This is a genomic window from Plantactinospora sp. CA-294935 (assembly GCF_050936445.1).
Lineage (GTDB): Bacteria > Actinomycetota > Actinomycetes > Mycobacteriales > Micromonosporaceae > Plantactinospora.
On the sequence record NZ_JBNJMU010000001.1, the window covers coordinates 5,907,058 to 5,964,728 of the forward strand.

Below are 57,671 nucleotides of genomic sequence, written 5' to 3' on the forward strand. Positions count from 1 at the left end.
CCCCCGGCGGCCCGCTGACGACCACCACGGCCGGCCCGCCGCCCGTTGGTTGCCGCAGCTCGTCGAGGAGTTGCTTGAGTTCCCTGTTCCGGCCGACGAAGTCGCCGACGTCCAGCGGCAGTTGGCAGGAGGTCGTCCACTTTGCCGCCTCGGTGACGGCCCGGGTCGGGTCGCTGCCACCGGTCGGCGGCGGGTCACCCCGGAGCAGGGCCAGGTGGACCCGCTGCACCTCCTCGCCGGGGTCGACCCCCAACTCCTCCCGCAGGCGCCGCCGGACCTCGCGGTAGACGGCGAACGCCTCGCCGCGCCGGCCGCACCGGGTCAGGCCGATCATGAGCTGCACCCAGAAGCGCTCCCGTAACGGATACCGGCCGGTCAGGCCGTGTAACTCGGCGACCAGGGCCGAATGGTCGCCCGGTGCCCGCAGGTCGAGGTCGATGCGGCGTTCCAGCGCGGCCAGCCGGAGTTCGACCAGCCGGGGTACGACCTCGCGGTCCAGGTAGTCCGAGCCGACGTCGACCAGGGGCTCGCCCCGCCAGAGGTCGAGGGCCGCCCGGAGGGCGGCCGCCTCGGTCGCCTGGTCCGCCGCCTCCCTCGCCGTCTCGGCCCGCCGCAGCGCCGCCTCGAACCGGCCGACGTCGACGTCCTGCGGGTCGATCGCCAGCCGGTAACCGCCGACCTGGCGCTCGATCCGGACCGGTTCGGCACCGGCCTCGTCGAGGCTGCGGCGCAGCCGGGTCACGCAGGTGTGCACGGCGGCGCGGGGATTCTCCGGCGCGGCCGGACCCCAGATCGACTCCACCAGCTCGTCGACCGCGACGGACCGGGCCGGGTGGACCAGCAGGGCGGCGAGCAGTGCCCGCTGCCGGTTGGAACCGATCCGCACAGGACCACGAGCCGAGCGGATCTCAAGTGGTCCGAGAATCCCGAAGCGCATCCCTTGCCTCCCCCCGCAAGGATTTTTTCGAGTCTATTCCGTGGGTACGTCACTTCCGCAGTGGCATGTCCGGTTGTCGTCGGTAACGGTCTCGGCGACCGTCCAGGTGGGCGAGAAGAGGTTGGGCCCGATCGGTGACCATCGGCGGCGCCCGGCCGGGCCGCTCTCGGCCCGTGCGGTCCGGTCCGGTCCGGTCGAGACCCCGATTCTCTTGAATATCGTCGCTTCTGGATGTTAGGAAGAGTTGATAATTTTCGGTCTCTGTGCGGATCTGTCGAGATCCGGGTGGGAGGGTGTTGATGCCAGCACGAGGAATCCTCGCCGGGTTCACCCTCTTCGCCCTGCTGGTGCCCGGTGTGCTGCCGCCGGCCGCCGCGCACGCCGCCGAGCGCCGGGGCAGCGCCACCGCTGCCGGCGGTCCGGTCACCGTCGAGGACGTCTACCGCTACCTGGAGGATCCCGGGATGACCGGTGAGGGGCAGCAGCCGCCGCACGCGATGCTGCGCCCGTACCCGGACGCCCGCACCGCCGCCGCCGACGTCACCGAGCACAGTGCCCGGTCGCCCTGGATGCTGCCGCTGAACGGCGACTGGCGACTGACCATCGCCGACCGCCCCGACGAGGTGCCGGCCGGCTTCCACGCCGAGGGCTACGACGTCTCCGGCTGGCCGACCGCCACGGTGCCGCACACCTGGCAGTCCGACTTCGTCGACCACCCGATGTTCCGCAACATCCCCGAGGAGATCTGGCCCGACGACCCGCCCCGGGTGCCCCGGGACGTCAACCCCACCGGCGCCTACGTGCGCGCGTTCGAGGTCTCCCCGTCCTGGTCCGGCCGGCGTACGTTCCTGCGCTTCGAGGGCGTCACCAGCGGCTATTTCGTCTGGGTCAACGGCCGCTACGTCGGCTACGACCAGGGCGGCTACACCCCGGCCGAGTTCGACGTGACCGACGCGCTGCGCCCGGGCACCAACCGGGTCGCGGTGCAGGTGCACCGGTGGGGTTCGGGGGCGTACCTGGAGGACGTCGACCAGTGGCGCTACAGCGGCATCTTCCGCGACGTCTGGCTGTACGCCACCCCGCGGACCCACCTGCGCGACGCGTACGTCACCACCGACCTGGACGACCGGTACCGGGACGCCACCCTCACCGCCCGGGTCGCGCTGGCCGGCCCGGCCGACGGGTACACCGTGCGGGGCACCCTGCGCGACGCCGCCGGCCGGACGGTCGGCACGATGACCGGGCAGGGCACGCTCAGCACCACGGTGCGGGACCCGGCCAAGTGGAGCGCGGACGCGCCGCACCTGTACGCGCTGGTGCTGGAGTTGCTCGACCCGGACGGCCGGGTGGTGCACACCACCGCGCAGGCGGTCGGCTTCCGCGAGGTCGAGGTGCGCGACGCGCAACTGCTGGTCAACGGCGAACGCATCCTGATCAAGGGCACCAACCGGGCGGAGACCGACCCGGAGAGCGGCCGGCACGTCAGCCGGGCGGCGCAGCGCCGCGACGTCGCGCTGATGAAGAGCCTGCACATCAACGCGGTCCGCACCTCGCACTACCCCTCGGACCCCTACCTCTACGACCTGGCCAACCGGCACGGGCTGTGGATCGCCGACGAGGTGGACATCGAGACCCACTCCCACGAGGACTGCCCGGACAACTGCCTCGCCTCCCGGCCGGAGTGGCAGGCGGCGTTCGCGGACCGGTTCCAGGCTATGGTGCACCGCGACAAGAACCACCCGAGTGTGATCATCTGGGACACCGGCAACGAGGCGGGCCTGGGCACCGCGCACTTCGCGATGGCCGAGTGGGCGGACGCCAACGAGCCCACCCGGCTGCTCTACCACCAGTCCAACAACCCGAACGGCGACGCGCCGTACGCCGACGTGTGGGGGCCGCGCTATCCGACTCCCGGGTACGTCGAGTCCATCGCCAGCACCACCACCCGGCCGGTGGTCTTCGGCGAGTACGCCCACGCCATGGGCAACAGCGTCGGCAACTTCGACCGGTTCTGGGCGCTCGCCCGGCGCCACCCGTCGCTACAGGGCGGCTTCGTCTGGGACTGGGCCGAAGCCAACCTGCGCCAACCGCTGGTACTCACCCCGGACTCGTCGGCCAACCGGATCCAGGCGTTCTTCGTCGGCAAGCCGTCCCTGGTCGACGGGCGGCGCGGCCGGGCCGTCGCACTGTCCAGTCTGGACGACTTCGTCGACGTGTTCCGCGACCGCCGGCTCGACTTCACCGGTGCGGTGACCCTGGACGCCTGGGTACGGCCCGGCGAGTGGGCCGGCAGCTTCCCGGTCGTCACCAAGGGCCGGGCGTACGCCCTGCAGATGCGGGACCGCACGACCCTGGAGTTCGGGGTCACCACCGATGCCGGCTGGGCTTCGGTGGCCGCGCCGGTGCCGGCGAACTGGTACGACGGCTGGCACCGGGTCAGCGGCGGCTACGACGGGACGGCGTTGCGGCTCTACGTCGACGGCGTCGAGGTCGGCAGCCTCGCCCGCTCCGGCCCCCTGGACCCCGGTCTGTCCGAGGTGAACATCGGGCGCAACGCCGCCACCCAGCAGGACGACCTGCGTACCCGGTTGGCCCGGGGGCTGGTCGACGACGTCCGGGTCTACGGCACGGCGCTGACCGCCGACGAGCTGGCCGCCGACCCGGTGCACCGGGCCGCACTGGCCCTGGACTTCGACCGGACGCAGCCGCGCGGCGAGTTCGACAGCCTCGGGCTCAGCCTCTCCGGCACCGACGGGCTGGTCGGCACCGACCGCTACCTCCAGCCGGAGACCGTGGAGGTGGCCTGGGCACACGCGCCGGTCCGGTTCGGCACCGACGACGCGGCGACGGGCCGGGTCCGGGTGCAGAACGAGCAGCCGGCGGCCGCGCTCGACCTGCGGCTGCGCTGGTCGCTGGTCGAGGTGGACCGGACGCTCCGGTCCGGCACCCGCTCGCTGCGGCTCGGCCCGGGCCAGACCGTCGACCTCGCCCTCGGTGCCGCGCCGCCGAACCCGCAGGACCGGCAGCGCCGGCTGCGGCTGGAGGCGATCGGCACCGACGGCGTGCGGTACGGCTGGGACGAGTTCGCCGCCGGTGGCCGGGTGGTGCCCGGCGTACTCCCGTCGGCACCGGCCGGCGCCGCCCCCCGGTTGACCCGGGACGGCGAGACCGTGCTGGTCTCCGGTCCCGGTTGGCGGTACCGGTTCGACACCGGCACCGGCATCCTGCGCTCGATGACCTCCGGCGGCCGGGAGCTGCTGCGTACCGGTCCGGAACTCGACGTCTACCGGCCGCCGACCAGCAACGAGACGTACGGCTGGGGCACTGCCGACCGGGAGATCTGGCACGCGCTCGGCCTCGACCGGCTGCGGACCGAGGTGACCGGCGTGTCGTCCGCCGTGCAGGACGGTGCGGCGGTGGTCGAGGTGCGCAGCGTCGCCCGGGGCTCGGCGACCTTCGAGATCGACCAGACCATGCGGTACCGGATCGACGGGCGCGGCACCATCACCCTGCAACACCGGGTCACGCCACGCGGCGCGGGCGTCGGGCAACTGCCCTACCTGCCCCGGGTCGGCGTGCAGGTCCGGGTGCCGGACTCGATGCAGCGGTTCGCCTGGTACGGCCGGGGCCCGCAGGAGACCTACAACGACCGGCAGCGGGGCGCCTTCACCGGCGTCTGGCGCAGCACGGTGCACGAGGAGTACGTGCGCTACTCCCGGCCGCAGGCGTACGGGAACCACACCGGGGCCCGGTGGGCGTCGCTGACCGACGGCCGGCAGGGACTGCTGGTCGGCAGCTCCACCGGCGCCGACCTCGACGTCAGCGTCACCCCGTACGACGAGTTGGCCCGCGCCGAGTACGACTTCCAGCTTCCGCTGGTCCGAAATCAGGGCTGGGTGACGCTGCACGCCGCCGCCGGCGAGACCGGGATGGGCGAGACGCCGAACTCGGTGCTGGACGAATACCGGGTGCCGGCGAACCGGTCGCACGAGTACACCCTGACGCTGCGCCCGCTGACCGGGCGGGAGATCCGGGCCGGCGGGGTACCCGACTCCCGGACGGCCGCGCCCTGCCCGCCGGAGGTCGCGCTGCCGGCCGGAGCGGAGATCCGCCCCGGCGAACCGCAGCGGGTCGCGGTCACGGTCACCGCCCGGTGCGCCGACGGCCTGCGGGACGCGGTGGTGAGGCTGGCCGCGCCAGCCGGCTGGACGGTCAGCCCGGCCGCCGTCCCGCTGGCCGAGGTGGCGTTCGGGACACCCGAGGAGGCGGTCTTCGCGGTCACCGCGCCGCCGGAGACCGACTACGGCAGCTACGAGCTGACCGCGACGGTGGACGCGGTCGGCAACGGCTTCCCGAGCACCGTCGAGGCCCGCACGACGGTACGCGCCCCGCTGCCGCCGGGCGACCGCTGGGTGAGCGACCTGCCGTTCCTGGTGGCCGAGAACGGGTGGGGGCCGGTGGAGCGGGACATGAGCAACGGCGAGCAGCCGGCCGGTGACGGGGGGCCGCTGCGCATCGGCGCGACGACGTACGACAAGGGGATCGGGGCGCACGCAGCGTCGCGGATCGTGGTCGACCTGGCCGGCGGATGCAGCGCGTTCCGGGCCGACGTCGGGGTCGACGACGAGGTGGACGGGGGTTCGGTCGGCTTCGAGGTCTGGGTCGACGGCGAGCGGCGGGCCGCGACCGGGGTGCTGACCGGTGCGGCCGGGCCCGAGCGGATCTCCGCCGACGTCACCGGCGGTCAGCGGCTGGAGTTGCGGATCACCGACGGCGGCAACGGCAACGGTGAAGACCACGGCGACTGGGCGGCCGCCCGGTTGACCTGCTCCTGACGCCGGTCGAGCTGTTCCTCGCCCGCGATCGGCGGTCGGCCCAGCCCTCGACGTCGCCGTTCATCCAGTCCGCCTGGGTCGGCGGGTCGTACGGCAGCTCGTTCTGGTAGAGGATCGTCGTGCCGTCCTCGCCGTTCCAGACCGTGTTGTAGCGCTGGAAGTGCTCGACGAAGAGGCCGGTCGCGGTGACGTGGTCGCCGTTGATGACCGCGCCGTACGTCGTGTCGCGGGGTTCTGTCGATCCGGACGAGCCGGCCGGTTTGCCGAGCCGGCAAGTCTGCTTGCCGCTGCGCCGCTACCGGCGGATCGTCGGTGCCGGAAACCGAAGTCCGGGCCGAAACGGCGGGAGGCGCGACCCATGACCGACGAGAACGACGCCGGGCGGGCGGGAGCGGGGCAGCGCGACGAGGAGCGGACGGCGTCGGCGTCCCCTGACGACGAGCCGTTCTCGGCCCGCGCCGAACAGGAGAACTGCGAACGGGTTCTCGGCGACCGGCGGCACGGAATGGAGTTCTGAGGCCTGACCGTCTTCGGTGCGAGCAGATCGCGGTCAGCGGCAGCGCGCCGAAGAAGCTGGCCGCGAACCAGCCGTTGCGCACCGTCGCGTTGATCCATTGCATCGTACTGATGAAGGTGTGGTGGTCCGCGACGTGCAGATCCGGACACTGCTGGGCGAGCCGCCCCCATCCGCCCGTCGCATCCGCGCCGATGCCCGGGTGGCGGTCGGTCGCTTCCTCGCTCTGACCAACCGGCCCTGCTGACAGAGCGCTGTCCGGCTCGTGTCCGCAGACCCACGGCCGCAGACCATCGAGAAAGCGCGTACCGGACTAGGCGGTCTCCGAGTCGGCCGGCTGCGGTGCCCGCGCGGCCATGGCGATCCGTTCCAGCGCTGCCGCGTGGGCCAGAAACGCCTTCCGGCCGTGCGGGGTGAGCCGCGCCAAGGTGCGTCGCGCGCCCACCCCTGGCTGCTTGCGTACCTCAAGATCGGCGCGCGGATGACGCGGACGCGCCGGAATCCGGGGACGGGGCCCGGCCGTGGCCGGACCCCGTCGCGGCGGGTTCTCAGCCGACCAGGTCGAACCGCTCCCAGAGACCGATCCCGGTTCGGTTCGCGATCAGCGGGGCGGCCCCGGCGTTCTCGGCGACCACGTACCGGTTGTTCACCGTGGCGCGCAGGCTGACGCTGCCGTCGCCGTTGCGGACCAGTCGGAACGTCTCCCAGCCGCCGACCGCGGTCCGGTCGGCGATCAGCGGGGCGGCCCCGGCGTTCTCGGCGGCGACGTACCGGCCGTTGGACTGGGCGCGCAGCGCGACGTTGCCGCCGCTCAGCTCCACCAACTCGAACTGTTCCGCCGTGCCGATCGCGGTGCGGTTGGCGATCAGCGGGGCGGTGCCGGCCGGGTCGGCGGTGACGTACCGGCCGTTGGCGTGGGCGCGCAGGCTCACCGAGCGGCCCGGTTCGGGCTGTGTTCCCGGGCCCACCGCCGGGTTGAACTGGCGCACCCAGTGCCGGGTCCGGTCCAGGTACGCGGTCTCGGCGGCGACACCGGTCAGCCCGTACGCCCCTGAGTAGTGGAGATAGCCGTGCCCGGCCGGCGGGCTGCTGCTGGCCGGTTCGATCGTCGAGCCCTCGTGCCACTCGTTGAACGAGGTGATCGAGACCCAGGTCGGCGGGCCGCCGTTCGCCGCGTCCAGCGCGTTGCCCCACTGCCGGTCGTAGGCCGCGCCGTTCGCCCGGTCGACGGTCGGGGTGGTGTTGCCGGGTACCGCCCGGTCGTCCAGGTAGCCGGGTGCCACCGAGGGGGCCCAGACCAGGCCGTTTGCCTTGCAGAAGGCGCTGGCGTTGGCCCAGCCGGGCGCGGTCGCCCCGGCGATCCCGTCGTAGGTGTACATGCCGCCGAAGTGCGCGACCTTGGTGGTGTCGGTGGTCTGGGCCAGCACGATGCTGTTCCCCTTGACCTGCTCCAGCGGCGTCCAGTCGGTGATCCGCAGGCTCTCGAAGACGTAGAACGCCGACCGGTTGCCGTGTGCGGTGTCCCGGTGGAAGGCCGGGTGGCCGCCGTACCGGTTGTGGATGTAGTTGATGTCCGCGACGGTCGACGCGGCGGTCCGCCCGCCGTACGGCTCCAGGTGCCAGGCGACCTGGAGACCGTGTGCGGCGGCGGCGTCCAGCACCACCGGGGTCAGGTTGTCCTCGAAGGAGCCCTGTCCCCACCAACTGTGCACCACCACCCCGACCCCGGCCCGGCTGATCCAGGCCATGTGCTGCCGCACCGCCGCCGGGTCGCCGGAGTCGTACGCCCCGAGCGTGGGATAGAAGTTGGCGCCGATGTCCTGCGGCGGGGTGTGGCCGCCCTGCTGCCAGTGCCGGTAGCTGCCGGAGTGCGCCGGGTTGCCGTACCAGGAGTAATAGAAGATGTGCACGTCGCCGGCGGTCTGCGGCGGCGCCGCCACCGCGACCGGCGCCACGCTGCCGGGCGGTGTGACGGCGGCCGCCGGTGCGGCCGGCGCGGCGAGCCCGGCCGCCAGCAGCAGGGTGGCGGCGGTACTGCGCAGCCAGTGTTTTCTCAGGTGCATAAGGGGTTACCTCCGTTGTCGTGCCGGGCCCGGGCGGTGCGGTCGGCGACTCCCGACCGCACCGCCCGGCCCGGCGGTGCTCAGCCGTTGACGAGAGTGAACTTCTCCCAGGGGCCGATCGCCGTCCGGTTGGCGATCAGCGGCTCGGTGCCGGCGCTCTCGGCGGCGACGTACATGTTGTTCACCGTGGCCCGCAGGCTGACCGTGCCGTCCGAGTTGCGGACCAGTGCGAACGTCTCCCACGCGCCGGCCGAGGCCCGGTTGGCGACCAGCGGGTTCGCCCCGGAGTTCTCGGCGCAGACGTACATCCCGGTGTTCCGGGACCGCAGTGCGACGTTGCCGCCGCCCAGGTCGACCAGGTCGAACTGCTCGGTGGCCCCGACGCTCGCCTTGTCGGCGATCAGCGGGCTGCCGCCGACGGCGCTGACGTACTGGTTGTTGGCCGTCGCCCGCAGCCCGGTCGCGGGCCCGCCGCCGGTGCTGCCGGTGGCGAAGGTGAACGAGTCCACGTCGAAGAGGTTGCCGGCGCCGCCGGAGAAGACCAGGAAGAGCGAGGTCGTCCCGGACGGCTGGTTGGCGAGGCTGGTCGAGACGTTGGTGAAGGTGTCCCAGCTACCGGTGTTCGACACGGCGACGCTGCCCAGCAGGGTGCCGGTGGCCGAGCCGGCCCGGACCTCGATGGTGCCGCCGGGACCGCCGGAGGAGACCCGCGCGGTGAACCGGGTGGCGTTGCCGAGCTGGTACGGCTGGTACGAGATCCAGTCGTTGTTGTCGATGAAGCCGGCGGTCCGGCCGCCCTCGGCGGTGGCGTGCTCGGCGGTCTGCACCCCGCCGGACTGGGCGCCGAAGTGCTCACCCTGGCGGTGCCGCGGTTGCAGCGTCCGGATGCTGTGCGAGGTGAGGCCGCCGTTGTCGGTGTAGCTGGCGTCGAAGACGCCGTAGATGTTGGCGGCGGCGTCGTGTTCACCGTCCACCGGCACGTTGATGGTGCCGGAGCAGCCGGTCTTCGAGGTGATCTCGTGGGTGTGGCTGTCGTGCCCGAGGCCGTACGCCACCCGGACCCGGGAGCAGTCGATGGTGCCGTCCTCCGGATCGGTGACGGTCACCTGGAACGGTACCGTGTCACCGAAGCTGAACAGCGTGCCGTTGCCGGGCACGGTCAGGTTCACCGTCGGCGCCGAGTTGCCGACCGTGACCACCAGGCTGGCGGTGCCGGTCAGCCCGGCCGGGTCGGTGACCCGCAGCGTCGGGGTGTACGTCCCGTTCGCGGTGTACGTCTTCGTCGGGTTCGCCGCCGTCGACGTGGTGCCGTCGCCGAACGTCCACAGGTAGCTCAGCGCCCCGCCCTCCGGGTCGGAACTGCCGGCCGAGGAGAAGTTCACGGTCAGCGGGCTCGGCCCGGAGGTGCGGTTGGCGGTGGCGACCGCGATCGGGCTGCGGTTGCCGCCGCCGATGTACTCGATCCGGTACAGCGCCTGGTTGTTCGAGCCGGTGCCGTAGTCGAGCACGTAGAGCGCGCCGTCCGGCCCGAACGCCTGGTCCATCACCTGGGTACCGCGCCACGGGAAGTCGGAGATCTCCCCGGGCGAGCCGTCGGCGTTCACCGCGATCGCCTTGATCCAGCGCCGGCCGTACTCGCCGGCGAAGAAGCGGCCGTTCAGCGAGGCCGGGAACTTGACGCTGGAGTTGAGGTTGGGGTCGTACCGGTAGACCGGGCCGCCCATCGGCGACTCGGAGCCACCGCCGAACTCCGGCGGCGAGCCGGCGTCGCCGTACCTGATCCAGCTCGGCTTGGCGGGCGGCAGGGTGGTCAGGCCGGTGTTCCGGAACGAGTTGTTGGTCGGCCCGCCGGCACAGTTGTACTTCGCCTGGGACGGCCCGGACGGGAAGGTGTACTCGTTGTACGTCTCCGCCGCGGTGTTCGTGCCGGTGCAGTACGGCCAGCCGTAGTTGCCCGGCCCGGTGACCCGGTTGAACTCGACCTGCCCGCCCGGTCCCCGGTTCGGGTCGCCGACGCCCGCGTCCGGGCCGTAGTCGCCGAGGTAGACGATCCCGGTCGCCTTGTCGACGCTCATCCGGAACGGGTTCCGGAAGCCCATCGCGTAGATCTCCGGCCGGGTGCCGGCGGTACCCGGCGCGAACATGTTGCCGGCCGGGATCGTGTACGTGCCGTCCGGCTGCGGCTTGATCCGCAGCACCTTGCCGCGCAGGTCGTTGGTGTTGCCGGAGGAGCGCTGCGCGTCGAACTGCGGGTTCCGGTCGGTCCGCTCGTCGATCGGGGTGTACGAGTTGGACTCGAACGGGTTGGTGTCGTCACCGGTGGAGAGATACAGGTTGCCGGCGGCGTCGAAGTCGATGTCCCCGCCGACGTGGCAGCACTGGCCCCGGTCGTTCGGCACCTGGAGCACCACCCGCTCGCTGCCCATGTTCAGGGTGTCGTCGGCGTTCATGGTGAACCGGGACAGCCGCAGGTGCCCCTTCCAGCGCTCGAAGTCGGCGGCGCTGCCGGTGGTCGGGGCGTCCCCGGCCGGGGTGCTCAGCGGCGGCGAGTAGTAGAGGTAGACGTAGCGGTTGCTGGCGAAGTTCGGGTCGGCGGCGACGCCCTGCAACCCCTCCTCGTCGTGGGTGTAGACCGGGATGTTGCCGGCGACCTTGGTGTTGCCGGCCGCGTCGGTGACCCGGACCGTGCCGTTGCGGGCGGTGTGCACCACCGACCGGTTCGGCAGCACGGCCAGGGACATCGCCTCGCCGATCTCGGCCGAGCCGGTGGCGAGGGTGACCTGCTGGTAGTCGGCGGCGGGGACCGGGTCGGCCTGGGCCGCCGTCGAGGGCAGCGCGGCGAGGATCGCGACGGCGGTGCCGACCGTCGCGATCGCGGACGACCACGGTCGTCGTCTGCTGGGGTGTGGTGACACGGGAACCTTCTCTCCTGGCGGGGTGCGCGGCAGCCGCCCCGGGTTGCGGGGCGCGGCGCGCGGTGTGGGTTGGGAAAGTGCCGGCGGGTCAGCCGCCGTAGACGTTGAGGTCCCAGAGCGAGTAGCCCCACTGGGTGGCCCGCTGGGTACCGGTGATCCGCAGGTAGCGGCCGTTCGCCGAGACCGGCACGTCGTCGACGCCGCCGTCGCCGGTGGTCGTGGCGTAGACCTGGGTCCAGGAGGAGTTGTTCGGCGAGACCTGGATCTGGTACGCCCGGCCGTACGCCGTCTCCCAGTTCAGCCGGACCCGGTTCAGCGGGTACGACGCGCCGAGGTCGACGGTGATCGACTGCGGGTCGCCGTACGCGCTGCCCCACCGGGTACCGGAGTTGCCGTCGACCGCGTTCGCCGCCACGTGCGGGCTGTTCGGCTCGACGCTGGTGGCGGTGACCGGCTTACCCCGGGCCAGGTCGGTGGCGGGCGGCTGGGACGGCCCGTCGGTCCTGATCCGCACGTTCCGGTAGCTGATGTCCAGCCCGGCGCCGTCGTTCTGGAGTCCGATGTAGCCGTTGGCGATGTCCCGGCTGCTGGTGTAGTCGTTCACCTTGACCCCGTTGAGCCAGACCTCGACCCGCTGGCCGTGCACGCCGATCTCGTAGGTGTTCCACGAGCCGGGCGGGTTCAGCGCGGCGTCCCGGATCGTGGCGTTCGGCGCGGAGAAGCTGTAGACGCCGCCGGTGGTCCGGGACGGGTCGCCGTCGGTGGCGTCGATCTGGATCTCGTGACCGGCGTCGACCGGCCGCCACGGGTCACCCTGCGGGTCGGGGAAGCCGATGAAGATTCCGCCGTTGTCGTCGCCCGGCATCATCCAGTCGACCTTCAGCGAGTAGTTGCCGAAGGTACGGACCGGGTACCAGAGCAGCCCCATCCCGCCGAACGAGGTCAGGGTGCCGTCGGCCAGGGTGAAGCCGCCCGGTCCGGCCTGCCGCCACTGCCCGAAGGTCGCCTGGGTGCCGTCGAAGAGCGCGGTGTAGCCGCTCTCCGGGCGGCAGTCGGCCGGGGCGGCCCCGGCGGCGATCCGGATGCCGCCGAGCAGCATCCGGGCGAAGAACGGATCCGAGTACGACTCGTCGGTGTGTCCGAGCCCGGTGTACCAGGCACGCCCGCCGCCGTAGTTCTGGCACCAGGTGATCGGGTGGTCACCCATCGACCCGCCGCTGTACGACGACTCGTCCAGACTGGCCAGCACCTTCACCCGGGACCGGGGATTGGTCCGGTAGTTGTACCACTCGTCGGTGCGGGTCCAGGTCGGGCCCAGGTGCGAGGTGGAGACGTTGCCCCGGTCCTCGACCCGGATGGTGGCCTGCTGGGTCGCCGGATGCGAGGCGAAGTACGCCCCGGCCAGCCCGCCGTACCAGGGCCAGTCGTACTCGGTGTCGGCCGCGGCGTGCACCCCGACGTACCCGCCACCGGCCGCGATGTACGACTCGAAGGCGCTCTGCTGGCCGGCGTTGAGTACGTCGCCGGTGGTGTTCAGGAAGACCACCGCCTGGTACTGGCCGAGGTTGCCGGTGCTGAACGCCGCCGCGTCCTCGGTGGCGGTCACGGTGAAGCCGTTGGCGGTGCCGAGCTGCCGGATCGCGGCGATCCCGGGTGCGATCGAGGAATGCCGGAAACCGGCGGTCTTGGAGAAGACCAGCACGCTGGTCAGCGGGGCAGCCTCGGCCGGTGCCGGTGTCACCACCGTGACCGCCCCGGCCAGGGCGAGCCCGGCAGCCACGGCGGCGGCCACGGCGGTGAGAAGACGTCTGCGCATGCGAACTCCTTGCGAGGGGGTTGGGGCCCGAGGGCTGGCGGTCAGCCGGTCGGGGTCAGGGCAGGGTCCAGTTCTGCGCGCCGCTGCCGTTGCAGTCGTAGATCTGCAACTGCCGGCCGTTGCCCGGGTTGGAGGCGGGGATGTCCAGGCAGCGGTTGGCCTGCGGGTTGCGCAGGCTGCCGTTGGCGCCGGCCACCCACTGCTGCGCCCCGGTGCCGTTGCAGGTCCAGAGCTGCACCAGGGTGCCGTTGGTGGTGCCGCTGGCCGCCACGTCCAGGCACCTGCCGAGGGCCCGTACGGTGCCGTCGCCGGGCAGTGTCCACTGCTGGTTGGCCGAGCCCGCGATGCAGTCCCACATCTGCACCCGGGTCCCGTCGGCGGTGCCACCCGCGTTGACGTCGACGCACTTGTCCATGCCCCGGATCGGCCCGGTACGCGGCCCACCGCCACCGGTCGGGGTGCTCACCCCGGCGCCGGTGAAGGTGTAGCTGTCCAGGTCGAGCAGGGCTCCGCCGCTGCCGCCGGTGAAGACGACGTAGAGGTCGTGGGTGCCGTCGTCCGGCTTGGTGACCGGGGCGGTGACCTCGGTGTAGGTGTCCCAGCCGCCGGTGTTCGGCACGGTGACCCGGGCGACCTCCGGGCCGGTCGGCGAGTCGTACCGGAAGGAGACGACGTTGCCGGCCTTGTCCGACGAGACCCGGGCCCGTACCCCGGTGATCCCCTTCAGGCTCACCGCGTGGTGCCGGACGTACTCGCCGGTCTGGATGTCGCCGAGCCGCCGGCCGCCCTCGGCGCCGGAGGCGTTGATCACCTGCGGGCCGTGCACCGAGACGTAGTGCTCGGCCTGCCAGTGCTTGGGCCAGAGCGTGACCTCGTGCTGCCCGGTCAGCGGTACCGAGCCGGTGGCGCCCCGGTCGGTGTAGCTGGCCCGCAGCACGAAGAAGAGCACCGCGTCCGGGCCGGAGTGCACCGGGCCGGTGTTGACGGTGAAGCCGCAGCCGGTGCCCTCCCCTTCCTCGTGGGCGTGCTCCTGGTGCCCGAGCGCGGCCCGGATCACCACGCTGGCGCAGGGCACGGTGCCGTCCTGCGGGTCGGTGGCCGTACCGGTGGAGGTGAGGTTCTCGTCCCAGGAGAAGAGGCCGCCGTTGGGGACGCCGCCGAGGGTGACGGTCGGCCGGTTGTTGCCGACCACCACCGCGACCTGGGTGGTGCCGGAGCGGCCGGTACCGTCGTCGACGGTCAGCCGGGCCCGCTTGTCGCCGTTGCCGGTGTAGGTGTACGTCGGGTTCGCCGCCGTCGAGTCGACGGTGCCGTTGCTGTCGAAGTCCCAGGCGTACGTCAGCGGGTCGCCGTCCGGGTCGGTGCTGCCGGCGCTGGAGAAGCTGACCTGGAGCGGGGCGAGCCCGTTGTCCCGGTTGACCGAGGCGACGGCGGTGGGGGAGCGGCCTCCGGCAACGTAGTTGATTTTGTAGAGGCCGGCGGCGACGTCACCGGAGAAGTAGCCGTTGCCGTACTCCAGCAGGTAGAGCGAGCCGTCCGGGCCGAACTCCATGTCGATCGGGTGCACGAACGACATCCCGGCGAGGACCGGCTCGATGACTGTCGGGTTGCCGGTACGCGGGTTGCCGTTGTCGAACTGGACCTCCTTGATCCAGTTGCGGCAGTACTCCGTGATGATCAGTTTGTTGTCGTAGTACGCCGGCCACTTCACCTCGGAGTCGAGGTTCGGGTCGTGGTGGTAGACCTCGGCGTGGTTCGGCGATCCGCAGCCGCCCGGGTTGTCCAGCGCCGGCCACTCCTTGCTGCCGCCGTGCTGCTCCCAGACCAGCGCGCCCCGGGTCGGCGGCAACTGTCGCTGGCCGGTGTTGTTCGGCGAGTCGTTGACCGGGCCGGTGCTGCCACCGCAGGGGAACCAGCCGCGCGGCGAGTTGGTGGCGAAGTTCCAGTCGTTGTACGCGACGTTCGGCCCGCCGCAGTACGGCCAGCCGTGGTTGCCCGGCGCGGTCGCCCGGTTGTACTCGTCGTACGCCGCCGGCCCCCGGTTGGCGATCGTGGCACCCGCGTCCGGCCCGACCTCGCCCCAGTACAGGGTGTTGGCGTTCTTTTTGTCGACCCAGATCCGGTACGGGTTGCGGACCCCCATGATGTAGACCTCGGGACGGGTCTGCGCGGTACCCGGCGCGAAGAGGTTCCCGGCCGGGATGGTGTAGCTGCCGTCGTCCTCCGGATGGATCCGGTTGATCTTCCCGCGCAGGTCGTTGGTGTTGCCCGAGGTGCGCTGGGCGTCGTACTGCGGGTCGCGGCCGGCGCGCTCGTCGATCGGCGCCATCCCGGCGGAGTCGCCGCCGGAGTTGGTGTTGTCGCCGACCGCGAAGTAGAGGTTCTCGTTGCTGTCCCAGGTCATCGAGCCGGCCGAGTGGCAGCAGAGCCGCCGCTCGGTGGGCCACTCGATCAGCTTCGTCTCACCGCCCAGTTGCAGGGTGTTCGGGTTCAAGGTGAACCGGGAGATCCGGTTGACCAGCGGGGTGGCGACCGGCGAATAGAACAGGTACACCCAGCGGTTGGTGGCGAACCGCGGGTGCAGGGTGATGCCGATCAGACCGTCCTCGAACCGGGCGTCGAGCGGCAACGTCAGCGCGACAGTGGTCGAGCCGGTGGCCGGGTTGTAGAGCCGGACCTGCCCGCCGCCGGAGCTGGAGCCCCGGTTGATGTAGAGCACCTTGCCGTCCGGCAGCACGGACAGCTCGATCGGCTCGCCCATGGAGAGCCCGCCGTCGAGTTTGACCTTCTCGAACTGGCTTGTCGGTGGGGGCGCGGCGGCCGCCGGTGGGGCTGCGACGCCGACCGCGACCAGCGGCGGCAGCAGCGCCGCGACGGTGGCCAGGACCACGGCGGCGACGGTACGGCGTGGCGGGCTATTTCGATTCATGGCGTGCTCCGGCGGTTCGGGTGGTGGTGGGCGGGGGTTTCGTCCCGGTGCAATGGGCGTACGGGCCCGGGGCCGGGACCCCGACGGGTCGGAGTCCCGGCGGAGCGGGACTCGCGACGGGTCGGGACCCGACGGGTGGGTCGCCCCGGGGCGGGGTGGGCTGGCGCGGGATGGTCCGGGGCGGGGCCGCCGATGCCCGACCCGGCGGTGGTGGCGGGACGCCCGGGGATGCGGCTGTCCCGCCGCCACGGCCGGCGGGCGGGGGTGGAGCCCGCCGGCCGTGACGCGTCAGGCGGGGACCAGGTCGAACTTCTCCCAGGGGCCGATCGAGTCCCGGTTGGCGATCAGTGCCGCCGCGCCGCCGTTCTCGGCGACGACGTACCTGCTGTTCACCGTCGCCCGTAGGCTGACCGAGCCGTCCGAGTTGCGGACCAGGGCGAACGTCTCCCACGCCCCGGCCGAGGGCCGGTTCGCGATCAGCGGGTTGGCCCCGGCGTTCTCCGCGCAGACGAACTGGTTGTTCACCCGGGCCCGCAGTCCGATGTTGCCGCCGCCGAGGTCGACCTGGTCGAACTGCTCCCACGACCCGACGGCGGCGGCGTTGGCGATCAGGTTTCCGGCGCCGGCGCTGCTGGCGCTGACGTACTGGCCGTTGGCCTGGGCGCGCAGCGCGACCGCGCCGGTCGGCTGGGTGCCGCCGGTGAGGATCCGGAGGGCGTCGATCATGCCGACCGAGGTGGTCTTGTTGACGATCCGGATCGTGTGGCTGCCGTTGGTCAGCCCGGTCCTGCGCCAGACGACCTGCTGGGCCTGGCGGGCGCCGGAGGCGTTCAGGTTGACGTTGGCCTGGAGCACGTCGTCGAGGTAGACGTCGACGTTGCCCATGTCGCTGAAGCGTTCGGAGAGGTATTCGACGCCGGTCCCGGTGAAGGTGTAGGAGGCGGTCGCCCCGACCGTGGTGCTGTGGTGGGTGTCGTCGTTGTAGTCGCCGTACCCGCGTGCGGTGGTGAGGTGCCAGTTGGCGTCGTAGCTCAGCAGCGTGTTGTTGACCAGGTCGCCGCCGCCCGGATTGCCGGGGCCGCCGCCGAGGCCGAGCGTGGAGGCGGTGCCGGAGAGCGACTTCGCGCCCTGGTTGGCGCTGCCGGTCAGCGTGGTCGCCGAGTAGTTCGACAGCGGCTTGCCGGTCCGCTCCACCACGTAGTTCGTGTTCGCCGCCGTGCTGAAGCTGATCTCGCCGGCCGAGCTGGTCGTCAGGACGGCGTTGTCCGAGGTACGTCGGACGCGTACCTCCTGGCCGCCCCACGGGTTCACCACCCGGGCCTGCTTGCCGTGCAGGCTGCGCAGCCCGACGTACTTGATCTCGCCGGCCTCCCGCTCGGAGCTGACCAGGAAGCCGTCCTTGGCGAGCAGGGTGAACTTGCCGACGAAGCTTGCGTCGGTCGGCACCGCCGGGAAGACCCGGATCTTGTCGTTGTACGACTGCATCAGCGACTCGTTCATCGCCGCCAGGTGGATGCCGAGGTACTCGAAGACCCCGTTGGTGTTGTTGGTCATCCCGTTCGGGTAGTTCTGGTATTTCTGCAGCATCGTCTTCATGCCCTGGAACGCCTGGTTGCCCATGCCCAGCCGGGCGGCGTGCACGTGGTCGTTGGCCCAGACGTTGCCGTACGGGTGCGGCCGGACGTTCCAGGTGTTCACCGCGGTCTGGTAGTCCGGGTACCCGATGCCGGTCAGGTCGTAGGGCCAGACGAGTTCCAGCGCCACGTTCTCGCCGTTGCGGGTCGGCGACGACGGCGGATCGTGCGGCAGGTACGCCCCGTTCGAGATCTGGTACGGCGCCAGGTTGTTCACGATGTTCTGCCAGTTGGCCCGCAGTCCGGCGTCCAGCCCGAGCTGCTGGCTGACCTGGATCGTCAGCGGGAAGAGTAGCCGTACCGCCGCCAGGTCGGTGATGGCGTTCCGGACGTCCCAGTAGGTCTCGTGGGCGTTGGAGTTCGCCATGTAGTAGCGCCCGGAGGAGTCCCGGCTCAGGATGTCCTCGTAGAACTTCACCGCCTCCCGCATGTACGGGTACGCGGTGTTCCGCAGGTACGCCTCGTCGTTGGTGTACCGGTACTGCAGGTACATGTTGTAGGCGGCCTCGGTGCCGGTGGAGTAGAGGTCGTTGACGTAGTCGCTGTTGATGGTGCCCCGGGCGTTGCCGTCCCAGCCCATCGTCTCCGGCACCCAGAGCCCGTCACTGCCGTACCGAGTGGTGGTGTAGGACTTCAGTGCGGCCAGGTTGCGGCTGTAGAGCCGGTTGAAGCCAGCCATCAGGTCGACGTGGTTGCTGGACAGGAACGAGTTGTAGACGTCGCGCTGGTTCCAGTACCAGTAGCCGTTGCTCCACTTGGAGTTGTCCTGGGTGGCCCGGAACACTCCGTTGATGAAGTGCAGCGGATAGTTGCCGAAGCCGCCGGCCGCGATCATGTAGGTGGCCAGGTAGTAGACGTTCTCCAGATAGTCGGCGTCCCCGCCCGCGTTGGAATACTGCACGAACGACTTCGCCCAGAAGTTGTGCCACCAGTTGCGGTAGTTGTTCAGCGTGCTGTTGTAGCCGGTCGCCTTCACCGCCGCGAGCTGGTTGCGCGCCTGCTGCACCGAATTTTGCCCCGGGGAGTTGATCCGGGAGGCGGCGGTGAACCAGACGGTGTAGCTGCTGGTCGGGGTGATGTTCAGGCGTACCCGGGTGCCGTTGACCGTCTGCGAGGTGTAGCTCGCGCCTTCGACGGTGGCCGCCAGGGTGTAGCCGAAGTTGTTCGGGTCGGCCTGGCCCCGGCTGATCCCCACCCCGGTCGAGTCGGCGAAGGTGCTCGCGGTGCGCCAGGTGGTGAGGTTGGGTACGTCGGCGATGTTCTGGACGCTGTTCAGGTCCCAGAGGCTCAGGTCGAGCCCGACACTGGTGACGCCGGGCCGGCTGTCCTCGACGTGGATTCCCATCACCTCGGAGTTGGGCGAGCCCATGATGGTGACGGTGCGGTTGTTGTCGTACTTCGTGGTCAGTGTTCCGTCGTAGAGCGACAGCCGCTGCTGGAACGTGGTGTAGCCGGTGTCCATCTGCGGGTTGCTGAACAGGTTGACGTTGCCGGCCGCGTAGGTCGACTGCTGGGCCAGGTCGACGTTGGAGACCTGCATCGACAGGCCGTTCTGGTTCCACACCATCGCCCCGGTCTTTCCGTTGCCGACGGTGAGCCCGTGCAGCGGGTTGGTGTTCGGCCGGTTGTAGACGATGTCGTGCTTCGACAGGTAGTTGGCGTAGTTGACGTTCAGGGTGCCGGTGCTCGGATTGAACGCGGCGTCGGTGGGCGCCGCTGCGGCCGGAGAGGCCGGGCCGGTGGCGACGAGGCCGCCGGTGAGCAGGGCGGCGAGCATGACGCTGATCGGCGTACTCACCTTCATCGAGGCGATCCCTTTCTAGATCGTCCAATGGGTGGCGTCTCGCGCCCCGGAGGCCGGTGCAGCTCCCCATCCGCCGAAAACGGGGAGCGACGTCGAGACGGACCGGGCCGGTGAAGCCGCCCGAGGTCGCCTGACCTGCGGGTAACCATCGACCCATGTCTGTGACTTGCAGTTAACATTGGATGTCTTGCATCCGTCAATCCCTTGCCGTGATCTTTTTGGACCCACTGGCGGTAGGTTGCAGGCTGAGATCGCGCGGATACATCGGAGGTATAACCGGTCGGGGCGCGGGTCGGCGAGGCGGCGGGTCAGCAGCACCGCCAGCACGATCAGCGGCATGCCCACGATCAGCGGCATGCCCACGATCAGCGGGATGCCCACGATCAGCGGGATGCCGGCAGGCAGGCTCAGCATGAACGCCCAATCGAGCAGCCTGAAGCGGTATCGCAGCTTTATGCCGCCAATCCCGCCGCCGGGCGCGCGGGCGCGCAGTGGGGTAGACCCGACCTCCGTTCCGGGTGCTAGGTCCACTGACTTCGCCCTCGATCCCGACGAGGGTGACTGGCATGACCAAGTCGGACGACCGGATTGCTCGATGGAGCATCCGACATCCATGGTGGGCGACCAATGTGTGGCTCGCCTTCGTCGCCACCACCGTGGTGCTGGGTGACATGACCGAAGCCACACAGGCAGAGCTCAGCGAGTACGGGGTGGGCGAGTCCGCCTGGGCCGAGGAGCCCCAGGAGGCGGCCGGCCTCGAGCGGCCCGGGGTCGAGAGCGTGCTCGTGACCCCCGGCGGGCCCGAGGGAACCGCCGCGATCCAGGACCGGGCGGTGCGGCTCGCGCCGCTTGCGGAGGTCGGTGAGCCGGTGCTCTCGCCGACGGGTGTCCTGGAACCAGTGACGGCGATGGCATTTACCCAGAGGAGGAGTTAGTGCTGCACAGCATCTCTCGTCGGAGTGTCTTCAGGGCCGGGTTGGCCGCGGGCGCTGGCGCAGTGATAGGACTGACTCAATCGGCGCCCGCGAGTGCGGATAGGCGAAGCGTGATCGCGTTCGTCGGGGTCACGGTGATCGACACCACCGGTGGGCAGCCAATGCCAGACCACACCGTGGTCGTCGAAGGGGATCGGATCATCGGGCTGGGTGGGCGGCGCGATATCCGCGTCCCGCGTGGTGCGACGGTCGTCGACGGCACGGGAAGGTTCCTGATCCCGGGTCTGTGCGATATGCACGTCCACAGTGACGTGCATGAGGCGATCATCCCACCGCTGTACATCGCGAACGGGATCACCACGGTGCGCGAGATGTCGGGAGCCGACCATCTCCACCGATGGCGGGATCGGGTCGAGGCCGGCAGCCTGCTGGGCCCACGCTCGATCATCGCGAGCCCTTTGATCGACGGCGCTCCGGGTCTTTGGGCGGGCCTGAACGCGGTCTCGTACATCGAGGTGACCAACGAACCGGAGGCGCGAGCGGCGGTCCGCCGGGTCGTGCTGGACGGTGCGGACTTCGTCAAGGTCTACTCACGACTGTCCCCCGAGGCCTACTTCGCCGTCGCTGACGAGGCCCGACGCCAACAAATTCCGTTCGCCGGACACTGCCCCGACAACGTGCCGATCACCGAGGCCAGTCAGGCCGGGCAGCGCAGCCTCGAGCACATGTGGGGGACCTGGTACTCGACCTCCAGTCGGGAAGCGGAGATACGCCGGGCGATCGCCGAGATCCGGATCGAGCCTGGTGACTACAACAGCTGGTTCAACCAGGTGCATCCGGTGAACTGGCTGGCCGCGCGCAGCTACCATCCCGGCAAGGCGGCGGCGGTCTTCGCCGGATTCGTTGCCAACCAGTCCAGGCAGGTCCCGACCCTCATCGCGATGCGGGCAATCGCCATGCCCGACGAGGTGTCGCGAACCGACGAGCGGCTGAAATATCTGCCGGCCGTTACGGCCGGGGAATGGTGGTGGGCGCTGGACGAGTTGTTCGCGGCCGGCCGCGGTCCGACCGAAGTTGCCCAGCACCGGGAGCTTTTCGACCGCCAGCTCCGGCTGGTTGACGAGATGCGCCGGGCCGGGGTGCCGATGCTGGCGGGCACCGACAGCGCCACGCCGGGGTGCTTCCCCGGGTTTGCCTTGCACGATGAGCTGGCGCTGCTCGTGCAGGCGGGGCTCACCCCCATGCAGGCGCTCCAAGCGGCGACCCTCGAGCCTGCCCGGTTCCTCGGCCGGCAGGACCACGAGGGGACGATCCGCCGCGGCAACCTAGCCAACCTGGTGCTGCTGGACGCCAACCCGCTCGACGACATCCGCAACACCCAGCGGATCCAGGCGGTGGTGGTGCGGGGCCGATTCATCTCCGCCAAGGAGCGAGAGCGCATGCTCGCCGAGGTCGAGGCCGCGGCGAGGGAAGTCCCCGCCGATGCCCCCGCCACGGTGGGCTGTCCCTGCATGGGCCGACCAAGCTGATCACTGCCACTACTCTGATCACTCCCACGCGGTACCCGCGTATCACGGGGTAGTGAACCTTTTTCAACCTCCCCTCGTGGTCGACGGACCGCAAGGCCGGACGCGGTGCGTAAGCGCCGCGCGGTCCAGGTTGAAAAGGTTCAGTGGTCAGCTACCACACTCTGCCCGCTTACCGGTAACGCCCGCAACCGCGGACCACGGGCTTGGTAACGCCGGGCGTGATTCCGCAGATTCAGGGATGCTCAGCCACCAGGGTGGCGCCAGTCCCGGCGGTGAGAGGGCTCCAATCTCTGCCAGCGTTTCATAATCGGTGTCTCCCGTCGGCGGAATTGGACGGGGGCGGCGCCAGGCTCCGACCTAGGCGCCGTCCCCGTAGGCACCCACCCGGTTGAGAAGGTGGCGAAGGTGCTCGCGGTGCGCCAGGTGGTGAGGTTGGGTACCGCCCCGGCCTTTCCGTTGCCGACGGTGAGCCCGTGCAGCGGGTTGGTGTTCGGCCGGTTGTAGACGATGTCGTGCTTCGACAGGTAGTTGGCGTAGTTGACGTTCAGGGTGCCGGTGCTCGGATTGAACGCGGCGTCGGTGGGCGCCGCTGCGGCCGGAGAGGCCGGGTCGGTGGCGACGAGGCCACCGGTGAGCAGGGCGGCGAGCATGACGCGGATCGGATATAGCCGGTCGATGGGCTGGGCGCCCGCAGCCGGCCCGCCTCGGACCGGGTGCGGTGGGTCCGGGGCGGGCCGGCGGGTGACGAGGCGGGTCAGCGACGCGGGGCACCCAGTAGAGCAGTTGACCGGCGACCAGCGCGGGGTGGGTGTCGGGCAGCCGATGCTGACGTTCAGCGTTCGACAGTGGCGCGGGCTTGTAGCTCTGGCCAAGAGCCAGTAACGATATCCGTGCCGGATCTGCGACCTGGCCCGTTACGCGGAATTCCTCTCCGTCGACTGTCATCGTGACGGGCTCCGGCACGACTGGCATGGTGGCTCCTTCAAGCGGAGGGATGACACGGTCGCGGATCCTTCGGCAGGCGGCCGTCGGCGAACGCCGCACGTGCCTCGTCATACCTGGTGACCAGCCAGTACTCCAACCTGTCACCTGTCTGCCCCCCGTACCCGCTGCTCTCGTGCCACCGCCGGACCGCTGAAGTTCCGTGGTTCTGCTCGGCTTCGGCGCCGAGCTGATTGTGGCAGGCCACAGCGAAGGTGGTCACCCGTCCGCTGATGGCGCGGGCATGGGAAGCGGCAATACGCATTGAGGAACATCAATCTCTGCTATGCTGACCTCCAGCGAATCACCGGTGCAGGACCGACGCGGTCCGCTGGTTCACAACCTTGGCTGCCTCATACCCACATCGGGGCCGGCACTCACGCCGTACCGGCTATCGCGACCGCGACCGCGCACGCCGCCGGCAGCCGGTCTTCGCGACCGCCGACCCCGATTGGAGTATTCGATGACCTGGCGTCCAACCGTCGCCGTGCTGGTGGGCCTGTGCCTCGCGCTCGGCACCGCGACCCTTTCCACCGGTGTCGCCGCCACACCCCCGGAGCCCCCGGCCGCGGGCGTGCCCGCCGGTCCGCCCGGCGCACCGCCCGGGGTCTGCCCGGCGGGGACCGAGTACGGCCCACCGCTGCCGACCAGCTCGGTAGCTGCCACGAGGATCCAGAGTGGGTACTCGTTCCTCGAAGGGCCGGTCTGGGTCGCCGACGGCGGCTATCTGCTCTTCTCCGACATGGCCGCAGGTACCGGGCCGGAGAACGTCCAGCCGTCCACGATCCGCCGGTTCACCCCGCCGGCGACCTTCGACGCGTTCATCGCCAACGCCGGCAGCAACGGCCTGGCGCTCAGCGCCGACGGCCAGCAGATCGTCGCGGCCACCCACGACCAGCGAAACGTCTCCGCGTACCGGCTCAGCGACCTGACCCGGAGCACCGTCGCAGCGGACTACCAGGGCCGGGCGTTCAACTCGCCCAACGACGTCACGGTCCGTTCGGACGGCGTCGTCTACTTCACCGACCCGAACTTCCAGCGCGGCAACCGCTCGGACCAGATGAGCGGGCGTACCAGCGTCTTCCGCGTCGTCGGCGACCAGGTGTCACTGGTGGACGACCAACTGCGCCAGCCCAACGGCATCGCGCTCTCGCCGGACGGAACCGCGCTGTACGTCGGCGCCTACTCCGAGAACAAGATTTACAGGTACGCCGTCCAGCCCGACGGCAGCACCGGCGCCCGCAGCGTCTTCGTGAGCTACCTCGGTGGTCCAGACGGCGTCACCGTCGACTGTGCCGGCAACGTGTACTGGGCGTCGGGCTCGGACGGTCTGGTCCACGTCTACTCGCCCGCAGGCAGCCAGCTCGGCACGATCCGGGCCGGCAGCTCCGGTACGACCAACGTGGCGTTCGGCGGCCCCGACCGGCAGACCCTCTACATCACCTCGGGCCCGAGGAACGACTCCGGCCTGTACAGCGTGCGGCTCGACATCCCCGGATATCCGTACTGATCAAGAGCCTCGGGAAGGGCGTACCGGTGCGGACCGGGCCTCGCGGCCCTCGATGCCGTCCATGCCGACCACCGACGGTGCGACGAACCCGCCCGTCAGACCAGCGTCACCCCGGGCCGCTGGCACCAGCTCGGGCCGGAGCGTCGATGTTGTCACCGACCGTACTGACGAATCTGACCAGGAAGGTCTGCGGCCAGAGCTTTCCGGTGATCAGGAAGGTGTCGGTACACGGGACGGCGGCGATGCCGTTGAGGACGTCGACGTTGCCCTGTTCCGATTCGGGCAGTAGCCCGGCCGCGTCCACCACGGCGTTGACTATCCCGGTGTCGGGGTCGATGCGGACGATCCGGTCGGTGAGCCAGACGTTGGCCCACACCTGGCCGTCGACGCACTCCAGTTCGTTGATGTAGGGGAGTGGTTGACCGTCCAGGGTGACCGGTACCGCACTCCGTACCTGGAACGTCGTGGGGTCCCGGAGAACCAGCTCCGGCCGGCCATTGCTCATGACCAAACGGCGGCGGACCGGATCGTGGCACAGCCCCCACCCCTCGCCGGCGTACCCGACCCGCCTGACCTCGGCGAGGGTGGCCCGGTCGCGCAGGAACGCGAACTCCTCCCGGTAGGTGAGCTGCCAGATCCGCCCGCCGACGATCGTCATACCCTCCGCGAAGACGGTGTCCGGCAGTGCTAGCCGCTGGCGTACCGTGCCGGTCCGGGGGGTGACGACCCGCAGGTCGGACTGGCCGTACAGGCCGGTGCTCTCGTAGAGCATCCCGTCATGGATCTCCAGCCCCTGGGTGTACGCCGCCCTGTCGTGCGGGTAGCTCGCCAGTACCTGTACCCGCAACTGCTCCACCGGGGCGGGTACCGGCCCCGGCGGCATCGGTCCCGGCAGCACGGCCGTCCCCAGTGCGACGAGGGCCGCCCAAACCGCTACCACGTGGCCGCCTCCATCCGTGATCGCCGCGCCGCCGAACATCCGACTGGACGCCCCCCGCCCAACCTACCGCACACAGCGAGGGCCATCTATCGATGAGACCCGCTGCTAGTGCGGTGGCCAGTAACGTTCGCCGGGTTTCTGTCGTACCCGTGGGTTTGACGGTGCTGGTGCCTCGTCGTTGGGATCCGGCCGCTCCTGTGGTGGTGTATCGGACTGCGCGGGTGGGGTTGCGGTTGACGGTGGGTCAGCGGCGGCGGTGTTTCGGCCTGCTCCGATCGGCGGGGGACGTGTGGGCGTGTGTGTTGGAGGTCAACGCGTGGCGTCGGGCCCGTCGGGATGCCCCGTTGGCGGGCTATCAGGAGTTGTGTCGGGAGTTGGCGGCTGCCGGTCCGGGGACGTTCGGGGACCTGGACTCTGTCGGTGCCCGGTCGGTGTTACGCCGGTTCTCCGACGCCTGGTTCGCGGCGGTGAAACGCCGCAAGGACGGCGATACTACGGTCCGGTTTCCGCGTCGTCGCCGGTTTCTGATGCCGGTGCGCTGGTACCACGGCACCTTCACCGTCGATGACCGGCGGGTGCGGGTGCCGACCGCTCGTCGTACAGGCCCGTTGTGGCTGCGGCTGGCCCGACACCTGCCCTACCCCGGCCGGCCAGGTGCGATCGGTCACTTTGCTGTCCGAGGGCGGTCGGCTGTTTCTCGATGTGACCGCCGAGATCCCGGTGGCGGAATACAAGCCGGGGTGTGGTCCGGATCCGGGGCGGATGGCGGGGGTGGATCTGGGGGTGATCCATCCGTACGCGGTCGCCGGCCCCGCCGGGCCGGCGCTGTTGGTGTCCGGGCGGGCGATCCGGGCCGAGCACCGTCAGCATCTCGCGGATACGAAGAAGCGTCGTCGGGCGGTCGCCGGGCGGGCACCCGCGAAGGGACAGCGCGGGTCGCGGCGGTGGCGCCGGTACCGGCGTCGGGCGCGGCTGGTGGAGGGTCGGCGTCGGCGTCGGGTCCGGCAGGCCCAACACGAGGCCGCCAAGACCGTGATCGGCTGGGCGATCGCACAGCGGGTAGGCACCCTGCGGGTTGGTGACCCGCGCGGGGTCCTCGACATTCAGGCGGGTCGGCGGCACAACCTGCGGTTGCGGCAGTGGCAGATCGGTCACCTCATCCGCATCCTCCACGACAAGGCGACCCTGGCCGGGATCAGAGTCGACCTCGTGGACGAGCGGGGGACCTCGTCGACCTGCCCCGCCTGCGTCCGGCGGATACCAAAACCATCCGGACGGGTCCTCACCTGCCGGTACTGCGGATTCTCGGGCCATCGTGACCTGGTCGCGGCGGCCATCATCGCCACCCGCACCCCGGGCGGCGGACCCGCCACCCCACCCACCCCCGCCGCCGCTGTGCCGGTGGTGTCGGGTGGGGTGGTCACGCACCGTCGAGCCGGCCGACACCTACCCGGTGTCGGCCGGTCCCGACGTGACCCCCGCCGCCCACCACAACACCTCGGGCGGTGTGCGGGTCGGTTGACCAGCGGTGGCCCGCCCCACCAACCACACGATGGGGAGTCGCTCGCCGTCACCGGCGAGGATCCACAACACCACCGGAAACCCGGTGAACGTTAGTGGACACCGCACTAGCGGTCGCCGGTGCGCAGGGAGGCCAGCAACAGCGGAAGAGAACGATGCAGCTCCCGCTGCCAGTACGGCCAGGAGTGCGTGCCGTCGTAGCAGTGGGCGGTCAGCCGGGCGCTCATCGGGCCGAGTTGGGCGGCGAGCGACCGATTTGCCACGTCGATGCTTTGCTCGTCCCGATCCACCGGAGTGCCGGCGGGGTCGAGCGGGCCGGGGCTTCCCGTTCCCCAGGCAAGGTAGACCGGTATGCGGGTGAGCCGCCGCGCGAGATGGTACGGATCGTGCGACTGCCAGATGGCACGCTGCGCGTCCGGGTCGCCCCAGAGGTCGAGCAGCCACGGGGACTCCTCGAAGGCCCGTCGCCACAGCGCGGTCCAGTGTGGATGCGACAGATGAACCGGTCCGCTGTAGCTCGCGGCGGCACGGAACAGGCCGGGCCTGCGGGCGGCGTACAGGAGGGCGCCGAAGCCGCCCATCGACAACCCGGCGACCGCCCGTCGAACACCGGCGGCGTAGTGGCGTTCCAGTAGCGGGCGCAGCTCGTCCAGGTGGAACGTCTCCCACTGTGGCGGACCGCCGGCACCGGCGTTCCACCAGTCGCTGTAGAGGCCGACAGCGCCGCCGTCCGGCATCACGACCAGTGCGTGACGCAGCTCGGCGCTGTGCGCGATGTCGGTTGCCTCGGTCCACTCTGCGGCGTGGCCCCCGGCGCCGTGCAGCAGATACAGCGTCGGCCAACTCTGACCCGATCGGCGCCGGTGCCAGCCGTGCGGCGTCAGCAGCCGTACCGTGGCCGTCTCGGCCGGTGCCGGTGACTCGACGGTCAGGTCGACCAGGCGGGAGTCGACCCGCCGTTCGGCGATGACGCGGATCCGGCGCGCTGCCCCGCCCGCGTCCGCCGTACGCGCCACGGCAGGTACCTGGGTGGCCACCGCCAGCAGCGGCGCCAGGGTGAGCATGGTGCGCCGGGACAATACGGGTACGGGCATTACGGGTCCTTTCCGGCGGAACGACGGTGCCAAGGCATCCCGGCCGGGAGCCAGGGCGGTACGTCGAGCCAACCGGATCCACCCGAATGTGTCAGTAGCCCGGGCGTGACCCTCGGAGGTCTCGCCAGAGTTACCGTCTCCGGATCCCCGACCGCTGGTCATGACGTTGTCGAGGGCCTGCGCCCCGTCGCACTCGGCGATGTCGACCCGGCCCAGCGGAAGCGCTGGGATCTTCCGGAACTTCTCCGATACAAGATGGCATGGGCCTCGCTGATGATCCTCGGTGCATCGCTCATCCGGGCGCTTCTCGGGCGGGTAGTAGACCAGCAGCTCGCCAGTGGAGCGTGCGCCGCGTTGCTGCCGTCGTCGCCGTCACCTCGGCCGAGGGTGTCGGCGTCGCCATCCGCACCGCGATGGTGACGCCACCCTCGGCTCCGTCCCGGCCATGGAAGTTTCAGAAACGTGTCTTGTTTTTCTCGGTTCCGTCTGCGAGTCTTTGCCGGTCGATAGACACTTGATGTGACGCTCGACGGCGATGGTGGCGGCCGTTAGGTGCTGTGGGCCCGGCGGCCGGACCGGTGTCTGTCGACAGGTGGGGACAGGGTCCTCCGCATCCACTGCGGACCGCCGGGACCGGCGTTCCTGTTCGTCCAGAGGGAACTCAGCGGGGTGCACTCGGCAGAGAGGACAGGTTGATGAGGGCAGGAAAGCTACTGACTTTGTCGGTAGTCCTGGCGACGGGCGTGCTGGGAACGGCCGCCTGTGGTGCGGGGGACTCGGAGGGCGACAGCAGTAGCGGCGGCAACGTCACGATGAGCTTCTGGCACAACGCCACGGCGGGTCCTGGCAAGGCCTTCTGGGAGAAGACCGTCGCCGACTTCGAGGCCGCCAACCCGAACGTGAAGATGGAGATCCAGTCCATTCAGAACGAGGACCTGGACGGCAAGCTCCAGACCGCGCTGAACTCCGGCGACGCCCCTGACGTGTTCATGCAGCGCGGCGGCGGCAAGATGGCCGCGATGGTCAAGGCTGGCCAGCTGATGGACATCACCGGCGGGATCAGCGACGCCACCAGGAAGGTGGTCTCGGAGGGGTCGTTCAAGGCACAGACGATCGACGGCAAGGTCTACGCGATGCCGGTGGCCGTGCTGCCCGGCGGCTTCTTCTACAGCAAGGACCTGTTCGGCAAGGCCGGCATCACCCAGACGCCGAGCACCCTCGCCGAACTCCAGACCGCCGTCGACAAGCTGAAGGCCGCAGGCACCCAGCCGATCGCCCTCGGCGCCAAGGACGCCTGGCCGGCCGCCTTCTACTACTACTTCTTCGCGCTGCGCGAGTGCAGCACCAGCACGGTCACCGAGACCGCCAAGAGCATGACCTTCGACGACCCGTGCTGGCTGAAGGCCGGCCAGGACGTGCAGCGCTTCGCCGCAACGCAGCCGTTCAACAACGGATTCCTGACGACGTCGGCCCAGCAGGGCGCGGGAAGCTCGGCCGGTCTCCTCGCCAACCACAAGGCGGCGATGGAACTCATGGGTGCCTGGAACCCCGGTGTCATCGGCTCGTTGACGCCGGACAAGAAGCCGCTGCCCGACCTGGACTGGTTCCCCTTCCCCAGCATCGAGGGCGGCGCGGGTGAGCCCGGCGCCATCCTCGGCGGCGTCGACGGCTACTCCTGCTCCGCCAAGGCCCCCAAGGCGGAGTGCACCGCCTTCCTCAACTTCCTGTTGCAGACACCCGTGCAGGAGGCCTACTACAAGGCATTCCAGGCACCGCCGGTGAACAGCGAGGCCCAGGGCAAGGTGACCGAGCCGCATCTGAAGTCCGTGATCGCGGCATACAGCAAGGCCCCGTTCGTCTCGCAGTGGCTGGACACGGTCTACGGGCAGAACGTCGGCAACGCCCTCAACACCGCCGTGGTGAACCTGCTGGCCGGTAAGGGCAGCCCCGAGGACATCGTCAAGGCGGTCAAGACCGCCGCCAAGAGGGCCTAGAGATCCGTACATGATGTTCGATACAGAGCGCGAGAGCGTACCGCTCGCGCGGGACCGGTCGGCGGGTCTGACGACGGTCGGGGGTGGCGCGCCTGTCGTGCCGCCCCCGGTCGGGCGCGGTGCCCGGAAGGGCATCGGGTGGCCCGCCCGGCTGGAAATCGCGCTGATGACGGGGCCGACGCTGCTCGTCTTCCTGTCCTTCGTCATCTTCCCCGTAGCCATGGCCGCCTACTACGGCTTCTTCAGCTGGCAGGGGTACGGCCCGCCGACCGAGTTCGTCGGCCTTCGCAACTACCTGCTCGTCTTCCAGGACGGCACGTTCGTCGACGCGTTGCAGCACAACGCCGCGATCGTCGTGCTCTCCCTGGTGCTCCAGGGGCCGGCCGCCGTCCTGCTCGCCCTGCTGCTGAACCGGAAGATGCGCGGGCAGACGCTCATCCGGGTACTCGTCTTCGTCCCCTACGTGATCTCCGAGGTGGTCGTCGGCACCGGCTGGAGCCTGATGCTCCAGGGCAACGGCGCCGTCAACGCCCTCCTCCAGGACCTCGGACTGGGCTGGCTACAGAGCGACTGGCTCGCCGACCCGGAGAAGGCGATCTGGACGCTGATGGGCATCCTCACCTGGAAGTACATCGGCTTCGCCGTGATCCTCTTCCTCGCCGGGTTGCAGGGCATCCCGGACGAGCTGATCGAGGCCGCGGCGATCGACGGTGCGTCCTACTGGCAGATCCAGCGCCGTATCACGCTGCCGCTGCTCGGGCCGACGATCCGGATCTGGGCCTTCCTGTCGATGATCGGTGCCCTGCAACTGTTCGACCTCGTCTACATCATCTGGGGCCAGTACGTCGCCTCCACGGCCGGGACGTCGACGATGGCCACGTACATGGTGGCCAACGGTCGCAACGCGGGGGAGTACGGATACGGCAACGCCGTGGCCGTGATCCTGTTCTTCGTCTCGCTGGTCGCCGCGCTGGTCTACCAACGGTTCGTCCTGCGCCGTGACACCGAGGGCGCGATCACCGGAGGGAGGAACTGATGGCCGCGACCGCCGTAGCCGCGCGCAGGCCGACCCGGGGCAGCCGGAAGACGGCCTGGGGAAGCCCGGCCGTGTATTTCGTCGCGCTGCTGCTCATCGGGGCGATGCTGGCCCCGGTCGGCTACATCGTCCTCGGTGGCTTCCGTACGAATGCGCAGATCACCACCGACCCGGCGGGATGGCCGAGCCCCTGGCAGGCCAGCAACTACCTCGACGTCCTGACCGGCGGCGTGTTCTGGCAGCAGGTGCTCAACTCCACCATCGTCGCCGGATTCACCACCGCGGGCGTCGTCACCCTCGGCCTCATGACGAGCTTCATCCTGGCCCGCTACCGGTTCCGGGGCCGGGGAGCGATGTACTCGCTCTTCGCCGCCGGCCTGATGTTCCCGCTCACCGTGGCGATCACCCCGCTCTACATCCTGGTCAGGACCCTCGGACTGATGAACACGCTGCCCGGGGTGATCCTTCCGCAGATCGGGTTCGCCATCCCGATGACGATCATCATCCTGGTCCCGTTCGTGCGGGCCATCCCGGACGAGATTCAGGAGGCGGCGTCGATCGACGGCTGCAGCCGACTGGGCTTCTTCTGGCGCATGGTGCTGCCGCTCTCCAAACCGGGGGTGATCACCGTGGCCATCCTGACCTTCATCGCTAGCTGGAACAGCTACCTGCTGCCGCTCTTCATCCTCAACCGGGAGGAGACCTTCACGCTGCCCCTCGGAGTGCAGGCGTTCGCGTCGCAGTACTCGGTCGACACGGCCAAGGTCCTGGCGTTCACCTCCCTGTCGATGCTCCCGGCGTTGTTGTTCTTCAGTCTGTTCCAGCGTCGGATCGTCGGAGGGCTGACCGGCGCCGTGAAAGGTTGACCCATCATGTGGGGGAAACGACCGGTCATGGCGGTGGTGCTGGCGCTGGCCACCACGGTGACGACCGCGCCGCCGGCAGTGGCGGCGAGGCCCGGCGAGCCGTTCTACGGTGACGTCAACGACGACGGCCATCGCGATCGGCTCACCGTCTACACCGGTGCTGCCGACAACTGCGGATGCTTCGTCTCGGTCGCGTACGGCAGGCCGGGCGGCGGCTACCTGTCCCCGGTCGGCCACCGCTACCTCGAAACAAATGCCATCGGACCGCACAACTGCCCGGACATGGGTACCATCGCCGACCCGCGCGGGGACGGCCGTCCGGAACTGCTGCTCGCCTTCAGCGACAACAACAACCGCACACCGCTCCGCGACGTACTGGTGCTCGACGAGGACTTCCAGCTCGTGCACGACCGGCAGATAGGCGGCGGCTTCCACTGGTTCATCGGTACTGCGGACTTCAACGGCGATGGTAGGGACGACGTCTACGTCCAAGGCCTCGAGTGCGCGGGGTTCGCCCGCGTGATCAGTGACGGCACCGGAGGATTCCGACCCGACGAGTTCAGATGGGCGGGCGACGTCTCGTCCATCGTCGACGACCTCGACGGCAACGGCACCAGCGAGGCGGTGATCACCTGGTCGTTCCCGACCTGTTGCGGGTCCACCTCCGACGCCGGGACCGGGGTGCTGGTGCTGCACGGCGACGGCCGGATCCAGCACCTCGAACGCTGGATGACCGAGGACGAGTGGTACGTGAGATCGTCACGGCCAACGACTGGATCACCAGCACCGCCCCGATCACGATCAGGGAGTACCCCCGGCACGGCCGGGTGACGATCACCGCCGACCGGAAGGTGCGGTACACCCCGAATCCCGGCCACCTCTTTCAACCTCCCCTTGCGGTCCGACGGACCGCAAGGCTGGATGCGGTGCGTTAGCGCCGCGCGGTCCAGGTCGAAAAAGGTTCAGTGGGTTACGTCCAGGTGTCGAAGGATGTCCTGGATGAACGGTGCCTTGCCAGATCTGTATCTCTGCCGGTCATGGTCGTCCGCCGCCGCGAGATCGGTCTTGATCCGGGCGTACTCGGTGGCGAGGTCCGGGTGCCGGCGGAGGTGGTCGCGGAAGAGCAGCAGGTGTCGCCAGTGCCGGGACCCGTTCTCCCAGATGTGCAGGTGGTGGGTGCGCCACGCGATGTCGGGGAAGCAGAACGACCACTTGCGCTGCTCCCGGTCGCCAGGCTCGGGAGCGTGGACCCAGCCGATGGCGCCCAGCTCCGCCACGACGCGGGCGCTCTGGTCATAGTCCTCGAGCAGGGCGAGCATGTCGATGATCGGCTTGGCTGCCAGGCCGGGGATCGACGTGCTGCCGATGTGTTCGACGCGGCCGACGAGACGTTTTCCGAGCGCGGCCTCGATCCGGGTCTGCTCGTGGGCGAAGGCGGCCGGCCACCGCGCATCGTACGGAACGATTTTGATGGGATCCCGTCGTCGCGGTGGTCCCGCGGAGCCGGTGCCTGCTGCCACCCGTCGAGGGTATGACGAGGACACGCGTCGCCGTCCGCACTGAACCGATTAAACGCCACCACCGGAACCACCTCCAGCCGGCGTCCAATCTCCGTTCAGTCCGCGCTGGGAGCTTGTCGGAAACCGGCACCAGCGATGGAGGCGACAGTGAAACGGACAGGCACGGCACGGATCATCGGCCGGAGATCGGCGTGGACACTCGGGTTGACGCTGGCGCTGGTCGGGGCGTTGGCAAACACCCTACCGGCGCACGCCGGGGCGCGAGCGAACCCCGGCGCGCCGAGCATCCCCAAGCTGGCGGCCTCAGCTCCGGCCGGCGTGTCCAAGGCGACGCCGGACGCCGCCAAGCGACCCGCTGGCCCACAGCAGGCGCTGGACAAGTCGGACGGCGCCGCGATGAAACTGGGTACGAAGGACGCGGGTGCAGCCACCCGCAGAGTCGACGGCACCCAGGCAGAGGCCCCGGGGTGCACGCCGTACATCAGCGGATACGTGACCCGGGTCGGTCTCGACGTGCGGATCGACTACCTCGCAGAGATCGTCTGCAACTTCTACCTCGCGGGCGCCGGCCAGGCGTACCTGATCGAACGAACGACCGGCTCTCCGTACGACGGGCAGGTGGTCGCGGCCGCTGGTGTTTTCAGCTTCGGCAATGACTACTACGGCTACAGCCTCGGGGCGGTGCTGATCGACGGCCGGGTCTACGATGGCGGTAGCCAGCTGGAGATCGGGTTCAATCTGGCGTTGCAGACGCTGGACGGATCAACCTGGGCCGGCTGCTTCGCACTGCCGGCGGGGCAGCGCTACCTCAGCGCCTGCGCCGGCCTCGGCACCCCCACCATTTCGGTGTCGGTCGGGTCCGGAGTCTTCGGCACCGGGCTTGCCCCGAACCGGCTGGCGGTGCTGGCGAGCCTGACGCAGACCGGTTCCGACAGCTATGCCGGGTGGGACGCGGCCCGGCTGAACCAGGCGCTCTTGGCCGCGTACATGTTCGACTGGTCCAACGACGGCTGTACCGGCGCTCCGGACAACCCGCTCGGGTTCGCCTTCGAACTCTCCTGCATCCGCCACGACTTCGGTTACCGCAACTACAAGGCGGCCCAGCGGTTCCCGGAGAACAAGGACCGCCTCGACCTCGCCTTCTACGGCGACATGCAGCGGGTCTGCGCGACCTACTCCGACGCGCTGCGGCCGCCCTGCTACGGCCTGGCGACGATCTACTACGAGGCGGTCCGGATCTTCGGCCGCCCGAACGTCACCTCCGAGCAGCTCAAGGCCGCCGAGGAACTGATGCCGGAGGGTACGACCGGCAAGGCCCCGCTGGCCAAGACCGGCTGAGCACCGGCCTGCGCGGCCACCAGCCGGCTGCCACTCCTAACGGAACCCGGCCGCCAGTGGCCGGGAGGTGGCGGCAGGCGTACCAGATCGCTCCCCGACCCGGCGGACCCGGCGGCGCCCGTAACCTCCGTCAGCGATACCGGCACGGTGCACGGCGAGTCTGCGACCAGGCTCGCCGTGCACCGCATGGTCCCGCACCGCCGACGGGAAATTGGCACATCCCTCGTACGGCTGCTGCCGGTCCGGGGCTACGCTCCGCCCAGTGACCAGAGCCTGGAACTGATCATGAGGACGGCCGAGAAGTGGACGTGAACCCCGCCCCGGACTGGCACAAGTCGTGGGGCTGATCGTCGCGTACGCCCGAGCCGGGTAGCAGGCCCAGCTCAGCGTACGCGTCCGGGTCTTGAAACCCGACGGGGTGCGGGTACGGCGCGGGCGACAGAAGTCAGGCTGACGGGCGCGTCGGATCCAGTTGCGACGGCGGACCTGGGAACGGCAGGTGACGGAGGTGGTGGTGGCAAATGACAAGGGCTGAGGAACGCTTCGCCCTCGATCTCGTCGAGAGCTTCCCCAGCCTGGGGGAGAACCTCGACTTTTACTATCACGATCCGGAAGAGTTCCTTGCGCACATCTTTTTCGGGGTGGAGGTGACGCGCAAGGTGGTTGCTGCGTACGTCGCGAACCCTGGCGATGGCGCGGGTGGTGACCAACTCGACTGGCGGGGAGTGCTCAATTTTCTCAATGAGTGCCTACGGTCCGGCGACGAGGCCGTGAGAACCGTAATCGGGACGTCGTTCTTGTTCCAGCTCCCACTGCCGGGCCAGGAAGGATATGCCATCGTGGAACAATTGGATGATGAGTTGGCTCGGCTCTTCAGCGTCGCGAGACCGAATGGCTGACCAGGCGCTTTGCCGTAGCCATCCCGTCTGATGCAGGTCATGCCCGCCGGAAGGGCTGGCGGTGGGGTACGTCAGGTACGCCTACGCCACCACGGCATCCCGGTCGCTGCCACCGGGTCATGATGGGTGCGACGTTGAAATACCTCGTCCAACGGACCGAGTATGCGCTGCACCTCCCGGCGCGCCTGCGGGCCGAGCGCCGTCAAGGCTTGTTCCAGCACGTCGCGGTGCTCGAGTGGGTCACAACAGGGACAGCCCGCGTTGGCGGCGTCCTGCAGCAGTCGTGCGGACGACCCATGAACGGTGCGTCTCCACGCCATCAGAGCACCAGCGACCGCACCGGGCCACAGACGCGCACGCTCGACGGCCACGATCTGCCTGACGGTTCCGGCGCTCAGCCCATCGATCGCCGCAGTCGTGCGGCTTTCACCCCGGCGGGGAAGCCCTGCCCGCGCCACCGCCGGTGACCTACGCGCCATCGATCTCTCTGATCATCACCATGAAGACGATGATCGCATTCGGCGGGTGCTCGGCGCGAGTCGGCACGCATCCGGATGTCTGCCGCTGTACGTGCGTGCTGGCCCGAGTCGGGGCCTTCACGCTCCGTGGCCGCCGTACCGGCCACGCCGCATCCGACGGTGGTCGGGGCATGCGCGCCGATCACGGACGGGCCGGTCGGCAGGCCTCCCGTCCGGCTGGCAACGATGACGGATACCCGGTGGCAACCCGGTGCGGGGGCAGGACCCTCCCCGCACCGGGTCCGGGCTGTCGTGGTCGCGCCCGGGTCAGATCAGCCATTCCTCGTTGTACGGCGCGGGTTCCTGGAAGTTTCCGCACGGGTACTGGATGAGCGGGACGTTGTTGGCCGTACCCGCCCCCTTGACTACGAGGCACATGTCGCTGTGATAGTTGCGGACGTGGGCCCAGCCCGTGGCCAGATGTTCGATCGTCCACTCCTCGTTGTACGGGGCTGGCTCCCGGACGAGCGCACACGGCCACTGGACGATTGCCGCCCCGCTTGCCCGGCTCGCTCCCTCGACGACGAGGCACTGGTTGCTGTGGCGGTTGCGGATATGGATGGTGTTGCCGGTGCCCACGGGTTCGATGAACCACTCCCCGTTGTAGGGGGCGGGACCGCTGAACTCGCACTCGTACTGGATCACCGGAGCCCCGGTCGTAGTGGATGCTCCCTGCACCGTCGCGCACTTTCGGCTGTGGCCGTTGAGGAGCCAGTATGAAACGGCGGACGCCTTCGCCCGGTCGGCCGAGGCCACACCCGGGCTCATCACGACGGCTGCCGCCACACTTACCAACAGGGACAGTACGAGTAAACTTGACGCCCCGTTACGCCAGCGCATAGTTCTCCCTCACCGGTCGACTGTGCTCTCCGCCCTGCGGTGGCGGGACGGTGGTGGCAGCATACTTATGCCATTGATTTCTGGCGATGCAATTTCGGTGGCCACGTGTGTCAGGCGACGAGGTTGCCGGCAGGTCAATCGTCATCGCCAGACGGATGTAGCAGCGGTCGCTGCTCTTTCCGAAACGCCTCCGGGACATGAGCTGCGGCGTCGCCTGCCGCCGGCACCGGTTTTCCCCGCCCTGCCGGATCGACCCGGCCTTGGTCGAAGGCGTCAGCCCCGTGGTGTCAGGTAGCCGCGGGAGAAGGCGGTGGCCACGGCGGCCGCCCGGTCGTTGACGCCGAGTTTCGCGTACACGTGCAGCAGGTGGGTCTTGACCGTCGCCTCGCTGATGAAGAGTTGCCGGGCGGCCTCGCGATTGGTGGAGCCCTGGGCGATCAGCTCCAGGACCTCCAGTTCACGCTGCGACAGCGGCTCCGTGGCCGGTTGGCGGATCTGGCCCATCAGCCGGGTGGCGACGGCGGGGGAGAGGACCGCCTGTCCGCGCGCGGCAGCCTCGACCGCGCGGAACAGCTCCTCCCGCGGCGCGTCTTTCAACAGGTACCCGGTGGCGCCGGCCTCGATCGCGGGCAGCACGTCGCTGTCGGTGTCGTACGTGGTGAGCACCAGGATCCGGGCCGGCACACCGCGGCTGGCCAGTTCCCTGATCGCCGCGACCCCGTCGGTCCTCGGCATCCGCAGATCCATCAGGATCACGTCGGGCCGGAGCTTCTCCCCGGCGGCGATGGCCTCGGCGCCGTCGCCGGCCTCGCCGAGCACCTCGAAGCGCGGGTCGGCGCTGAACATGCCCCGCAACCCGTCCCGCACCACCGGGTGGTCGTCGACGATCAGCAGCGATATCAATCCGCACCTCCGGCGGGGATCGCCGGCACGGCCGCCGAGATCGCGGTACCGCCGCCCGGCTCGGACTCGATGTCCAACCGGCCCGCGAGACGCTGTACCCGCTGCCGCATGCCGCCGAGCCCGAACCCTCCGTTCGTGGAGCCGTTGGCCCGCTTGGCGCCGGGTTCGAAGCCGACCCCGTCGTCCCGTACGTCGAGCGTCACCAGGTCCTCCATGTAGGACAGGGTCAGGCCGACCCGGCTGGCCCGGGCGTGTTTCGCCACGTTGGCCAGCGCCTCCTGCGCGGTCCGTAACAGTGCCACCTCGACGTCGGCGTGCATCGGCCGGGCGTCGCCGGTGGTGGTCAACACCGTGTCGATGTGGTGCACCTCCGCCCAGCGCCTGGCCACGTCGTTGATCGCGTCCGGCAGCCGGGCCTCGGCGAGCATCGCCGGCTCCACCGCGTGCACCGTCCGACGTGCCTCGGTGAGGCTCTCCCGGGCCAGGTTCATCGCGTTCGTCACATGCCGGCGCGACGGCGACGGCTCGTCCAGGGTCTGCTCGGCGGCCTGTAGCTGGGCGAGGATGCCGGCGAGCCCCTGGGCGAGGGTGTCGTGGATCTCCCGGGCCATCCGCTGCCGCTCGTCGAGGACCCCGGCCTCGCGGGCCTGGACCAGCAACTGGGCGTGCAGGCCGGCGTTCTCCTCCAGCGCCGCCTCCAGCTTGACGTTGGTTTCGTGCAGCTCGACGAGCGCCTGCCGCTGCCTGCGGTTGCGCTGGTCGGCCAGCTCGGCGAAGTAGAAGAACGCGCCGGCCAACACGACGCTGACCAGGCTGATGGCGATCCATTCCGGCCACGCCCCGGCGACGAGGTCGGCCGCTCCACCCAGGTACCCCACCGCCGAGATCAGTGCCGTGGCCGCGACGCCGGCATAGCGCCAGCGGCCTTGCAGGTACAGGAACGCCTGGGGGTAGCCGATGAAGGTGAAGAGGGTGAAGAAGGGCGCGAGCGCCACCAGGCCGGCGGCCAGCACCATCAGGCCTGTGTAGTAGAGGCCCATCAGCGGGGTGTTCTGGTGCCACTCCGGGTGGAGGGTGTGGAAACAGAGCAACCAGAGCACGGTCGCGAGCGTGAGCCCGAGCACCGCCGAGACGTGCATCGGCCCGTCCCAGGCCGGCCGCAGCAGCGTGAGGAGGAGGCTGGCCGCCAGGAGGAGGTACGGGAGGACCTTGAAGAGCGCTATCTCCCTGCGCTCCCAGCGGTCGAACTCCGCACGCAGCTCGGCTTCGATGCTCACGACCTACTCCTCGGCGCTCAGCGACCTACTCCCAGCGGAAGTACCGCGCGGCCAGCCCACCGGCCACGATCGTCCAGCCCAGCATGACAGCCAGGTGCAGCGGCTGCGGCCAGTGCCCGGCCGTCGCATCCTGCAACGATTGCACGGCGGAGCCGAGCGGGCTGAAGTCGCTGATCGTCCGCAGCACGTCGTTCATGTTGTCGCGTGGTATCCAGAGGCCGGCGAAGAACACGATCGGGAAGAAGAGTACGGTCCCGATCGCGCCGGCACTCCTGCCGCTCGGCGCGAGCGCGGCGACGAGCAGACCGATCGCGAACATTGCCAGCGCTGCCAGCACGTAGCCGAGCAGGTAGGCCGGAATCTGCCGGGGCAGGCGTACGTCGAACGCCAGCCGGCCGACGGCCAGCACGACCGCCATGGTGCCCACGGACATGATCGTGGACATCAGTAGCTGCGCGCCGAGCATCATCGCGGGTTTGACCGGGGTGGTCCGCATGCGCCGCAGCACACCCTTCTCCCGGTACGTGGCGAAGAGCTGGGACAGGCCGTTGAGCGCGAACATGGCGAGGCTCATCGCGACGATGATCGGCACGTACAGGTCGATCACCCGCAGGCCGCCGAGGGACTGGTCGGGTTCCCGGAACGGCGGCACCGCCCCGAAGATGCCGAGCAGGATCGGGGGGAACGCGAGCGCGAAGAACACGATTATGGGCTCGCGGAGGAACAGCTTGGTTTCGGTGGCGGTAAGCCGGGACAGGGCGGACAAGGCGGTCTCCTCAGGCTTCGAAGGGTCGGCCGGTGAGCGCGACGAAGGCGTCCTCCAGCGAGGTCTGCTCGATCCGCAGGTCGGCGGCGACGACCTGGTTGCGGGCGAGCACGGTGGTCACCGCGAGCAGCAGGTTTCCGGTACCGGTGACCACGAGCTGGCCGCCGGCCCGTTCCACCGATGTGACTTCGGGCAGCGCGGTCAGCACGGCGTGGTCCAGCGGCGCCGACGGCCGGAACCGGATGCGCTGCTGATCGTCGATCCTCGAAACGAGCCCGGCTGGGGAATCGAGCGCGACGAGCCGACCTGAGTCGATCACGGCCAGCCGGTCGCAGAGCCGCTCCGCCTCCTCCATGAAGTGCGTGACCAGCAGGATCGTCACGCCCCGGTCGCGGATGTCCTCGATCAGATCCCAGGTGTCGCGTCGCGCCTGCGGGTCCAGGCCGGTGGTGAGTTCGTCGAGTACCGCCACCCTCGGGTTGCCGATCAGCGCGAGTGCGATCGACAGCCGCTGCTTCTGCCCGCCGGACAACCGCCGGAACTGCGTGCCGAGTTTGTCGGTGAGTCGCAGGGTGTCGACCAGATCCCGCCAGTCGGCGGGCTGGCGGTAGAAGGAGCTGAACAACTCCAACGCCTCGCCGACCTTGAGCTTGTCGGGCAGCTCGCTCTCCTGGAGCTGCGCGCCGAGCAACTGCCGCAGCTCACCGGTGTCGCGTCGCGGGTCGATGCCGCAGACCTGGATCGCGCCACCGTCCGGGGTCCGTAACCCCTCGACGCACTCGACCGTGGTGGTCTTGCCCGCCCCGTTGGGGCCCAGGATGCCGAAGATCTCGCCCGGCTCGACGGCGAAGCTGACCCCGTCCACCGCGGTGTGCTCGCCGTAGCGCTTGACGAGGCCGTCTACCTCGATGATTGCCATACCGGAAAGCGTGCCGTCCGCGGCCCGGTACCGAATCGACCACGCAGCCACCGCTGGCGCGGGACGCGATGGGTCCGCCGATCAACCGATCGGTGGATGCCCGGTCAGCCGCCGTGACGACCGCTACGAAGACTTGCCGAGTAGGGCGCTCAGGCTCCATGGCGACGCTTGGCTGAGGATCGACCCGGAGGTGCGTCGAGGTCGGATGCGCCGATGACGGATTCCTCGCAATTGCCGGTGAGTGCGGCGAGACGGGCGCGGACATCCTCGGCCTCGGGCACGCCGAGCTCGGTGTAGGTGGCGTGGGCCTGTTCGTAGTGGATCCGGGCCAGATCGGGGTTACCCAGCACCCGGTGGGCGTCGCCGAGACCGGTGTGGACGCGGGCCTGTTGGTACCGGTTGCCGGTGTCGGCGGCGATGGCGAGCGCCTCGGTGTAGTGGCCCAGGGCCTCCGCCGGGCGTCCGGCGAGCTGGGCGGCATCGCCGAGGCCGTTGAACGCCCATACCTTGCCGTACCAGTCGCCGATCCGGCGGCAGATGGTGAGTGCCTGCCGGAAGCATGCGACGGCCTGTTCCCACTCTCCCTGACGGAGGTGGACGTTGCCGAGCGTGTCCCGGATATGGGCCTCGGCCCTCGGGCTGCCGAGCTGTTCGAGAAGCGTCAGGGACTGCCGCAGGTGGTCAGCGGCCAGTGCGTAGCGGCCCAGCCGCAGCTCGGCGTTGGCGAGGTTGTTCAGCGTGGTCGCTTCGTAGAAGCTGGCCCCGACCTCCCGGAAGATGACCAGGGCCTGTCGGTGGTAGTGCGCGGCGTCCTCGCCCCGGCCCAGCCGGTTCTCGACATTGCCGAGGTTGGTGAGCCCCTTGGCCTCACCGAGCCGGTCTCCGGCCTGGCGGAACAGCTCGATACTGCGCCCGAAGTTGTCGATCGCGTGCTCGTGGTCGCCGAGGCGGTGGACGGCAATGCCAAGGCCGGACAGCGCGAGGGCCTCACCGACGCGGTCGCCTGCCTGCGTGAAACGGGTCAGCGCCCGCTGCAGATGATCGACGGCTTCGTCGTGCCGACACATCCGGTTGTAGGCGTTGCCGAGCTGACGCAGCGTGTGGGCTTGCCCGACGAGGTCGCCCGCCTGCTCGGCGGCGCGGTGGGCGTGGCCGTTGATGACCAGCGCATCGGTGGGGTAGCCGGCATCCAGGTAGCGCTCCAGGATCCGGGCCAGCCGGACCGGGTAGCTGGAGTTGCCCTGCGACGCGGTGTGCGCCGCCGCCGCCACCAGACAGAACCGTTCGTCCTCCAACCAGGCGTAGGCGCCATCCGGATCGGCGAACTCCGGAACGGGGGTGACTGATGCGATGACCTCGGGCATGTGGCTCGCGTTGGCGGGATAGAGGGTGTTCGTCGCGGACACCGTGGCCGCCTGGTAGTAGTCGAAGAGCCGCTGCTGGGCGGCCAGGCGCTGCTGGGCGGTTTCTTCGCTGGTCGCGAGGTGGGCGGCGTACGCGCGCAGTAGGTCGTGCATGCCGTACCGGCCACGACCGACCCGGTGCACCAGGTGGGCGCGGGCGAGCAACGTCAGGGTCCGACGCGCCTGGTCGAGGCCGGCGTCGGTCAGCGCCGCGACCGCGTACGGGTCCAGGTCGGGGCCGGGATGCAGGCCCAGCAGCCGGAACGTACGTGCGGCATCCAGGGGTACCTGCTGGATCGACCAGGAGAAGACCTCCCGTACGGCGGCGTACGGGTCGCTGCCGGCATCGAGCAACTCCAGCCGGGCCTGCCGGTCGGCCAGCTCCGTCACCAACTCGGCGAGCGTGCTGTCCGGCCGGGCCACCACCAGCTCGGCCGCCACCCGTAACGCCAGCGGCAGCCGGGCGCACTGCTCGGCCAACGTCGCGGCGGCCTCCGGCTCGGCGTCGACCCGGGCGCCGATCAACCGGCACAGCAGACCGACCGCCTCGGCGGGCGCGAGCAGGTCCAGATCGAGGCGGTGCGCGCCGTCCACGGCGACCAGCCCCGCCAGGCTGTCCCGGCTGGTCACCACCACCAGGCAGGAACCGGTGCCGGGCAGCAACGGACGCACCTGCGCCACGTTGGCGGCGTTGTCCAGCACGATCAGTATCCGCCGCCCGGCCACCTCGCTGCGGTACCGGGCGGCCCGCTCGTCCGGGTCCAGTGGAATGTCCTGCCCGGTCACCCCGAGCGCGGTGAGGAACCTCGCCAACGCATCAGCGGGAGACATCGGCTGATCCGGGTCATAGCCGCGCAGGTTAACGTACAACTGGCCGTCCGGGAACCGATCGGCCACCCGATGGGCCCAATGCACTGCCAGCGCGGTCTTGCCGACTCCGGCGGTGCCGCCGATGGCCGTGACCACCACCGCCTGCGGGGCCCGGTCGTCGATGGGGTGGCCCAGCAGCTCGTCGAGGCGTCGCAGGTCGGTGGCGCGGCCGGTGAAACCGGCCACGTCGGCGGGAAGCTGCGCCGGCCGGTGCGCCAGGCCCACGGCAGCGCCCGGCCGCCCCGCCGGGCGCTCACCCGGGCTCCCCGGCGGGGCGGTCAGGGTCTCGACCGGCGCCGCGGTCCGGTCAGGTGTCCCGATGGTGGCGGTCGCGGCAAGTTCCGGGTCATGCCGCAGGATCCGCTGGTGCAGCTCCCGCAGCGTCGGCCCGGGATCGCTGCCCAACTCGTCGACCAACCGGTCGCGCATCAGCCGGTACTGCGCCAGCGCGTCGGCCTGCCGACCGCAGCGGTACAGCGCGAGAATCAGCTGTCCGGCGAGCCGCTCGTCCAGTGGATACGCACCCGCAGCCGTAGTCAGCTCGGGCAACAGGTGGGCATGCTCGCCGCGGCGCAGCAGCACATCGTTGCGGTCCAGGACAGCCGCCAGCCGCTCCGCCTCCAGCCCGACCGTGACCATCCGCAACCAGTCACTGTCCAGGTCCGCGAACGGCCTGCCCTGCCACAACGCCATCGCCCCGTGCCACAGGGGCGCCGCATGGTCGTCGTCGGCCACCTGTCTGGCCCGCCTGACCAGCGCCCGGAAGTGGTGCAGGTCCACCGCCGACTCGTCCACCTCCAGGGTGTAGGCGCTGGACCGCCGGGCCGGCACCGGCCCGCCCGCGTCGCCGAGCACGCCTCGGAGCCGGGACAGGTAGGTATGCAATGTCTGCCGGGCACGCGACGGCTGCGCCGGACCCCACACCCGGTCCACCAGCGCATCGAGGGAGACCAGGCTGCCGGGCTCGACCAGCAACGCCGCCAGCACGGTCCGCTGGCGGGCAGGGCCGAGCGGGACCTGGCCGCGCTCGCCGAACGCCACCACCCGGCCCAGCACCCGAAACCGCATCAACCCGTCGACCTCCGTGATCGGTGCCCAACCGGAGACGATATGACACCCACACCAGGACCAGGGGTCGCTCACGTCGCTGACCAGCCAACCGCCGTCAGCGACTCGCCGGACGATGTGGATCCGGCGCCGGGCCGGTCGGCCCATCGACCGGTTAGCCCATCGACTTGGACCCGTCGAGGGTCTCTCGGATGATGTCGGCGTGCCCGGCGTGCTGCGCCGTCTCGGCGACGATGTGCTGGAGTGCCCGCCGTGCGCTCCACCGCGCACCCGGCTGGAACCACGGCGCGGGCGGCAGTTCGTGCCCGGCGTCGAGGTCGGGCAGCGTACGCACCAGCTCGTCCGTGCGCTTCGCGACCTCCTCGTACGCCTCCAGCAGCGCGGCCAGAGTCTCACCGGGCAGCATGCGGAACCCGGCCGCGTGCGCCTCGTACGCGCCGGGATCGTCGCCGGCCGGCATCGCCGAGGTCCCCTCGACGATGAACCGGGCCCACTGGCGCTCCATCGCCGTGACGTGCTTGATCAGCCCGCCCACGCAGAGCTCACTGGCCGTGCTGCGGGTGGCCGCCTGCTCGTCGTCGAGCCCGCGCGCGGTGAGGCGCAGGAAGAACCGCGCGTTGCCCAGCGACTCCAGCAGATCCGCCCGCTCGCCGGTCACGGTCTTCTCGGAGGTCGTCGTCGCCATGGTCATCACCCTTCGATCGGAAGTCGCCTCGCCGCGTTGGCTACCTTGACGCTACGACCCATAGCGGCCAGATTCTGACCGCTATTACCGATCACCTGTGACTCCCAGCAGTAGTTGGCACCGCGACGATTCGTCAGCCTCCGGTTTCCGATGCGGCACCGGCGGTGGTTGGCATTGACTCCGAGAGATTCTTGGCACTGGATAGGTCCGCGTGTCGGCCGGGCGTCATTGTCATTGATCTGCTCCGATGTAGGAGTGCCAGTCGCAGCACTCGGAACGTCCAGCCCGGGCGGACAGTCGGTCCCGCCGACGACGCGTAGCGGTCTCGGTCTGTGCTCGCGGTGCTGTGGCTGGGACGAGATGTGCACTACCGTTCGACGCGGCCTCTACGCGGGCGATGCTGGACCTTGGTGCCGGTTGGTCGGGCAGCAGTCGGCGGACCACACCCCCACGGCCGCGACCCCGCACGACCAGGCCCATGTCGACCAGCCCGTCACGTGCCCGGAAGTAGCGGTCGGAGTCCCAGCCGAGCCGACGCTGCAGGTTCGGGTTGCTTATCGTCGTGCCATCCGCCGGCAATGCCGCGAACATCACCTGATGATCACCGTGCAGCGCAGCAGGGTCAACAGCCATGAGGTGTCGGCGTACGACTTGGGGTGCCCAGGTAGGTACGGCTGACCGTACCCAACCGCTGGCCTCGCATGGCGCGGTGTCGGTGACGTTACGTAGCCTTCGGAGGCGGTAACGGCGGTTCTCGGCGGGGAGGGTGAGCGGTGGCGCGTACCTGGCTGTCCGTACGGGTCGAGCTGGTCTCCGGTCGTGGTTTCGACCTGTGGCCTCGACCCGGCAGAATCTTCGCCGCGAGCCGGTCGCATACCTTCGCCCAATTCGCTGACGCGATCGACCTGGCGTTCGCCCGCTGGGACCTCGCCCACATGCACATGTTCACGATGGCCGGCCAGACCCAGATCACGCCGCTTGAACTGTGGGACGGCGAGGCCCCCGAGGGCAGCATCGACAGCGTCAGGGCCAAGCTGAGCCGGCTGGGCGGCGGTGAGCAGTTCGCGTACGTGTTCGACTTCGGTGCCGACTGGGCACACCTGTGCACAGTCGCCGAGTCCCGCATCGACCCGCTGGAGACGCTCGGCCTCCTGCCTGCTGAGCCGACGCCGTACTTCGGCTGGGGTGACCTGCCCGATCAGTACGGACGGCGATGGGATGGCGACGACGGCGAGACACAACCGCCGAAACCGCCGCGCCGGCCGCTTGCCGAGCTTCCGCCGCTCCTGCCGTGGTGGGGACCTCGCCAACGCGGACAGTAACGGACTGAAGGTCATCGGACGATAACCACCTGGGCACGTTCACGCGTACCTATCTGGGTATCCGAACTCGTACGCCGACATGAGGCTGATGCTCAGGCGTCAAGGCCATCCGACAGGACACCGAAACCCGTCGGATCTCGGCCTCATGCATCACGCGAGACCCGCGCGGCAGTGTGGCGCCACACCCGCCGCGGGGACAGTACGTCACCGTGATCATTGACCTCACGCCGGTGCGTGCCGGTACGGGTCCAGCGAGGCTGCTGGACATGATCCCGGGCCGCTCCAAGCGTCGGGTCCAGCCGGAAGCCCTGGATCGTGTCGAGATTTGGAATCAGATGTAGCCGAAGAGCGGCGGGAAGGCGAGCACCACGGCCCAGGCCCAGACCGCGAAGACCGGAAGGTAGCGGGTCTGCCACCGCTCGACCGCCGCGAAGCACGCGCCGGCGGCAACCGGCCTGAGCGCCGTTTTAACAGTCGTCTCAGGTTCGCTCGGTATGAAGTAGGCATCGCCGGGCGACGCGGGTCTCGGCCTCGCCGGCATGGCCGAACGCGCCGTGCTCTACGGCGGCACGGTCAGCGCCGGCCCCGCACCGGACGGCGGCTGGACCGTCCACGCGACCCGGAAAGGCAGCCATTCATGATCACTGTGCTCGTGGTCGACGACCAGCCGCTGCAGCGCTTCGGGTTCCGAATGCTGCTGGAGAGCACCCCCGACACCGAGATCGTCGGCGAGGCCGAGAACGGCGCCGACGCCGTTCGGCGGATCACCGAGCTGCATCCCGACGTGGTGCTGATGGACATCCGCATGCCGGGCGTCGACGGGATCGAGGCCACCCGGCGCATCGTCGCCGCCGGTGGGCGTTCGCGGATCCTGGTGCTGACGACGTTCGACGTGGACCGGTACGCGCTCGCCGCACTGCGGGCCGGGGCGAGCGGTTTCCTGCTCAAGGACACCCGCCCGGAGGAGCTGCTCGCCGGCATCCGGGCCGTCGCCGCCGGGGACGCGGTGATCGCGCCGGCGCTGACTCGGCGGCTGCTCGACGCGTTCGCCGACCGGCTCGAGGATGACCTCTACGGGACCGTGCGGGAGGATCCCCGGCTGGACTCCCTGACCGGACGCGAGCGCGAGATCCTCGTCGCCATCGGCCACGGCCTGACCAACGGCGAGATCGCGCAACGGTTCACGCTGTCGGAGTCGACGGTGAAGACCCACGTCGGGCGGGTCCTCGCCAAGATCGGCGCACGAGACCGGATCCAGGCCGTCATCCTCGCCTACGACCTGAGACTCACCCGGCCGATTTAGCGCTTCATCTCGCGCGTCCGTCGGGGGCGCGACCGTAGTTCCCAGCCGCACCGCTCGGGGCCGATCCGCTCCGCGTGATCGACCGCTCCGCTGCCGGGTCCGCGTGCAGCCGCCCACGTCACCGCCCGTCCGACCGCCACGACGCCGCACGGGTGTGAGTTCAGCGCGGACGTGTGTGAGCTCAGAGCTGTTTTTCGGCTTGTTGACCTCAGTGAGCTCACACACGTTCGACGCTTCGTCAGGACTTGCGGGGGGAGACCGTCATGATGCCAATGCACATCTCGTCGCTGGTGCCGTCGCCCCACACCACGTAGCGCGGCGGCAGCTTGCTCAGCTGCGGCAGCCGTTTGCGCAGCCCCGCGTCGTGCGTACACGTCACCCGCAGCGTGTCCCCCGGACCGATCTCCACCGGCGACGGCAGCTTCACCAGCCGCTGGTTGTCGAAGTCGAACTGCGGCACGTCCAGCACGACCTTGGCGTTCGGCGTGCCCGGGTTGAGTTCGACCTTCATGGCCCGCCCGAGCATGTGCATGTGCCCGAACCCGGCGAACAACGTCATCGGCTCCGTCACCTTGTGGTCGCAGGTCTGGGTGTCACCGGGCTTCGGCGCGCCGCCCTGGTTGCACTCCTCCACCTGACGGTCCGCCATTTCGCCGACATCCGACCCGAACCGCTTCGTCACGTCCGCGATCGAGGCCGCCCGGTCACAGAGCGGACCCGACTCGTCGGCGGCGCAGGGCAGGTCGGTCGGCGCGTCGAGCGACCACGTGACGAGTTCCCGGGTCTGCGGCGTGCCGTCCGTCAGCCGCAGCCGCACCGCCGAGCGGTCCGACCCCGCAGGCTTGCCGTCGGTCGCGAGCAGGTTGTAGTGCATCTGGAGGATGAGCAGGCTGCCCGGCTCCAGCTTGTAGCCGGCGTCCTGGGTGAGTAGCGTCTCCGTGGCGCCCGGCGCCCAGGTGTCCACCCACGCCGCGTCATCTTCTTCTACCTCGGCGCCGGGCACGCCGGTCCCGCCGAAACACTGCCAGCCGAGGCCGGGGGTCTTCGCGTCCTGCTCGCGCACCAGGGCAGCGCCGCCCGGCGGCACCGCGTACACGATGGCGTGGTGCGCGATGGCGACGTTCTCCGGCATGACCTGGGTCCCGGTCAGGAACACCGCCTTGGTCAGGCCCGGATCGATCACCTGGCACCGGTACTCGTCCGTGCCGCCGCCCTCCGGCGGCGCGGGCGTGTACGCCTCAGCCATCTTCAGGTCCAGGAACCGCTCGCCGGCGCGCAGCGGCTGCGGTGGAGCCGACGACGTGTCGGCGTGCGCGCTGTGTGGGCCGGCCGCTGGGGACGCTGCACTGTTGTCCGCGTCCGACCCGCATGCGGCGACAGCAGCGAACGCCGTCAGCAGCGTCATGGCGCCCGCCGCGGACCTCCACCGTGGACTGTCAGGTTTCCTCATAGCCCGAACGCTAGGACCGATTCCGTCTTGTCTCGTCGTACCGCGGTCGTCATCGTCGGGAGGGAGGCGGTACCGCGGTACTACTCCCGGAGCGCCGTTGGACACCCGCACGAGAGCCGTGCCGCCTTGCTCATCCGGTCCGACGGCTGTGTCGCCTGGGCCTTGCCAACCGGCCTGATCACCGGATTAACGGTCGTCTCAGATTCGCTCGGTACGAAGTCGGCCTCAGACAAGCGATGCAACCCGTCAGGAGGCTATTGATGTCAGTCAACGCAGCGCCGTCCGGGGAAGCGCCGCCCGGTCGGTTGGCAGGCCGGTGGGTGCCGTGGCTGGTGATCGGCTTGTGGCTGGTGCTGGCGGCGGTCATGGTGCCGCTGAGCGGGAAGCTGAGCTCGGTCACCACCGACAGCGCCGCGGACACCCTGCCGGCCAGTGCCGAGTCCACCAAGGTGGCGGTGCTGGAGGACAGTCTCCCGGGTGGGGAGGACAACACGTTCGTCTTCGTGTACCGCCGCGCCGGCGGCCTGACCGACGCCGACCGTGCGACGGTCGAGCGCCACTACAACACCCTTGCCAAGCGGTACCCGCCGAAGGCGACGGCGGCGCCCGGCGGCGACGAAGGCGAGGGCCCACCCACGATGCCCTCCACGGACGGCAAGGCGATGATGTTCACCCTCGATGTGAGCACGACCTACGGCGCACCGGAGACCATCGTCGGCCCGTTGCGTGACGCCGCGAAGGACCGCCCCGCCGGCCTGGAACTCGACGTGACCGGCCCGGCCGCGGTCGACGGCGACATGGACGCCGTCTTCGACGGCATCGACCTGCAGGTCTTCCTCACCACCGTCGTCGTCGTCACGCTCCTGCTGATCCTCACCTACCGCAGCCCGGTGTTGTGGTTGATCCCTCTGGTGGTCGTGGGCGCGGCCGCACTGACCGCGATGGCGACCGTCTACCTGCTCGTCAAGGGCTTCGGCATCGTGGTCAACGACCAGAACTCGGCGCTGCTGACGATCCTGGTGTTCGGCGTCGGCACGGACTACGCGCTGTTGCTCATCGCCCGGTACCGGGAGACACTGCACCACCACGAGAACGTCCGGGTCGCGATGGTCCACGCGCTACGCGGCGCGGCGCCGGCCATCGTCGCGTCCGCGGCCACCGTGATCGCCGGCCTGCTCTGCCTGCTCGTCGCCGACCTGAACAGCACCAGCGGGTTGGGCCCGATCGGCGCGGCCGGCATCCTGTGCGCGCTGGTGGCCATGCTGACGCTCTTCCCGGCGGTGCTCGTGGTGCTCGGCAGGCGGATTTTTTGGCCGGCCATCCCGCGGTTCAGCACGGCCGTGCAGGAGAAGCCGGGGCTGTGGGGACGGCTCGGCACCGCCATCAGCCGCCGCCGGTGGGTGGCGACGCTCAGCTCGCTCGGAATCCTGGGCGTTCTCGCCATCGGGCTGGCGGGCAACACCGGCGCCCTGCGGGAGCAGGACCAGTTCCTGTCCGCGCCGGAGTCGGTCACCGGCTTCACCGTCCTCCGCCAGCACTTCCCGGAGCTCGGCGGCCAGCCGATGACGATCTTCACGCGGCCGGCGTACCAGGAGCGGGTGCTCGACATCGTCAAGCGCACTCCCGGTGTGGCAGTGGCCATCCCGGGTCAGACCAGCGGAGGCTGGGCCGACATCTCCGTGTTCCCGACCGACGCGCCGGACAGCGTCGCGGAGTACGACACGATCAAGCGGGTGCGCACCGCCGTGCGCGCGGTGAACGGGGCGGAGGCGATCGTCGGCGGGCCGAGCGCGGAGAACCTCGACACCGAGGTGACCACCAGCCGCGACGAGAAGCTGGTGATCCCGCTGGTGCTCGCCGTCGTCCTGATCGTCCTCGGGCTGCTGCTGCGCGCGATCGTGGCCCCGCTGGTCCTGATGGCCACCGTGATCGTCTCATTCGCGGCGGCCTTCGGCGGCAGCGTGTTCGTCTTCGACACGATCCTCGGGTTCAAGGGCGTCGACTATTCGGTGCCGCTGCTGGCATTCCTGTTCCTGGTGGCGCTCGGCGTCGACTACAACATCTTCCTGGTCAGCCGGGCCCGGGAGGAGACCGTGCGTCTGGGCACCAGAGAGGGCATGCTCAAAGCCCTCTCCGCCACCGGTGGCGTCATCACTTCGGCAGGCCTGGTCCTGGCGGCCACGTTCGCGGTCCTCGCCACGCTTCCGCTGGTGATGCTGATCGAGGTCGGGTTCCTGGTCGCCTTCGGCGTGCTGCTCGACGCCCTGCTGGTGCGGTCGATCCTGGTGCCCGCCCTCACCCTGCTGATCGGCCGGCGGATCTGGTGGCCGAGCCGGCTGTCCCGTCCAGCTCCGGAGCTGCCCGACGGTCAACAGTCGCTCGCCGACGACGAGGAGCCCGCGCTGCAACGGTGAGCGCGGCGGCACGGACGAGATCCGGGACGGGACCCAGGCCCGTCCCGGATCTTTTCATGGGCCCGACGGCCGCCGCCCTCTGGTCCTGCGCCGTGCGCCGGGGCTGGGGTCGGCGCATCGCGGTGTCCTGCCCGGTGGTGGGCCGCTTGTCCTGCGCCGCGCCGCCGGGGCGGGTCAGCGCACCACCGTGTCCTCCCCTGCGGTGGGCCGCGTGATCCGAGCGGGCGAGGCAGCGGCCGGAAGGCTGACCCGAAGCAGCGCGCCACCGCGTGCGGACCGGGCGACGGTGACCTGCCCGCCGTGGGCGTCGACGACCCGCTGCACGATCGACAGCCCCAGACCGGATCCCGGCAACGCCCGGGCGCTGTCGGCACGGTAGAACCGGTCGAACACCCGCGGCACGTCGGCGGCGTCGATGCCCGACCCGGCGTCGTCGACCTCGAGCACCGCCGACGCGCCCTCGGCGACGAGCCGGACCTGGACCGGCTGGTCCGCGGGAGACCACTTGCCGGCGTTGTCGATGAGGTTGAGCACCGCCCGCTGGAGCGCAGCGGGACGCCCGCTCACCCACACGGACGTGACGTCGAGCGCGACCTTGATGTCGGGCACACGGGAACGCGCCCGGGTCACGGCGGCCACCACCACGTCGGCGAGGTCGAGCATCTCGGTGCTCTCGTCGCTGACGTCACCGCGCGCCAGGTCGGTCAACTCGGCGGCAAGGGTGCTCAACTCGGCCACCTGGGCGCCGAGATCGTTGAGCAGCCGGGTCCGGCTCCCCGCCGGCAGTGCGCTGTCCAGGGTGCCGCGCCGATCGAGCCGGATCAGCAGCTCGACGTTGAGGCGCAGGCTGGTGAGCGGGGTCTTCAGCTCGTGGGCGGCGTCCTCGGCGAGCAGCCGCTGGGCCCGCCGGGAGTCCCGGAGCGCGGCGAGCATGTCGTTGATCGACTGGATCAGCCGCCGGATCTCCCCACCGCCCTCATCCGGGATGTCGGCGTCGAGATCCCGGGTGTGCGCGACGCGTACCGCCGCGGCGGTCAGCCGGTCGATCGGCGCCAGCCCGGTCCGCGCCACGGTCCGCCCGACAAGGGCGCCCCCGGCCACACAGAGCAGCCCGATCAGCAGCATGCCCAACCCGAACCGGGTGAGCGGGTCGTCGTCGGTGTTGCGGGCCACCTGGACCGCGCCGCCGCCCGCCCGCAGCGTGTAGATGAGGTAGCCGTCGTCGTCGCCCGACTCCATCAGGTCGGCCAACCCGCCCTGCGCCACGCGCCCGGCCTGCTCGCTGACCGGGGGCAGCGCGGGTTGGCCGGCCGGCGTCCGGGTCGAGCCGTCGGGCAGGATGACCCGCACCAGCCGACCGGATCCGGTGTACGGCGGTAGTTGGACCTGCGCCGGACCGGCGCGCTCCGCGTCCGTCGCCAGGACGCGGGAGTCGGCGCGTAGCTGATCCTCGGCGGTGTCCTGCAGCTCCGAGTCCAGCAGCTCGATGGCCACCTGCAAGGCCACGAACACGCTGACCGCGATGGCCGTCGCCGCGATCACCGTCAGCCTGGTCCGCAGGGACCGCCGGCGCCACCATCGGGTCAGCCGTCGCGGTTCCCGGCCGGCGGGCCTGCTCACGGGGGAGTCTCCCGCAACGTGTACCCCAGGCCGCGCAGCGTGTAGATCAGTCGCGGCTCACCCTCGGCCTCCAGCTTGCGGCGCAGGTAGCTCACGTACACCTGGAGGTTGTTGGCGGTGGTGCTCATGTCGAAGCCCCAGATCGCCTCGAACAGCGCGTCTCGGGTCAAGACCCGGGTCGCGTTGCGCATCAGGACCTGCAGGAGGGAGAACTCGGTCCGGGTCAGGTGCAGCGGCCGCCCGCCCCGCCACGCCTCGAACCTGTCGGGATCGAGCCGGACGTCGGCGAACGACAGGAGCTGCGACTCCCCGTCGGTCGGCGTGTGGCGGCGCAGCAGGGCCCGCACCCGGGCCAGCAACTCCTCGGTGGCGAACGGCTTGGGCAGATAGTCGTCGGCGCCCGCGTCCAGCCCCGCGACCCGGTCGGAGACCTGATCCCGGGCGGTCAGCATGAGCACCGGCAGATCCCGACCCGCCGCCCGCAACCGCCGGCAGGTCTCCAACCCGCCGAGGCGGGGCATCATCACGTCGAGGATCAGCAGATCCGGCGCGTCGCCACCGGCCCCACCGGCCCCACCGGCCCCACCGGCCCCACCGACCACGTCGAGCACGGCGAGACCGTTGGCGACGGTGCTGGTGTCGTAACCCTCGACCTGGAGCACCCGCTCCAGCGACTCACGGATGGCCGCGTCATCATCCGCGATCATGATCCGCACGCCGGCCCGCCCCCTTCCAGTCGATGCTTTTGCCGCTCATTGTCCCCGATCAACCTGAGGCCAGGATTTGCGCGTCGCTGGGACCGCGCTCTTACGGATACCTAAGAAATGGAACCCACCGTCGGCTCATGAGCAGGGGGAGGACCAAGTGACCAGCATCGCACCCGGCAACCAGACAGTAGATCCTCCGCGCCGGTCACGGGCGCTCGGCGTCCCCAGGTGGCTCCCGCGCCCAACCCTCATCATCCTGCGGCTGCTGCCATTGATCCCGGTGCTCCTGGTGAGCGTGCTGCTGGCCGCTGCGCTCACCGGCGACGACGGCGCCGTGGCCACGCTGAAGCAGAACGCCGCCGGTATACCCGGAAACGCCGCGTTGCTGAGTCTCGCCGTGACGTTCGCGATCACGCCGGTCACCACGGTCACCGGCTGGCGATGGCACCAGATCCTGGCGCGGGACCTCGGATTGTGGACCTTCGCCTCGTCACCCTGGACCTGGTCCTCGCCGCCACGATGTCCACCGACGGCTGGCGCGCCGGGGTGGCCGGCCAGGCGTTCCTCGCCGCGGGTACCCTCGCCACCCTGCTGCTCGTCCCCCTCGCGTTCACCTCCAGCCGGTGGTCGATGCGCCGGTTCGGCAGCGACTGGAAGCGACTGCACCGGCTCGTCTACGTCGTGCTCGCGCTCGTCACGCTCCACCCGCTCCTGCTGCCGGGTGGCCCCGAGGAGTCCGGGCAGTTGTTGGCGTTCGTCCCGTCCCTGCTGCTACGGGTCCCGCCGGTGCGCCGCCGGGTGATCCGCGCCCGCGAAGCCTTTCTCAGCCGGCGCGCCGGCGGACAGCCGGAGGTCTGACATGTTCCCCAGCAGGTCGATACCGGCCCGGCGGCTGGTCCTCGTCGCGCTCGTGGCCGTGCCGGCGCTCAGCGGCGTCGCGGTGGCCGGGGCCGAGCTTGCCCGGCAGCGCGTCCTGCAGTGGACCCGTCGACGCCCACCGTGAACCGTGGCTCGGCAACGAGCCGGCCCGGCGATTGCACGCCTGAGGTGCCAACTCGGGCTCGGAAGTGTCAACTATGGCTGGTAGTCACATCACCGCCGCCCGATCGACCGGGAACGTGGCGCCGCCCGGCGGGCGACCGAGGTGGGTCGGCCCGCCGGGCGGCGGAGGGGGTGGGTGGAACGTCGTGCGGATCAGCCGAAGGCGCGGGCCTGCCAGGTGCGTACCTGGTCGGCCGGTAGCACCTCCGGCAGGATCGCCATCCGGTCGACCTCGCCGGTCAGCCGCTGGCCGCCGTCCTGGTCGGCGCCGAACCGCAGTTCCCGGGTGGCGCAGCCGACGATGCCGCCGTCGGGCACCTTGGCGGTACCGGCCTGCTGGCCGTCGAGGTAGACGACGATGTTGCCGTCGTCGTCCATCGTGACCACCAGGTCGACGTACCGACCGGTGGGTACGGTGGCGTTGCTGGTGACTCCGGTGCCGGAGCCGATGAACCGGAGCTGGTTGCTCGGGGTCAGGTCGATCAGGACCCCGTCCGTGCCGGGGTCGCCGCCGGGCTGGAAGTCGAAGAGCCGCCGGTAGCTGCCGCCGGTGGTCACCTTGACCTCGGCCGCGAACGTCGCCTTCTCCAGATATCCGAGGGTGGTCGGGGCGGTACGCAGGAACCGGTTGCCGTCCAGCACCAGTGCGCTGCCGGTCGGCCCGGCCGCGACGTACGCCCCGCCGGTCTGCACCGTCGCGGTCCGCCCGTTCGGCGAGTGGTCGGCCACCGTGTCGCCGGAGACCGGGTCCCAGGCCACCAGCGGGACGCCCGGGGCCGGCCGGGCGCACGGCGGCGGCACCGGCAGCGCGATCGACGTGCTCGCCGTGGCCCGCCACTTGTCGTGGGTCAGCCGCGCCTCGATCCGGTTCGGTCCCGGTGTCGCCTCCCGGCTCGGCGTGACGGTGAACCGGTAGGTCTGCGCGTCGCCGGGCCAGAGCCGGGGAACCTGGACCTGACCGGGCCGGACCTGCCAGCCCGCCGGCAGCGCCAGCTTCAACGGCGACGGCGGCACCTTCTCGGCACCGATCGCGGAAACGGTGACCGCGACCGTACCCGCCTGGTCGGTCTCCAGCGTCGCGGGTGCGTCGATGGTGAAACCGACCTGGGCGGTGGCGACGTACCGGTGACCGGCGCGGGCGGTGAAGGTGAGCCGGTCACCCTTCGCCTTTCCGTTCACCCTCTTGCCGGTGCGGGCGTCGACCAGCTCGTACGGCCCGGCGAAGAGCGGGCTGCGCAGGGTCACCTCGCCGGCCTTGTCGGCGGTGACCGCGATCTCGGTGGCGGCTCCGGCCGACCACTTCGTGTCGACGGTCAGCCCGCCCCGGGCCCGCAGACCGCTGACCGATCCGTTCTGCCACGCGCTGGGCAGCGCCGGCAACACGTGTACGTCACCGGTCTGGCTCTGCAACAGCATCTCGGCGATCCCCGCCGTCGCGCCGAAGTTGCCGTCGATCTGGAACGGCGGGTGGGTGTCCCAGAGGTTCGCCAGGGTGCTCTGTCGCAACTGTTCGGTCAGCATCTTGTGCGCGTGGTCCCCGTCCAGCAGCCGGGACCAGAAGTTGATTTTCCACGCCTTGCTCCAGCCCGTACCGCCGTCGCCGCGTGCGGTGAGCGAGACCTTCGCGGCGGCGGCCAGCGCCGGGTCGTCCAGCGCGGTGATCTGCGCGCCCGGATGCAGGGCGAACAGGTGCGAGACGTGCCGGTGCTGGTCGTTCGGGTTGTCCAGGTCTTCCTTCCACTCCTGGAGTTGCCCCCAGGAGCCGACCCGCAGGCCCGGGTCGAGCAAGGCCCGCGCGTCGCGCAGCTCCCGCCGGAACGCGTTGTCGCCGCCGACGATCCCGGCCGCCTCGATGGTGTTGGTGAAGAGCTCCCAGACGATCTGCTGGGACATCGAGGCGCCGGCGGTGAAGTCGCCGTTCTCCGGCGAGTAGCTCGGCGAGACCACCAGCTTGCCGTCGCGCGGGTCGACGACCAGCTCGTCCAGCCAGAAGAGCGCCAGCTCCTTCATCAGCGGGTACGCCCGCTGCCGCAGGAACCTGTCGTCCCCGGTGAACCGGTAGTGCTCGTAGTAGTGCTGGGCCAGCCAGGCTCCCGCCTCGGGGAACCAGAACGACTGCGGGTAGCTGTGCAGGCCGGTGAAGCCGTAGGTGTTGGTCTCGTTGTTCACCACCCAGCCCCGGTTGCCGTAGATCTGCTGCGCGGTGACCTTGCCCGGCGGCACCATCGCGTCGACGTAGTCGAAGAGCGGGGCGGTGGTCTCGGACAGGTTCGTCGTCTCCGCCGGCCAGTAGTTCATCTGGAGGTTGATGTTGACGTGGTAGTCGGCGTCCCAGGGCGGGTTGGTGACGTTGTTCCAGACGCCCTGGAGGTTTGCCGGCAGCGAGCCGGGCCGGGACGAGGCGATCAGCAGGTAGCGGCCGTAGCAGAAGAAGAGCGCCTCCAGCGCGCGGTCCGCCGCCGACGCCCCGCCCCGGTACTGCCGCAGCAGCTCGTCGGTGGGGATGGCCGGCATCTCCTGGCCGATGTCCAGGCGTACCCGGTCGAACAGCGACCGGTAATCGGCGGTGTGCGCGGCGAGCAGCGCGGCGTAGGACTTCCGGGCCGCCGCGTCGACGGTGGCGGTGACCCGGGCGTGTGGGTCGGCTCCCCGGTACGTCGGGTACGTGCCCGCGTAGTCGGTGCCGGCGCCCAGCACCAGGGTGGCGGCGTCGGCCCCGGCCACCGTGACCGTGCCGTCGGTGCCGTCGGTGACTGTGCCGCCGTCGGCGGTGACCTGGATCTGCGACTCGTACTTCAGCTTGTTGTCGTTGAGGGTGCCCGCGAAGGTGATCCGGCCGCCGCTGGCGGTGACGTTCTTCGACCGGTTGTTCGGCGCGGTCACCCCGGCGGTGAAGCCGATCTTCCCCGGCTGGTCGGCGCTGAGCCGCACCACCAGCACGTCGTCCGGTTGACT

Annotated in this window: 39 protein-coding genes and 2 pseudogenes (2 of these 41 only partly in view); 18 read left to right on the forward strand and 23 right to left on the reverse strand. The window is 70.1% G+C overall.

The window, feature by feature from the left end; translation table 11 throughout:
* Positions 1 to 886, reverse strand: partial view of a BTAD domain-containing putative transcriptional regulator gene (locus ACQEVC_RS26285; RefSeq protein ID WP_432882371.1) — the 5' end (the start) only. 2,501 nt of this gene lie to the left of the window's left edge; only the first 886 of its 3,387 coding nucleotides appear in the window; it begins with the start codon at positions 884 to 886; its stop codon lies beyond the left edge, outside the window.
* A gap of 350 nt (positions 887 to 1,236) precedes the next feature.
* On the opposite strand from ACQEVC_RS26285, the gene ACQEVC_RS26290 reads away from it, so the two are divergent.
* Complete coding sequence (locus ACQEVC_RS26290) at positions 1,237 to 5,772, forward strand: glycoside hydrolase family 2 TIM barrel-domain containing protein (RefSeq protein WP_432882373.1); 4,536 nt, start codon at positions 1,237 to 1,239, stop codon at positions 5,770 to 5,772.
* Positions 5,773 to 5,809: 37 nt separating this feature from the next.
* On the opposite strand, the pseudogene ACQEVC_RS26295 reads toward ACQEVC_RS26290, so the two are convergent.
* Positions 5,810 to 5,992: pseudogene (locus ACQEVC_RS26295) on the reverse strand (hypothetical protein); the annotation flags it as partial.
* 138 nt (positions 5,993 to 6,130) lie between these two features.
* Here ACQEVC_RS26295 and ACQEVC_RS26300 point away from each other — a divergent pair.
* Positions 6,131 to 6,289 carry a hypothetical protein gene (locus ACQEVC_RS26300; protein WP_432882375.1) on the forward strand — a complete coding sequence of 53 codons (159 nt, stop codon included), beginning with the start codon at positions 6,131 to 6,133 and terminating at the stop codon, positions 6,287 to 6,289.
* A 310-nt stretch (positions 6,290 to 6,599) separates the two neighbouring features.
* On the opposite strand, the gene ACQEVC_RS26305 is transcribed toward ACQEVC_RS26300, so the two are convergent.
* The 6 genes from ACQEVC_RS26305 to ACQEVC_RS26330 form a co-directional block, all read right to left on the reverse strand.
* Positions 6,600 to 6,731, reverse strand: coding sequence for a hypothetical protein (locus ACQEVC_RS26305; protein ID WP_432882378.1), 132 nt, complete (start codon positions 6,729 to 6,731; stop codon positions 6,600 to 6,602).
* A gap of 103 nt (positions 6,732 to 6,834) precedes the next feature.
* Positions 6,835 to 8,349: a hypothetical protein gene (locus tag ACQEVC_RS26310; protein WP_432882381.1), complete on the reverse strand. Its 1,515-nt coding sequence runs from the start codon at positions 8,347 to 8,349 to the stop codon at positions 6,835 to 6,837.
* A gap of 80 nt (positions 8,350 to 8,429) precedes the next feature.
* The gene (locus ACQEVC_RS26315; RefSeq protein ID WP_432882384.1) at positions 8,430 to 11,264 is read right to left on the reverse strand and encodes a PQQ-dependent sugar dehydrogenase; all 2,835 of its coding nucleotides are present in this window, start codon (positions 11,262 to 11,264) and stop codon (positions 8,430 to 8,432) included.
* Between the two features lie 88 nt (positions 11,265 to 11,352).
* Positions 11,353 to 13,080 carry a ThuA domain-containing protein gene (locus ACQEVC_RS26320; RefSeq protein ID WP_432882387.1) on the reverse strand — a complete coding sequence of 576 codons (1,728 nt, stop codon included), beginning with the start codon at positions 13,078 to 13,080 and terminating at the stop codon, positions 11,353 to 11,355.
* Between the two features lie 55 nt (positions 13,081 to 13,135).
* Positions 13,136 to 16,009, reverse strand: a complete 2,874-nt coding sequence (locus ACQEVC_RS26325) for a ricin-type beta-trefoil lectin domain protein (protein ID WP_432882390.1) — start codon at positions 16,007 to 16,009, stop codon at positions 13,136 to 13,138.
* 288 nt (positions 16,010 to 16,297) lie between these two features.
* Positions 16,298 to 19,447: a glycosyl hydrolase family 95 catalytic domain-containing protein gene (locus ACQEVC_RS26330; RefSeq protein ID WP_432882392.1), complete on the reverse strand. Its 3,150-nt coding sequence runs from the start codon at positions 19,445 to 19,447 to the stop codon at positions 16,298 to 16,300.
* Positions 19,448 to 20,013: 566 nt separating this feature from the next.
* Between ACQEVC_RS26330 and ACQEVC_RS26335 the strand changes: the two genes are divergently transcribed.
* On the forward strand, positions 20,014 to 20,382 hold the full coding sequence (locus ACQEVC_RS26335) for a hypothetical protein (protein WP_432882395.1): 369 nt from the start codon (positions 20,014 to 20,016) through the stop codon (positions 20,380 to 20,382).
* 110 nt (positions 20,383 to 20,492) lie between these two features.
* On the forward strand, positions 20,493 to 21,911 hold the full coding sequence (locus ACQEVC_RS26340) for an amidohydrolase family protein (protein WP_432882397.1): 1,419 nt from the start codon (positions 20,493 to 20,495) through the stop codon (positions 21,909 to 21,911).
* 242 nt (positions 21,912 to 22,153) lie between these two features.
* On the opposite strand, the gene ACQEVC_RS26345 is transcribed toward ACQEVC_RS26340, so the two are convergent.
* A complete protein-coding gene (locus tag ACQEVC_RS26345; protein WP_432882399.1) occupies positions 22,154 to 22,561 on the reverse strand; it encodes a hypothetical protein in 408 nt (135 codons plus the stop codon).
* Positions 22,562 to 23,355: 794 nt separating this feature from the next.
* On the opposite strand from ACQEVC_RS26345, the gene ACQEVC_RS26350 reads away from it, so the two are divergent.
* On the forward strand, positions 23,356 to 24,402 hold the full coding sequence (locus ACQEVC_RS26350) for an SMP-30/gluconolactonase/LRE family protein (RefSeq protein ID WP_432882402.1): 1,047 nt from the start codon (positions 23,356 to 23,358) through the stop codon (positions 24,400 to 24,402).
* Between the two features lie 106 nt (positions 24,403 to 24,508).
* Here the strand turns inward: ACQEVC_RS26350 and ACQEVC_RS26355 are convergent, their stop codons facing one another.
* Entirely contained in the window at positions 24,509 to 25,342 is an 834-nt protein-coding gene (locus tag ACQEVC_RS26355; protein WP_432882404.1) for a glutaminyl-peptide cyclotransferase, read from the reverse strand.
* Positions 25,343 to 25,996: 654 nt separating this feature from the next.
* On the opposite strand from ACQEVC_RS26355, the gene ACQEVC_RS26360 reads away from it, so the two are divergent.
* The gene (locus ACQEVC_RS26360) at positions 25,997 to 26,959 is read left to right on the forward strand and encodes an RNA-guided endonuclease TnpB family protein (RefSeq protein WP_432882407.1); all 963 of its coding nucleotides are present in this window, start codon (positions 25,997 to 25,999) and stop codon (positions 26,957 to 26,959) included.
* Positions 26,960 to 26,970: 11 nt separating this feature from the next.
* Here ACQEVC_RS26360 and ACQEVC_RS26365 read toward each other — a convergent pair whose 3' ends face one another.
* The gene (locus ACQEVC_RS26365; RefSeq protein ID WP_432882409.1) at positions 26,971 to 27,957 is read right to left on the reverse strand and encodes an alpha/beta hydrolase; all 987 of its coding nucleotides are present in this window, start codon (positions 27,955 to 27,957) and stop codon (positions 26,971 to 26,973) included.
* An 812-nt stretch (positions 27,958 to 28,769) separates the two neighbouring features.
* Between ACQEVC_RS26365 and ACQEVC_RS26370 the strand changes: the two genes are divergently transcribed.
* The 4 genes from ACQEVC_RS26370 to ACQEVC_RS26385 are packed head-to-tail and all read left to right on the forward strand — an operon-like array spanning position 28,770 to position 32,684.
* On the forward strand, positions 28,770 to 29,951 hold the full coding sequence (locus tag ACQEVC_RS26370) for an extracellular solute-binding protein (RefSeq protein ID WP_432882411.1): 1,182 nt from the start codon (positions 28,770 to 28,772) through the stop codon (positions 29,949 to 29,951).
* Between the two features lie 10 nt (positions 29,952 to 29,961).
* Positions 29,962 to 30,987, forward strand: coding sequence for a carbohydrate ABC transporter permease (locus tag ACQEVC_RS26375; protein ID WP_432882413.1), 1,026 nt, complete (start codon positions 29,962 to 29,964; stop codon positions 30,985 to 30,987).
* Positions 30,987 to 31,853 (forward strand): carbohydrate ABC transporter permease, encoded by an 867-nt coding sequence (locus tag ACQEVC_RS26380; protein WP_432882416.1) that lies wholly within the window; start codon positions 30,987 to 30,989, stop codon positions 31,851 to 31,853. The genes ACQEVC_RS26375 and ACQEVC_RS26380 overlap by 1 nt, the downstream gene beginning before the upstream one ends.
* Positions 31,854 to 31,859: 6 nt before the next feature.
* Positions 31,860 to 32,684: an FG-GAP repeat domain-containing protein gene (locus tag ACQEVC_RS26385; RefSeq protein WP_432882419.1), complete on the forward strand. Its 825-nt coding sequence runs from the start codon at positions 31,860 to 31,862 to the stop codon at positions 32,682 to 32,684.
* Between the two features lie 131 nt (positions 32,685 to 32,815).
* On the opposite strand, the gene ACQEVC_RS26390 is transcribed toward ACQEVC_RS26385, so the two are convergent.
* Positions 32,816 to 33,373 carry a GrpB family protein gene (locus ACQEVC_RS26390; RefSeq protein WP_432882422.1) on the reverse strand — a complete coding sequence of 186 codons (558 nt, stop codon included), beginning with the start codon at positions 33,371 to 33,373 and terminating at the stop codon, positions 32,816 to 32,818.
* 147 nt (positions 33,374 to 33,520) lie between these two features.
* Here ACQEVC_RS26390 and ACQEVC_RS26395 point away from each other — a divergent pair, with 147 nt between their 5' ends.
* Positions 33,521 to 34,711 (forward strand): phospholipase A2, encoded by a 1,191-nt coding sequence (locus ACQEVC_RS26395; RefSeq protein ID WP_432882425.1) that lies wholly within the window; start codon positions 33,521 to 33,523, stop codon positions 34,709 to 34,711.
* A 521-nt stretch (positions 34,712 to 35,232) separates the two neighbouring features.
* A complete protein-coding gene (locus tag ACQEVC_RS26400) occupies positions 35,233 to 35,610 on the forward strand; it encodes a DUF7674 family protein (protein ID WP_432882427.1) in 378 nt (125 codons plus the stop codon).
* A 785-nt stretch (positions 35,611 to 36,395) separates the two neighbouring features.
* On the opposite strand, the gene ACQEVC_RS26405 is transcribed toward ACQEVC_RS26400, so the two are convergent.
* The 7 genes from ACQEVC_RS26405 to ACQEVC_RS26435 all read right to left on the reverse strand — a co-directional run bounded on the left by ACQEVC_RS26405 (position 36,396) and on the right by ACQEVC_RS26435 (position 44,859).
* Positions 36,396 to 36,968 carry an RICIN domain-containing protein gene (locus ACQEVC_RS26405; RefSeq protein WP_432882430.1) on the reverse strand — a complete coding sequence of 191 codons (573 nt, stop codon included), beginning with the start codon at positions 36,966 to 36,968 and terminating at the stop codon, positions 36,396 to 36,398.
* A 273-nt stretch (positions 36,969 to 37,241) separates the two neighbouring features.
* Positions 37,242 to 37,871 carry a response regulator gene (locus tag ACQEVC_RS26410; protein WP_432882433.1) on the reverse strand — a complete coding sequence of 210 codons (630 nt, stop codon included), beginning with the start codon at positions 37,869 to 37,871 and terminating at the stop codon, positions 37,242 to 37,244.
* A complete protein-coding gene (locus ACQEVC_RS26415; protein ID WP_432882436.1) occupies positions 37,868 to 39,148 on the reverse strand; it encodes a sensor histidine kinase in 1,281 nt (426 codons plus the stop codon). The genes ACQEVC_RS26410 and ACQEVC_RS26415 overlap by 4 nt, the downstream gene beginning before the upstream one ends.
* A 25-nt stretch (positions 39,149 to 39,173) precedes the next feature.
* A complete protein-coding gene (locus ACQEVC_RS26420) occupies positions 39,174 to 39,914 on the reverse strand; it encodes an ABC transporter permease (protein ID WP_432882438.1) in 741 nt (246 codons plus the stop codon).
* A gap of 10 nt (positions 39,915 to 39,924) precedes the next feature.
* Entirely contained in the window at positions 39,925 to 40,833 is a 909-nt protein-coding gene (locus tag ACQEVC_RS26425) for an ABC transporter ATP-binding protein (RefSeq protein ID WP_432882441.1), read from the reverse strand.
* A 149-nt stretch (positions 40,834 to 40,982) separates the two neighbouring features.
* Positions 40,983 to 44,174 carry an AfsR/SARP family transcriptional regulator gene (locus ACQEVC_RS26430; RefSeq protein WP_432882444.1) on the reverse strand — a complete coding sequence of 1,064 codons (3,192 nt, stop codon included), beginning with the start codon at positions 44,172 to 44,174 and terminating at the stop codon, positions 40,983 to 40,985.
* A 154-nt stretch (positions 44,175 to 44,328) separates the two neighbouring features.
* Positions 44,329 to 44,859: a DinB family protein gene (locus ACQEVC_RS26435; protein WP_432882446.1), complete on the reverse strand. Its 531-nt coding sequence runs from the start codon at positions 44,857 to 44,859 to the stop codon at positions 44,329 to 44,331.
* 773 nt (positions 44,860 to 45,632) lie between these two features.
* Here ACQEVC_RS26435 and ACQEVC_RS26440 point away from each other — a divergent pair.
* The 3 genes and pseudogenes from ACQEVC_RS26440 (at position 45,633) to ACQEVC_RS26450 (ending at position 47,484) form a co-directional block, all read left to right on the forward strand.
* Positions 45,633 to 46,181 (forward strand): IS1096 element passenger TnpR family protein, encoded by a 549-nt coding sequence (locus ACQEVC_RS26440; RefSeq protein ID WP_432882449.1) that lies wholly within the window; start codon positions 45,633 to 45,635, stop codon positions 46,179 to 46,181.
* Positions 46,182 to 46,352: 171 nt separating this feature from the next.
* Positions 46,353 to 46,510 (forward strand): annotated as a pseudogene (locus ACQEVC_RS26445) (ISL3 family transposase); the annotation flags it as partial.
* Between the two features lie 308 nt (positions 46,511 to 46,818).
* Entirely contained in the window at positions 46,819 to 47,484 is a 666-nt protein-coding gene (locus tag ACQEVC_RS26450; RefSeq protein ID WP_432882452.1) for a response regulator, read from the forward strand.
* Between the two features lie 238 nt (positions 47,485 to 47,722).
* Here ACQEVC_RS26450 and ACQEVC_RS26455 read toward each other — a convergent pair whose 3' ends face one another.
* The gene (locus ACQEVC_RS26455) at positions 47,723 to 48,889 is read right to left on the reverse strand and encodes a monooxygenase (RefSeq protein WP_432882454.1); all 1,167 of its coding nucleotides are present in this window, start codon (positions 48,887 to 48,889) and stop codon (positions 47,723 to 47,725) included.
* 305 nt (positions 48,890 to 49,194) lie between these two features.
* Between ACQEVC_RS26455 and ACQEVC_RS26460 the strand changes: the two genes are divergently transcribed.
* Complete coding sequence (locus ACQEVC_RS26460; RefSeq protein ID WP_432882456.1) at positions 49,195 to 51,348, forward strand: MMPL family transporter; 2,154 nt, start codon at positions 49,195 to 49,197, stop codon at positions 51,346 to 51,348.
* A 174-nt stretch (positions 51,349 to 51,522) separates the two neighbouring features.
* Here ACQEVC_RS26460 and ACQEVC_RS26465 read toward each other — a convergent pair whose 3' ends face one another.
* The gene (locus tag ACQEVC_RS26465; RefSeq protein WP_432882459.1) at positions 51,523 to 52,968 is read right to left on the reverse strand and encodes a HAMP domain-containing sensor histidine kinase; all 1,446 of its coding nucleotides are present in this window, start codon (positions 52,966 to 52,968) and stop codon (positions 51,523 to 51,525) included.
* Positions 52,965 to 53,675, reverse strand: coding sequence for a response regulator transcription factor (locus tag ACQEVC_RS26470; RefSeq protein WP_432882461.1), 711 nt, complete (start codon positions 53,673 to 53,675; stop codon positions 52,965 to 52,967). The genes ACQEVC_RS26465 and ACQEVC_RS26470 overlap by 4 nt, the downstream gene beginning before the upstream one ends.
* 474 nt (positions 53,676 to 54,149) lie before the next feature.
* On the opposite strand from ACQEVC_RS26470, the gene ACQEVC_RS26475 reads away from it, so the two are divergent.
* A complete protein-coding gene (locus ACQEVC_RS26475; RefSeq protein WP_432882463.1) occupies positions 54,150 to 54,533 on the forward strand; it encodes a ferric reductase-like transmembrane domain-containing protein in 384 nt (127 codons plus the stop codon).
* A 1-nt stretch (position 54,534) separates the two neighbouring features.
* Positions 54,535 to 54,678 carry a hypothetical protein gene (locus ACQEVC_RS26480; protein ID WP_432882466.1) on the forward strand — a complete coding sequence of 48 codons (144 nt, stop codon included), beginning with the start codon at positions 54,535 to 54,537 and terminating at the stop codon, positions 54,676 to 54,678.
* A gap of 191 nt (positions 54,679 to 54,869) precedes the next feature.
* Here ACQEVC_RS26480 and ACQEVC_RS26485 read toward each other — a convergent pair whose 3' ends face one another.
* On the reverse strand, positions 54,870 to 57,671 hold the 3' portion of the coding sequence (locus tag ACQEVC_RS26485; protein ID WP_432882468.1) for a glycosyl hydrolase family 95 catalytic domain-containing protein. It continues 597 nt past the right edge of the window; 2,802 of the gene's 3,399 nt are visible here — the last part of the coding sequence; the start codon falls outside the window, past its right edge; it ends in the stop codon at positions 54,870 to 54,872.

Excerpts from the sequence above, each read along its gene's own strand:
- ACQEVC_RS26290 (WP_432882373.1), top strand. The coding sequence starts at position 1,237 with ATGCCAGCACGAGGAATCCTCGCCGGGTTCACCCTCTTCGCCCTGCTG.
- ACQEVC_RS26300 (WP_432882375.1), top strand. The coding sequence starts at position 6,131 with ATGACCGACGAGAACGACGCCGGGCGGGCGGGAGCGGGGCAGCGCGAC.
- ACQEVC_RS26310 (WP_432882381.1), bottom strand. The coding sequence starts at position 8,349 with ATGCACCTGAGAAAACACTGGCTGCGCAGTACCGCCGCCACCCTGCTG.
- ACQEVC_RS26320 (WP_432882387.1), bottom strand. The coding sequence starts at position 13,080 with ATGCGCAGACGTCTTCTCACCGCCGTGGCCGCCGCCGTGGCTGCCGGG.
- ACQEVC_RS26325 (WP_432882390.1), bottom strand. The coding sequence starts at position 16,009 with ATGAATCGAAATAGCCCGCCACGCCGTACCGTCGCCGCCGTGGTCCTG.
- ACQEVC_RS26330 (WP_432882392.1), bottom strand. The coding sequence starts at position 19,447 with ATGAAGGTGAGTACGCCGATCAGCGTCATGCTCGCCGCCCTGCTCACC.
- ACQEVC_RS26335 (WP_432882395.1), top strand. The coding sequence starts at position 20,014 with ATGACCAAGTCGGACGACCGGATTGCTCGATGGAGCATCCGACATCCA.
- ACQEVC_RS26345 (WP_432882399.1), bottom strand. The coding sequence starts at position 22,561 with ATGCTCGCCGCCCTGCTCACCGGTGGCCTCGTCGCCACCGACCCGGCC.
- ACQEVC_RS26350 (WP_432882402.1), top strand. The coding sequence starts at position 23,356 with ATGACCTGGCGTCCAACCGTCGCCGTGCTGGTGGGCCTGTGCCTCGCG.
- ACQEVC_RS26365 (WP_432882409.1), bottom strand. The coding sequence starts at position 27,957 with ATGCCCGTACCCGTATTGTCCCGGCGCACCATGCTCACCCTGGCGCCG.
- ACQEVC_RS26370 (WP_432882411.1), top strand. The coding sequence starts at position 28,770 with ATGAGCTTCTGGCACAACGCCACGGCGGGTCCTGGCAAGGCCTTCTGG.
- ACQEVC_RS26375 (WP_432882413.1), top strand. The coding sequence starts at position 29,962 with ATGATGTTCGATACAGAGCGCGAGAGCGTACCGCTCGCGCGGGACCGG.
- ACQEVC_RS26380 (WP_432882416.1), top strand. The coding sequence starts at position 30,987 with ATGGCCGCGACCGCCGTAGCCGCGCGCAGGCCGACCCGGGGCAGCCGG.
- ACQEVC_RS26385 (WP_432882419.1), top strand. The coding sequence starts at position 31,860 with ATGTGGGGGAAACGACCGGTCATGGCGGTGGTGCTGGCGCTGGCCACC.
- ACQEVC_RS26400 (WP_432882427.1), top strand. The coding sequence starts at position 35,233 with ATGACAAGGGCTGAGGAACGCTTCGCCCTCGATCTCGTCGAGAGCTTC.
- ACQEVC_RS26405 (WP_432882430.1), bottom strand. The coding sequence starts at position 36,968 with ATGCGCTGGCGTAACGGGGCGTCAAGTTTACTCGTACTGTCCCTGTTG.
- ACQEVC_RS26425 (WP_432882441.1), bottom strand. The coding sequence starts at position 40,833 with ATGGCAATCATCGAGGTAGACGGCCTCGTCAAGCGCTACGGCGAGCAC.
- ACQEVC_RS26430 (WP_432882444.1), bottom strand. The coding sequence starts at position 44,174 with ATGCGGTTTCGGGTGCTGGGCCGGGTGGTGGCGTTCGGCGAGCGCGGC.
- ACQEVC_RS26435 (WP_432882446.1), bottom strand. The coding sequence starts at position 44,859 with ATGGCGACGACGACCTCCGAGAAGACCGTGACCGGCGAGCGGGCGGAT.
- ACQEVC_RS26450 (WP_432882452.1), top strand. The coding sequence starts at position 46,819 with ATGATCACTGTGCTCGTGGTCGACGACCAGCCGCTGCAGCGCTTCGGG.
- ACQEVC_RS26455 (WP_432882454.1), bottom strand. The coding sequence starts at position 48,889 with ATGACGCTGCTGACGGCGTTCGCTGCTGTCGCCGCATGCGGGTCGGAC.
- ACQEVC_RS26460 (WP_432882456.1), top strand. The coding sequence starts at position 49,195 with ATGTCAGTCAACGCAGCGCCGTCCGGGGAAGCGCCGCCCGGTCGGTTG.
- ACQEVC_RS26470 (WP_432882461.1), bottom strand. The coding sequence starts at position 53,675 with ATGATCGCGGATGATGACGCGGCCATCCGTGAGTCGCTGGAGCGGGTG.
- ACQEVC_RS26480 (WP_432882466.1), top strand. The coding sequence starts at position 54,535 with ATGTTCCCCAGCAGGTCGATACCGGCCCGGCGGCTGGTCCTCGTCGCG.